The organism is Paenirhizobium daejeonense, assembly GCF_014280875.1.
In the GTDB taxonomy this organism is placed as follows: Bacteria; Pseudomonadota; Alphaproteobacteria; order Rhizobiales; family Rhizobiaceae; genus Allorhizobium; species Allorhizobium daejeonense.
Genome location: NZ_JACLAL010000002.1, coordinates 1 through 57,213 on the forward strand (window position 1 = coordinate 1; position 57,213 = coordinate 57,213).

The 57,213-nt window shown below is 60.6% G+C and carries 55 protein-coding genes (1 of these 55 only partly in view); 12 read left to right on the forward strand and 43 right to left on the reverse strand.

Features of this window, described 5'->3' with window-relative positions; translation table 11 throughout:
- The 5 genes from H4I99_RS03665 to fghA form a co-directional block, all read left to right on the forward strand.
- Positions 1–597: zinc-binding dehydrogenase (locus tag H4I99_RS03665; RefSeq protein ID WP_186663221.1), on the forward strand; the 597-nt coding region annotated here is incomplete at its 5' end.
- Positions 594–1,055: a GNAT family N-acetyltransferase gene (locus tag H4I99_RS03670; RefSeq protein WP_244624899.1), complete on the forward strand. Its 462-nt coding sequence runs from the start codon at positions 594–596 to the stop codon at positions 1,053–1,055. The genes H4I99_RS03665 and H4I99_RS03670, both read left to right, overlap by 4 nt.
- Entirely contained in the window at positions 1,052–1,492 is a 441-nt protein-coding gene (locus tag H4I99_RS03675) for a YaiI/YqxD family protein (protein WP_163899191.1), read from the forward strand. Before H4I99_RS03670 ends, H4I99_RS03675 begins: the two co-directional genes overlap by 4 nt.
- A 24-nt stretch (positions 1,493–1,516) precedes the next feature.
- Positions 1,517–2,179, forward strand: coding sequence for a DUF1345 domain-containing protein (locus tag H4I99_RS03680; protein ID WP_163899194.1), 663 nt, complete (start codon positions 1,517–1,519; stop codon positions 2,177–2,179).
- Positions 2,180–2,202: 23 nt separating this feature from the next.
- A complete protein-coding gene (gene fghA, locus H4I99_RS03685; RefSeq protein WP_163899197.1) occupies positions 2,203–3,036 on the forward strand; it encodes an S-formylglutathione hydrolase in 834 nt (277 codons plus the stop codon).
- A 54-nt stretch (positions 3,037–3,090) separates the two neighbouring features.
- Here fghA and H4I99_RS03690 read toward each other — a convergent pair whose 3' ends face one another.
- The 9 genes from H4I99_RS03690 to H4I99_RS03730 all read right to left on the reverse strand — a co-directional run bounded on the left by H4I99_RS03690 (position 3,091) and on the right by H4I99_RS03730 (position 14,808).
- Positions 3,091–4,701 (reverse strand): glycoside hydrolase family 43 protein, encoded by a 1,611-nt coding sequence (locus H4I99_RS03690; protein WP_163899200.1) that lies wholly within the window; start codon positions 4,699–4,701, stop codon positions 3,091–3,093.
- Between the two features lie 97 nt (positions 4,702–4,798).
- Positions 4,799–5,851: an L-glyceraldehyde 3-phosphate reductase gene (mgrA, locus tag H4I99_RS03695; RefSeq protein ID WP_163899203.1), complete on the reverse strand. Its 1,053-nt coding sequence runs from the start codon at positions 5,849–5,851 to the stop codon at positions 4,799–4,801.
- A gap of 64 nt (positions 5,852–5,915) precedes the next feature.
- Positions 5,916–7,049, reverse strand: a complete 1,134-nt coding sequence (locus tag H4I99_RS03700) for a Gfo/Idh/MocA family protein (protein WP_163899206.1) — start codon at positions 7,047–7,049, stop codon at positions 5,916–5,918.
- Positions 7,050–7,072: 23 nt separating this feature from the next.
- Positions 7,073–7,834 (reverse strand): sugar phosphate isomerase/epimerase family protein, encoded by a 762-nt coding sequence (locus tag H4I99_RS03705; protein ID WP_163899210.1) that lies wholly within the window; start codon positions 7,832–7,834, stop codon positions 7,073–7,075.
- A 67-nt stretch (positions 7,835–7,901) separates the two neighbouring features.
- Entirely contained in the window at positions 7,902–10,361 is a 2,460-nt protein-coding gene (locus tag H4I99_RS03710; RefSeq protein ID WP_163899213.1) for a beta-mannosidase, read from the reverse strand.
- Between the two features lie 62 nt (positions 10,362–10,423).
- On the reverse strand, positions 10,424–11,515 hold the full coding sequence (locus H4I99_RS03715; RefSeq protein WP_163899216.1) for an ABC transporter ATP-binding protein: 1,092 nt from the start codon (positions 11,513–11,515) through the stop codon (positions 10,424–10,426).
- A 6-nt stretch (positions 11,516–11,521) separates the two neighbouring features.
- Positions 11,522–12,427, reverse strand: coding sequence for a carbohydrate ABC transporter permease (locus H4I99_RS03720; protein WP_194362047.1), 906 nt, complete (start codon positions 12,425–12,427; stop codon positions 11,522–11,524).
- Between the two features lie 31 nt (positions 12,428–12,458).
- Positions 12,459–13,409: a carbohydrate ABC transporter permease gene (locus tag H4I99_RS03725; RefSeq protein ID WP_163899222.1), complete on the reverse strand. Its 951-nt coding sequence runs from the start codon at positions 13,407–13,409 to the stop codon at positions 12,459–12,461.
- A gap of 163 nt (positions 13,410–13,572) precedes the next feature.
- Positions 13,573–14,808, reverse strand: coding sequence for an ABC transporter substrate-binding protein (locus H4I99_RS03730; RefSeq protein ID WP_163899225.1), 1,236 nt, complete (start codon positions 14,806–14,808; stop codon positions 13,573–13,575).
- 446 nt (positions 14,809–15,254) lie between these two features.
- On the opposite strand from H4I99_RS03730, the gene H4I99_RS03735 reads away from it, so the two are divergent.
- Positions 15,255–16,298: a LacI family transcriptional regulator gene (locus H4I99_RS03735; RefSeq protein WP_163899228.1), complete on the forward strand. Its 1,044-nt coding sequence runs from the start codon at positions 15,255–15,257 to the stop codon at positions 16,296–16,298.
- A gap of 155 nt (positions 16,299–16,453) precedes the next feature.
- Here the strand turns inward: H4I99_RS03735 and gnd are convergent, their stop codons facing one another.
- The 9 genes from gnd to ccoN form a co-directional block, all read right to left on the reverse strand.
- Positions 16,454–17,881, reverse strand: coding sequence for an NADP-dependent phosphogluconate dehydrogenase (gene gnd / locus H4I99_RS03740; RefSeq protein ID WP_163899232.1), 1,428 nt, complete (start codon positions 17,879–17,881; stop codon positions 16,454–16,456).
- Between the two features lie 129 nt (positions 17,882–18,010).
- A complete protein-coding gene (ccoS, locus tag H4I99_RS03745) occupies positions 18,011–18,166 on the reverse strand; it encodes a cbb3-type cytochrome oxidase assembly protein CcoS (RefSeq protein WP_099057962.1) in 156 nt (51 codons plus the stop codon).
- Positions 18,163–20,463: a cation-translocating P-type ATPase gene (locus tag H4I99_RS03750; protein ID WP_163899235.1), complete on the reverse strand. Its 2,301-nt coding sequence runs from the start codon at positions 20,461–20,463 to the stop codon at positions 18,163–18,165. The genes ccoS and H4I99_RS03750 overlap by 4 nt, the downstream gene beginning before the upstream one ends.
- The gene (locus H4I99_RS03755) at positions 20,460–20,960 is read right to left on the reverse strand and encodes a FixH family protein (protein WP_163899238.1); all 501 of its coding nucleotides are present in this window, start codon (positions 20,958–20,960) and stop codon (positions 20,460–20,462) included. Before H4I99_RS03755 ends, H4I99_RS03750 begins: the two co-directional genes overlap by 4 nt.
- A complete protein-coding gene (gene ccoG / locus H4I99_RS03760) occupies positions 20,957–22,546 on the reverse strand; it encodes a cytochrome c oxidase accessory protein CcoG (protein WP_163899241.1) in 1,590 nt (529 codons plus the stop codon). Before ccoG ends, H4I99_RS03755 begins: the two co-directional genes overlap by 4 nt.
- A gap of 273 nt (positions 22,547–22,819) precedes the next feature.
- Positions 22,820–23,683, reverse strand: a complete 864-nt coding sequence (gene ccoP / locus H4I99_RS03765; RefSeq protein WP_163899244.1) for a cytochrome-c oxidase, cbb3-type subunit III — start codon at positions 23,681–23,683, stop codon at positions 22,820–22,822.
- Between the two features lie 3 nt (positions 23,684–23,686).
- Positions 23,687–23,839 carry a cbb3-type cytochrome c oxidase subunit 3 gene (locus H4I99_RS03770; protein ID WP_163899247.1) on the reverse strand — a complete coding sequence of 51 codons (153 nt, stop codon included), beginning with the start codon at positions 23,837–23,839 and terminating at the stop codon, positions 23,687–23,689.
- Positions 23,840–23,849: 10 nt separating this feature from the next.
- Complete coding sequence (ccoO, locus tag H4I99_RS03775; protein WP_163899250.1) at positions 23,850–24,581, reverse strand: cytochrome-c oxidase, cbb3-type subunit II; 732 nt, start codon at positions 24,579–24,581, stop codon at positions 23,850–23,852.
- Between the two features lie 14 nt (positions 24,582–24,595).
- On the reverse strand, positions 24,596–26,227 hold the full coding sequence (gene ccoN / locus H4I99_RS03780; protein WP_163899253.1) for a cytochrome-c oxidase, cbb3-type subunit I: 1,632 nt from the start codon (positions 26,225–26,227) through the stop codon (positions 24,596–24,598).
- A gap of 286 nt (positions 26,228–26,513) precedes the next feature.
- Between ccoN and H4I99_RS03785 the strand changes: the two genes are divergently transcribed.
- Positions 26,514–27,038 carry a hemerythrin domain-containing protein gene (locus H4I99_RS03785; RefSeq protein ID WP_163899256.1) on the forward strand — a complete coding sequence of 175 codons (525 nt, stop codon included), beginning with the start codon at positions 26,514–26,516 and terminating at the stop codon, positions 27,036–27,038.
- 58 nt (positions 27,039–27,096) lie between these two features.
- Here the strand turns inward: H4I99_RS03785 and H4I99_RS03790 are convergent, their stop codons facing one another.
- The 8 genes from H4I99_RS03790 to hemN form a co-directional block, all read right to left on the reverse strand.
- Complete coding sequence (locus H4I99_RS03790) at positions 27,097–27,768, reverse strand: PAS domain-containing protein (protein ID WP_244624901.1); 672 nt, start codon at positions 27,766–27,768, stop codon at positions 27,097–27,099.
- Positions 27,769–28,090: 322 nt separating this feature from the next.
- Complete coding sequence (locus H4I99_RS03795; RefSeq protein ID WP_163899263.1) at positions 28,091–29,020, reverse strand: lipid A biosynthesis lauroyl acyltransferase; 930 nt, start codon at positions 29,018–29,020, stop codon at positions 28,091–28,093.
- A 3-nt stretch (positions 29,021–29,023) separates the two neighbouring features.
- Positions 29,024–30,052, reverse strand: coding sequence for a zinc-binding dehydrogenase (locus H4I99_RS03800; RefSeq protein WP_163899267.1), 1,029 nt, complete (start codon positions 30,050–30,052; stop codon positions 29,024–29,026).
- A 64-nt stretch (positions 30,053–30,116) separates the two neighbouring features.
- Complete coding sequence (locus H4I99_RS03805; RefSeq protein ID WP_163899270.1) at positions 30,117–31,406, reverse strand: beta-ketoacyl-ACP synthase; 1,290 nt, start codon at positions 31,404–31,406, stop codon at positions 30,117–30,119.
- Between the two features lie 12 nt (positions 31,407–31,418).
- Positions 31,419–32,624 carry a beta-ketoacyl-ACP synthase gene (locus tag H4I99_RS03810; protein ID WP_163899274.1) on the reverse strand — a complete coding sequence of 402 codons (1,206 nt, stop codon included), beginning with the start codon at positions 32,622–32,624 and terminating at the stop codon, positions 31,419–31,421.
- Positions 32,625–32,716: 92 nt separating this feature from the next.
- Positions 32,717–33,190 carry an ApeI family dehydratase gene (locus H4I99_RS03815; RefSeq protein WP_163899276.1) on the reverse strand — a complete coding sequence of 158 codons (474 nt, stop codon included), beginning with the start codon at positions 33,188–33,190 and terminating at the stop codon, positions 32,717–32,719.
- 127 nt (positions 33,191–33,317) lie between these two features.
- Positions 33,318–33,596 carry an acyl carrier protein gene (locus tag H4I99_RS03820; protein WP_003502893.1) on the reverse strand — a complete coding sequence of 93 codons (279 nt, stop codon included), beginning with the start codon at positions 33,594–33,596 and terminating at the stop codon, positions 33,318–33,320.
- A gap of 109 nt (positions 33,597–33,705) precedes the next feature.
- Positions 33,706–35,055 (reverse strand): oxygen-independent coproporphyrinogen III oxidase, encoded by a 1,350-nt coding sequence (gene hemN / locus H4I99_RS03825; protein WP_163899279.1) that lies wholly within the window; start codon positions 35,053–35,055, stop codon positions 33,706–33,708.
- A gap of 199 nt (positions 35,056–35,254) precedes the next feature.
- On the opposite strand from hemN, the gene H4I99_RS03830 reads away from it, so the two are divergent.
- A complete protein-coding gene (locus H4I99_RS03830; protein ID WP_163899282.1) occupies positions 35,255–35,980 on the forward strand; it encodes a Crp/Fnr family transcriptional regulator in 726 nt (241 codons plus the stop codon).
- 57 nt (positions 35,981–36,037) lie between these two features.
- On the opposite strand, the gene H4I99_RS03835 is transcribed toward H4I99_RS03830, so the two are convergent.
- The 6 genes from H4I99_RS03835 to cobA form a co-directional block, all read right to left on the reverse strand.
- On the reverse strand, positions 36,038–36,466 hold the full coding sequence (locus H4I99_RS03835) for a L,D-transpeptidase (RefSeq protein ID WP_163899285.1): 429 nt from the start codon (positions 36,464–36,466) through the stop codon (positions 36,038–36,040).
- A gap of 172 nt (positions 36,467–36,638) precedes the next feature.
- Positions 36,639–37,409, reverse strand: a complete 771-nt coding sequence (locus H4I99_RS03840) for a hypothetical protein (RefSeq protein ID WP_163899288.1) — start codon at positions 37,407–37,409, stop codon at positions 36,639–36,641.
- 138 nt (positions 37,410–37,547) lie between these two features.
- Positions 37,548–38,525: an adenosylcobinamide-phosphate synthase CbiB gene (cbiB, locus tag H4I99_RS03845; protein WP_163905706.1), complete on the reverse strand. Its 978-nt coding sequence runs from the start codon at positions 38,523–38,525 to the stop codon at positions 37,548–37,550.
- Positions 38,525–39,526, reverse strand: coding sequence for a threonine-phosphate decarboxylase CobD (gene cobD, locus H4I99_RS03850; protein ID WP_163899291.1), 1,002 nt, complete (start codon positions 39,524–39,526; stop codon positions 38,525–38,527). Before cobD ends, cbiB begins: the two co-directional genes overlap by 1 nt.
- The gene (locus H4I99_RS03855) at positions 39,523–40,827 is read right to left on the reverse strand and encodes a cobyrinic acid a,c-diamide synthase CobB (protein ID WP_163899293.1); all 1,305 of its coding nucleotides are present in this window, start codon (positions 40,825–40,827) and stop codon (positions 39,523–39,525) included. Before H4I99_RS03855 ends, cobD begins: the two co-directional genes overlap by 4 nt.
- Positions 40,824–41,666, reverse strand: a complete 843-nt coding sequence (cobA, locus tag H4I99_RS03860; RefSeq protein WP_163899296.1) for a uroporphyrinogen-III C-methyltransferase — start codon at positions 41,664–41,666, stop codon at positions 40,824–40,826. Before cobA ends, H4I99_RS03855 begins: the two co-directional genes overlap by 4 nt.
- Positions 41,667–41,758: 92 nt before the next feature.
- On the opposite strand from cobA, the gene H4I99_RS03865 reads away from it, so the two are divergent.
- The 3 genes from H4I99_RS03865 (at position 41,759) to H4I99_RS03875 (ending at position 45,743) form a co-directional block, all read left to right on the forward strand.
- Positions 41,759–42,889: a cobalt-precorrin-5B (C(1))-methyltransferase gene (locus tag H4I99_RS03865; RefSeq protein ID WP_163905707.1), complete on the forward strand. Its 1,131-nt coding sequence runs from the start codon at positions 41,759–41,761 to the stop codon at positions 42,887–42,889.
- Between the two features lies 1 nt (position 42,890).
- Positions 42,891–43,562 (forward strand): cobalt-precorrin-6A reductase, encoded by a 672-nt coding sequence (locus H4I99_RS03870; protein ID WP_163899299.1) that lies wholly within the window; start codon positions 42,891–42,893, stop codon positions 43,560–43,562.
- A 252-nt stretch (positions 43,563–43,814) separates the two neighbouring features.
- Complete coding sequence (locus tag H4I99_RS03875) at positions 43,815–45,743, forward strand: FAD-binding monooxygenase (protein ID WP_163899302.1); 1,929 nt, start codon at positions 43,815–43,817, stop codon at positions 45,741–45,743.
- 35 nt (positions 45,744–45,778) lie between these two features.
- On the opposite strand, the gene H4I99_RS03880 is transcribed toward H4I99_RS03875, so the two are convergent.
- The 9 genes from H4I99_RS03880 to H4I99_RS03920 all read right to left on the reverse strand — a co-directional run bounded on the left by H4I99_RS03880 (position 45,779) and on the right by H4I99_RS03920 (position 54,652).
- Positions 45,779–46,741, reverse strand: coding sequence for a nucleoside hydrolase (locus H4I99_RS03880; protein ID WP_163899305.1), 963 nt, complete (start codon positions 46,739–46,741; stop codon positions 45,779–45,781).
- 187 nt (positions 46,742–46,928) lie between these two features.
- Positions 46,929–47,381: a GFA family protein gene (locus H4I99_RS03885; protein ID WP_163899308.1), complete on the reverse strand. Its 453-nt coding sequence runs from the start codon at positions 47,379–47,381 to the stop codon at positions 46,929–46,931.
- A 126-nt stretch (positions 47,382–47,507) separates the two neighbouring features.
- Complete coding sequence (locus H4I99_RS03890; RefSeq protein ID WP_163899311.1) at positions 47,508–47,978, reverse strand: hypothetical protein; 471 nt, start codon at positions 47,976–47,978, stop codon at positions 47,508–47,510.
- Positions 47,971–48,756, reverse strand: coding sequence for a precorrin-4 C(11)-methyltransferase (gene cobM, locus H4I99_RS03895; protein WP_163899313.1), 786 nt, complete (start codon positions 48,754–48,756; stop codon positions 47,971–47,973). Before cobM ends, H4I99_RS03890 begins: the two co-directional genes overlap by 8 nt.
- A gap of 59 nt (positions 48,757–48,815) precedes the next feature.
- Positions 48,816–50,642 (reverse strand): precorrin-3B C(17)-methyltransferase, encoded by a 1,827-nt coding sequence (cobJ, locus tag H4I99_RS03900; RefSeq protein WP_163899314.1) that lies wholly within the window; start codon positions 50,640–50,642, stop codon positions 48,816–48,818.
- A 4-nt stretch (positions 50,643–50,646) separates the two neighbouring features.
- Positions 50,647–51,375: a precorrin-2 C(20)-methyltransferase gene (gene cobI, locus H4I99_RS03905; RefSeq protein ID WP_163899316.1), complete on the reverse strand. Its 729-nt coding sequence runs from the start codon at positions 51,373–51,375 to the stop codon at positions 50,647–50,649.
- Positions 51,372–52,601, reverse strand: a complete 1,230-nt coding sequence (cbiE, locus tag H4I99_RS03910; protein ID WP_163899317.1) for a precorrin-6y C5,15-methyltransferase (decarboxylating) subunit CbiE — start codon at positions 52,599–52,601, stop codon at positions 51,372–51,374. The genes cobI and cbiE overlap by 4 nt, the downstream gene beginning before the upstream one ends.
- Before the next feature lie 7 nt (positions 52,602–52,608).
- Positions 52,609–53,253 (reverse strand): precorrin-8X methylmutase, encoded by a 645-nt coding sequence (locus H4I99_RS03915; protein WP_163905708.1) that lies wholly within the window; start codon positions 53,251–53,253, stop codon positions 52,609–52,611.
- 28 nt (positions 53,254–53,281) lie between these two features.
- Positions 53,282–54,652 carry a sirohydrochlorin chelatase gene (locus H4I99_RS03920; RefSeq protein WP_163899318.1) on the reverse strand — a complete coding sequence of 457 codons (1,371 nt, stop codon included), beginning with the start codon at positions 54,650–54,652 and terminating at the stop codon, positions 53,282–53,284.
- Positions 54,653–54,983: 331 nt separating this feature from the next.
- Between H4I99_RS03920 and H4I99_RS03925 the strand changes: the two genes are divergently transcribed.
- Complete coding sequence (locus H4I99_RS03925; RefSeq protein ID WP_186663244.1) at positions 54,984–55,769, forward strand: TSUP family transporter; 786 nt, start codon at positions 54,984–54,986, stop codon at positions 55,767–55,769.
- On the opposite strand, the gene H4I99_RS03930 is transcribed toward H4I99_RS03925, so the two are convergent.
- Both H4I99_RS03930 and H4I99_RS03935 read right to left on the reverse strand, forming a co-directional pair.
- Complete coding sequence (locus H4I99_RS03930; protein WP_163899322.1) at positions 55,752–57,014, reverse strand: low temperature requirement protein A; 1,263 nt, start codon at positions 57,012–57,014, stop codon at positions 55,752–55,754. The genes H4I99_RS03925 and H4I99_RS03930 overlap by 18 nt on opposite strands.
- Before the next feature lie 107 nt (positions 57,015–57,121).
- Positions 57,122–57,213, reverse strand: partial view of an EamA family transporter gene (locus tag H4I99_RS03935; RefSeq protein ID WP_163899323.1) — the final stretch only. Its footprint extends 334 nt past the window's final position; only the last 92 of its 426 coding nucleotides appear in the window; the start codon falls outside the window, past its right edge; the stop codon is at positions 57,122–57,124.

The window sequence follows — 57,213 nt, forward strand, 5'->3', positions numbered from 1 at the left end:
GTGATCAACACCGCCAAGGTCGAGATCGGCTCGACGGCGATCGTCTTCGGTCTCGGCGGCATCGGTCTGAACGTTCTGCAGGGCCTGCGTTTGGCCGGCGCGGACATGATCATCGGCGTCGACATCAACCCGGACCGCAAGGCATGGGGCGAGAAGTTCGGCATGACGCATTTCGTCAATCCGAAGGAAGTCGGCGACGACATCGTGCCCTATCTGGTCAACATGACCAAGCGCAACGGCGACCTGATCGGCGGCGCGGACTACACCTTCGACTGCACCGGCAACACGAAGGTGATGCGTCAGGCGCTGGAAGCCTCGCATCGCGGCTGGGGCAAGTCTGTGATCATCGGGGTCGCGGGCGCGGGCCAGGAAATCTCGACGCGTCCGTTCCAGCTGGTCACCGGCCGCAACTGGATGGGCACGGCCTTCGGAGGCGCGCGCGGTCGCACCGACGTGCCGAAGATCGTCGACTGGTACATGGAAGGCAAGATCCAGATCGATCCGATGATCACCCACACCATGCCGCTCGAAGACATCAACCATGGCTTCGAACTCATGCACAAGGGTGAATCCATCCGCGGCGTCGTCGTCTATTGACGGCCCTGCCCGCCTATATCGTCGATGTGCGGAGACTGGAGCAGTTCTCCGCCATCGAGCTCTACGACATGCTGAAGATGCGTGTCGATGTCTTCGTCGTCGAGCAGGAATGCGCCTATCCCGAGCTCGACGGCAACGACCTGGAATGCCTTCACCTGCGGCTGATGAACGGTCCCGAACTCCTCGCCTGCGCCAGACTTTGGCGCCCGCAGGCGGATGCAAATCCGCGGATCGGCCGTGTCGCGGTTTCACCAGGCCATCGTGGGAAACGTCTCGGCGAGGCATTGATGCGGGAGGCGATTGTCGAGTGCGAAAAGGCTTATCCGGACGAATCGATAGAGCTTTCCGCCCAGGCCCATCTGCAGCGTTTCTATGCCTCGTTCGGTTTCAAGCCGATCTCCGGCGAGTATGTGGAGGATAATATCCCGCATGTCGACATGCTGAGGAACGCGCGATGATCTATGTCGATGCCGACGCTTGCCCGGTAAAGCCGGAAATCCTGAAGGTCGCGGAGCGGCATGGAATGGAAGTAACTTTCGTCGCCAATTCCGGCCTTCGCCCCTCGCGCGATCCCATGGTGAAGAACGTCATCGTTTCCAGCGGGTTCGATGCCGCGGACAACTGGATCGCCGAGCGGGCTGTAGCCGGCGATATCGTCATCACGGCCGACGTGCCGCTCGCCGGTCGTTGCGTCGCGGCAGGCGCACAGGTGACGGGACCGACGGGACGCGTCTTTGACACCACGAATATCGGCATGGCCACCGCCATGCGCGACCTCGGAGCGCATTTACGCGAGACTGGTGAAAGCAAGGGCTACAATGCCGCCTTCTCGCCGCGCGACCGTTCCGCCTTCCTCGAAACGCTTGACCGGCTCTGCCGCAGGGTCAAGAAATGATCTGGTATCTTTAGGAAAGTGGCGATGAAGCAGGGACTGAAGCGATACGGTATCGACCGGCGGCATCGTCCGTTCGTCTTCGCGTTCTTGCTGGCGCTGGCGACCCTGCTGGTCACCATACCGCTCGTGCCGGGCTTCGCGGTGGAAATCGCGGCCATCGTCTTTTTCCTCGGCTATCTCCTGCAGATCGCCCACCGCATGCCCGCGCTGACCGCCGCCCATTTCAGGGCAAGCGTGGAGAACGACGACCTCCCGGCGCTGGCCATTATTGCAGTCACGCTGCTCGCCGTTGGCGTTGCGATCATCTCCCTCTTTCTTGCGCTCAATAGCGGTTCGGGCCCCAAAGGGTGGACTCTTGGACTTGCCTTCTGCTCGGTCATTCTCGGCTGGATGACCATTCACACCATGGCAGCGATGCACTATGCCCATCTTTTCTGGCGTCCAGAGAGTACCGAGGAAGGTGCCGACAACCGCGGCGGGCTGGAGTTTCCCGGCACCGAAGAGCCAAGCGGGTGGGATTTTTTGTATTTCTCCTTCGTTGTTGGAATGACGGCGCAGACTTCGGACACCGCGATCACCACCACACACATGCGACGCATCAACCTTCTGCATGCGATCGTTTCCTATTTTTTCAACACCGTGCTTGTCGCCGCCGCCGTGAACGCCGCGGTTTCACTGGCAGGCTGATCCGCTCCATCAGAGGTATCATCATGAAAATCATCTCCCAGAACACCGCTTTCGACGGCATGCAGGGCGTCTTCTCCCACGAGTCCGAAGCCTGCCAGTGCGAGATGACCTTTGCCGTCTTCGTGCCGCCGCAGGCGATCAAGGAAAAGCGGCCTGTTCTCTGGTATCTCTCCGGCCTCACCTGCACTCATGCCAACGTCATGGAAAAGGGCGAGTATCGCCGCATGGCCGCCGAACTCGGCCTCATCATAGTCTGCCCGGACACCAGCCCGCGCGGCAACGATGTGCCGGACGAGCTGACCAACTGGAAGATGGGCAAGGGCGCGGGCATGTATCTCGACGCGACAGAGAAGCCCTGGTCCGATAACTACAGGATGTACACCTACATCACGCAGGAACTGCCGGCGCTGGTTTCCGAACACTTCCGCGTCGACATGGACCGCCAGGGCATCTTCGGCCACTCAATGGGCGGCCATGGCGCCATGACCATCGCGCTGAAGAACCCTGAAACCTACAAGAGCTGCTCCGCCTTCGCGCCGATCGTCAGCCCCTCGACGGCCGACTGGACGCCTGACGCCTTCACCAAATATCTCGGCGAGGATCAGGCCGCATGGCGTCCATACGACGCGTGCGCACTGGTGGAAGACGGCGCACGCTTCCCCGAATTCCTGATCGATCAGGGCACGGCCGACAGCTTCCTCGAAACGGGCCTGAAGCCCTGGCTTTTCGAAGAGGCGATCAAGGGCACCGATATCGGTCTGACGCTGCGCATGCACGAGCGCTACGACCACTCCTACTTCTTCATCTCCACCTTCATGGACGATCACCTGAAGTGGCATGCCGAGCGCCTCGGCTAAGCCGGGCATTACAGGCCATACAAAATCGGGCGGATGTGAGCCGCCCCTTCCTTTTCAAAGCCGGCGATAAACGAACCAGTCGAAATCGGCGGGCTTTGCGCGGCCACTGGTGTCGAAGGCGAACATGCCGGTAAACGCGCCGGTGAAAGACCCGTGTTCTCCCCGGCCGCCCTCATCCGAAACGACACCGGCATCGAGTACAGGTCCGATCGACCGCCATTGGTCCTCACCTGCAGCGCGCCAGAAAAATCGCAGCGCGTTGTCGATGACCTCCATGGCGAGATCCATTGCGCCCGGCGGCACGGCAATGCCGTGACCCGCCGGAAACTCCAGCCGTGCCTCCGGGTAATCGCCGGGGCATGACAGGACCGTCAGGACACGACCGAGCTTTTCGTGCAGCGTCACCCCCAGCGCGTGGAACTTGTGCCGGTTGTAATAGTGGGTCAGCCCCGCTACCTGCTGATAGGTATCCGGATCGAATTCGATCCGCGTCTCGGCCCTGAACCGATGATCCTCCTGCCTTCGCGCGACCAGCGACTGGTCGAACCAGGAGCCGATGCTTTCGCGCGCGAAAAGCCGAAGATGCCCGGGGCGTCGCGTCAGGCTGAAGAGACGGTAGGGTTCGGGGGTTCTGAGCCACTGGAAGTCTTCCGGCAGCTCCACGCCATCGAAATCGCTCTGGATGACTTCAGGGCGTTCGTTCCGTGTCGTGGCGAAAGGTGCCTCGACGCTGACGGCAGGCACGGGGCCGCCATCGGCGAGATAGAGCCAGCCGTCATCACGCCAGACGCATTTCTGGATCGCCGTTTCCCGGCCGAGCGTGCATCTTTTCAAGGGAGAAAGCGGCCGGCCGCAGAGATGAGTGTGATAGGCCTCGCCTTCCGGCGTCTCGACATACTGGCCATGCCCGGCCCTCTGCAACGTTGCCTGCGGGTGGTCCTTCGAGGTGATGAGATGCGCCTGTGGATGCATCTCATAGGGGCCATCGATCGTGCGGGAACGCGCCATGGTCACGGCATGATCATAGCCCGTACCGCCCTCGGCCGTGGTGAGGTAGTACCAGCCGTTACGTTTGAAGAGATGCGGACCTTCCACCAGCCCGAGGGGACTTCCAGCAAAGATGTTCTTCACCGGCCCTGTAAGTTTCTTCGATACCGGGTCCCATTCCTGCAGAAGGATACCGTCGAAGGCCGGGTGTTTGGGAGAGCCGCCATAGCTTTCGGAGCGATGGTTCCATTGCATATTGAGGAACCACTTGCGTCCGTCGCCGTCATGGAAAAGCGACGGATCGAAACCGGAGGCGTTCACATAGACCGGATCCGACCATTCCCCTTCGATGGTGGGCGATGTCACGATATAGTTATGGGCATCCTTGAAGTTGCCGTCGAAGCGCTTCACGTCGGTGTAGACGAGCCAGAACAACCCGTCGGAAAATGACAGGCAGGGCGCCCAGACGCCGCAACTGTCGGGATTGCCGCGCATGTCGAGCTGGCTGGCCCGCTCCAGCGGCCGCCGCACCAGCCGCCAGTTCACCAGATCCCGCGAATGGTGGATCTGCACGCCCGGATACCACTCGAAGGTCGAGGTGGCGATATAGTAGTCCTCCCCGACCCGGCAGATCGACGGATCCGGGTTGAAACCCGGCAGGATGGGATTCTGGATCATGTGTTCTCCTCCCGAAAGAACTTGAGATGGCAGCCCCTCATCCGGCCGCGTCCTATGGACCTTCTCCCTGCAGGAGAATGAAGGGCACCTCCAACGGTTATTTCTTCCGTCGCGGCGGTCCTTTGCGCTCGGCGGATGCGGCCCAGATGTTGATGTCGGCCTCCTTGGCATAGGTATCGATTTCGGCCAGTTCAGCCTCGGAAAACTCCCTGTTTTCCAGAGCCTTGACGCAATCCTCCACCTGTTCCGGCCGTGAGGCCCCGATCAACGCCGAGGTGATCCGCCCGCCCCTGAGCACCCAGGCGAGCGCCATCTGCGCGAGCGTCTGGCCGCGCCGCCGGGCAATGACGTCGAGGGCGCGGATATTCTCGATATTCCGCACGTTGAGGAAGGTCGGATCGAGCGAACGGTCGAGTGCCGCGCGGCTGCCGGCCGGAATGCCGCCGAGATATTTCGAGGTCAGCATGCCCTGGGCCAACGGCGAGAAGACGATTGCGCCGACACCGAGTTCCTCCAGAGTGTCGATGAGGCCATCCTCCTCGATCCAGCGGTTGATCATCGAATAGCTCGGCTGGTGGATGAGGAGCGGCGTGCCGAGCGATTTCAGGATTTCGTAGGCCGCACGCGTCCGGTTCGAGTTGTAGGAGGATATGCCGATGTAAAGCGCTCTGCCCGAGCGCACGATGTGGTCGAGCGCCGCACATGTTTCCTCGAGCGGCGTGTCGGGATCGAAGCGGTGGGAATAGAAGATGTCGACGTAATCGAGGCCGAGTCGCTTAAGGCTCTGGTCGCAGGAAGAGACCAGATATTTCCGGCTGCCCCATTCGCCATAAGGACCCGGCCACATGCGATATCCGGCCTTGGTCGAGACGATCAGTTCGTCCCGGAGGCCGGCGAAATCGGTTTTCAGGATTTCACCGAAAGCCTGTTCCGACGCGCCGCCCGGCGGGCCGTAATTGTTGGCGAGGTCGAAATGGGTGATGCCGAGATCGAAGGCTTTCCGGCAGATCGCCTGCTTGGTGACATGCGGTGTCTCGACGCCGAAATTCTGCCAGAGCCCAAGCGAAATCGCCGGCAGTTTCAGGCCGCTCTTGCCGCAGTTGTTATAAGTCATCCGCTCGTAGCGGTCTTCGGCCGGGGTCCAAGTCATATATTCCTCCAGTATGAAAGACGGGGGCTCCTCACCCCCGTCTTACCGGCAATCGCCCGTTTCGTCACCGCAACAGCGCATGCGCTTCTTCGATGCCGAGTGCGGCGGGCTGGGTACAGGTGGTCGCAAGCGTCACGAACTCTCCGGTCTCGCCAGATTTCAGGATCGAGGTCATGACGTCGACGCCATGTAATGCTCGGTCGAGCGAGCAGCGGGCGTCCCGTCCCTCGATGATGGCGATTGCCATGTCCGCAAGTCCCGCCGTCCGGTAATTGGCGCGGGGACCCTGCGGGCTTTCCTGATTGTCGATGCCGAAGGGATGAACCCATGCCTCCAGCGGTGCAATGTTCTTGTCACGGCCGGAAGCCTCAACCTTCCCTCCGAAGAAATTGGGATCCGGTACATAGAGCGAGCCATCCGTGCCATAGAGCTCCATGTTGCCATGTCGGTGGGACCAGACGTCCCAGCTCGCCGACAGCGTGACGGTCGCGCCGTTTGCGAACTCCATCAACGCGTGGATATTGGTCGGCGTCCGCACGGGGATCACCTCGCCTGCCCGCGGCTGGCTGGTGATGGTGCGCGTCTCCGACGCCATGGAAGTAAGCGCCGCCACGCGTTTCACAGGGCCGATTAGGTTGACGAGATTGGCGATGTAGTAGGGCCCGAGGTCGAGGATCGGCCCGCCGCCCGGCAGGAAGAAGAAATCCGGATTCGGATGCCACATCTCCATACCCGGGCTCATGACATGGCACGTGCCCGACGTGACCCGGCCGATGCCGCCGTCCTCGATGAACTTGCGGGCAAGCTGGTGCGAGCCGCCGAGGAAGGTATCGGGCGCGCAACCGACGGAAAGCCCCTTTTCCTTGGCGATCCGGCGGAGTTCCTCACCGGCCGACAGGCTCAATACAAGCGGCTTTTCCGAATAGACGTGCTTGCCCGCCTCGAGGATGCGCTTGGACACGGCGTAATGCGCATCGGGGATGGTCAGGTTGACGATAATGTCGAGTTCGTCATTCGCCAGCAGTTCGTCCAGCGTTTGCGCCTTGACGCCATACTCCTCCGCTCGCAGTTCCGCGGCATTCATGTTGAGGTCGCTGCAGGCCAGCACCTTCAGCCCCCTGAACAGCGGTGAAAGCGAAAAATAGGTGGTCGAGATATTGCCGCATCCGATGATGCCAACGCCGAGTTCGCGTGCCATGGGTTTATCCTGGGAATCTGGGGTCAGTATGTTTTGAAGGCTTCGATGGAACGCTTGATCAGGCGGCCGATGTCCTTCGGATTGTCGTGTTCGAGAATGTAATGGGCGACGCCACAGGGCTTGAGCGCTGCGATCAGCTCCTTCCACGGCACGGTTCCGTGGCCGACATCCGCCCAGCCGTCCTCGTCGGTGCTGGCACCGGCCGGCGCGATGTCCTTGACATGGACGGCAGTGATGCGCTTGCCGTAGCTTTCAATCCAGGCGAAGGGATCGGCCTTGCCCCTGATGATCCAGGCGATATCAGCCTCCCATGAGAGTTCAGGCCCGCCCGCAAAAATCTGCTCCTGCGGCGTGGAGCCATCCGGGAGCGTTGCGAACTCGAAGTCGTGATTGTGCCAGCCGAACACCAGACCGGCATCACGGAACGGCTTGCCAGCCTCCTGCAGGCGCTTGCCGAAGGAAAACCAGCCGACCTCGTCCGTCGGACGGGCGTCGGGCATCAGGTAGGGGCAATAGATCGCCTCGATGCCGAGCGCCCTGGCGATCCTCAACGCCCTCGCGGAATCGGCCTCGAGCATGTCGAGACCAAAATGACCGGTCGGCATCGTGAGGCCGTTCTTATCGAGTTCCGCACGAAGCGAAGCGAGACCGGCATCGTCGAGCGAGGCATACATCGCGCCATAGCCTTCGACATGGGTGTAGCCTGCCTTGGCAAGTTGTGGAAAGATCGCGGAAAAGGGCTGGAAATTGCGGGCGCTGTAAAGCTGGAAACCAAGCTTGGTCATGGGGTTATTCCTCCTCTTGGCGAGCAGGGACGAAGTTGCGCCCTGCCCGCTTTCCCTGTGAGATTGTTCAGCCGGCGGACTGGCTGCCGTGAAGGTCGTAGACGGTGATCCTCGGAAGCGATCCGGCGGCAAGCGGTGCTGACGGCTTGAAGACGATGCGGCGGGTCTGACCGCCATGAAGATCGAAGGCATTGTCGGAAAAGCGCCCGGCGACATCGGCCTCGAGCATGACGAACAGGGCGAGGCCCCGGGCGCTGACGTCAATCTCGAACGAGCCGCCTGCGATCTCGCTGACCGAGACATCAAGTCCGGATGGCTGAAGATCCAGCGCCTTGTAGGTGCCCGTTACGTGATGTCCCTCGCCGGCCATGCCGTTGGAAGCCGTGAAGCTCCAGCCGAGAAGGCTGTCGATCGGCACATCGGTCGCGTCGATTTCAACCAGCGTTCCCGCCCGGTCCGGCGCGCAGGTGCCGCTCGTGCTCTGCAGCGGAATGCGTTCGCCAGCGAGTGTCAGCGCAAACAAGGTCAGGTCGATTTCGACCGGATCGGCAGTGTCGTTGACCATGGAGAGCGCGATACGCGTTCCATCGGCGGACGGGATGGCGGCGACATTGACCGGTTGGAAGAAGCGGCGCGCCATGTAGTGCATCGCCTTCCAGCCGCCGCCGTAGTCGAGGCTCGACCACGAGGCGACCGGCCAGGTGTCGTTGAGCTGCCAGTAGAGCGTGCCCATGCAATGCGGTTTCAGCGAGCGCCAGTAGTCGACCGCCGTGCGGATCGCGAGACCCTGCTGGATCTGCGAGAGGTAGACGAATTTGGCAAAGTCTATAGGGAAACGGAAATAACGGAACATGGTGCCGGCGATCCGCTCGTTGCCTCCGGCGTTCTTTTGGTGCAGTTCGATGACCGGCGAGGCGATGTTGAGGTCGGCCTCCTCTGCAAATTGGCGGATCACAGGCAGGGACGTGTAGGACTGAAAGCCGAATTCCGAGCAGAAGCGCGGCTTGACGCTGCGGTAATTGTCGAACGACTTGTTCTCGTGCCAAACCGACCAGTAATGCATATCGCCCGAGCCATCGGCGTGCCATGCGTCGCCATAATCGAGATAGCCGGAAGCAGGGCTCGACGGCCACCAGATCGCCTGCTGATACGCCTTCTTCACGCCCTGCTCGATCGTCCGGTTGAGCCGGTCATAAGCGACGAGATAACGATCGCGGTTCTCGACCGATTCCGGGAACCAGGTGAGCGCGCCGACCAGTTCGTTGTCACCACACCAGAGCGCGATGGAGGGATGCGACGAAAGCCGCCTGACCTGATAATCAACTTCGTCAGCCACATTCGAGAGGAAATCCTCACTGCAGGGGTAGAGATTGCAGGCGAACATGAAGTCCTGCCACACCATGAGGCCGAGACGGTCGCAGAGATCGTAGAACCAGTCGGCCTCGTAGAAACCGCCGCCCCAGATGCGGATCATGTTCATGTTGGCTTCGACAGCCGAGTTCAGAAGGTCCTTTGTTTTCACCCTATCGGTGCGGGAATACAGAGCGTCCGCCGGTATCCAGTTTGCCCCACGGCAGAAGATCTCGCGGCCGTTGACCCGGAACGCAAAGCGGCTGCCGGCCTCGTCCGGATCGGTCAGGAGTTCGATCGTCCGAAGACCGATCTGCCGGGTAAACGTCTCACCGGGAATGTCGACGGAAAGAGCGTAAAGCGCCTGTTCGCCGCTTCCCGCCGGCCACCAGAGCCTGGGGCTGTCGACATGAAAGACATGGGTGATCTTCGTCTCTCCGGCAGCAATGCCGCAATCGAGCCTCACCCTTTCACCATCGAATTCGAAATGGACCGGAACGACTGCGGGATCGGTCGAAAACAGTGTCAGGGTGACATGGATATCGACGCTGCCATTCTCGTGATGGACTTGTTCGGTTTCGAAATGTTCGATGCGCGCCGGATCCAGCTTATTCAAGGCGATCCTGCCGTAAAGGCCGAGCGGCGCGATGGCGATATTCCAGTCCCAGCCGAAATGGCATTGCGGCTTGCGCAGCATGTTGCCGTTCGGGATTGGTGAATTGGCCTTTTGATACGGAATGTAGAAGGGCTGCCGCGCCTGCCGCTCGGCGCCGGCCGCAATGCTCGAATGGAAGTGGATGCGTATGCGGTTTTCGCCCGGCTCTATAGCCTTGGACACATCAGGCCGATAGCGGCGGAAGCAGTTGTCGGCCGACAGCACCGGCACATCGTTGACGAACACCACGGCGACCGTGTCGAGATAGTCGATGTCGAGATACCAGCTGCCTTCCGCATGATCGACGAAAAAGCTCCGCTCAACCGACCACTCCCGCTCGGCAACCCACTGCACCGCCTCCTCGTTGCGCCCCCAATACGGATCGGGAATGATCTTCGCGGCCTGAAGCGCCGAATGAACGTCTCCCGGCAACACCATCGTCGCGGAATGTTCACCGTCCCCAGAGGAAAGCCGCCATTCGCCTGAAAGGTCGATTGTGGGAGTATCGATATGTGATGCCATGTCCTTGATCCGGAAATCTTATGCAAAACAGAGTGAGGTGAACTGCAGCAGGCCGCTGTCGCTCAGATCCGCTCCTCCGTGCCCGCGTCGAAAAGAGAAGCCACGGACATGTCGAAACCGAGGCGCACCTTGGTGCCCGGGCTGTAACGCCGGGTGCCTGCCGTCCTCACCGAAATGACGTGACCGGCATGCTTCAGCCAGAGCAGGTTGTCCGCTCCCATGGGCTCCTCGATATCGACGGTTGCCTCATGGATTTCTGCCGCCTCCGGCACGTCCTCGTCCAGCATGACGTGTTCTGGCCTGACCCCGAGCACAACCTTGCGGCCAGGTTCCAGAGACGTTTCGGTCTGATAGCCGTAGAGCGAAAAATCGGCGCCGCCGGTGGTGAAAACCACCTTGCCCTCGCGGTTGGCGAGTTCTCCCCGGAAGAAATTCATCGGCGGCGAACCGATGAAGCCGGCAACGAACAGGTTTTTCGGGCGGTTGTAGATCGTCATCGGATCGTCCAGTTGCTGGATCACCCCGCTCTTCATGATGGCGATGCGGTCGGCCAGAGTGAGCGCCTCGATCTGATCGTGGGTGACGTAGATCATCGTGTTCTTAAGCGACTGGTGCAGCCGCTTGATCTCCACGCGCAGCTCCGAGCGTAGCTTGGCGTCGAGGTTCGATAGTGGCTCATCGAACAGGAAGACATCGACATCACGCACCAGCGCGCGGCCGATAGCGACGCGTTGACGCTGGCCTCCGGAAAGGGCTGCCGGCTTGCGGTCGAGCAGCTGCTGGATCTGCAGGATCTCGGCCGCCCGCGCCACCTTCTCCCGGATCTTGTCCGCCGGCACCTTGGCAACCCTGAGACCAAAAGAGAGGTTCTTCTCCACGCTCATCTGCGGATAAAGCGCGTAGGACTGGAACACCATGCCGATGCCGCGATCCTTGGGCTCTTCCCAGGTGACGTTGCGATCCTTGATGAAGATCTGTCCGTCGGTCGGCTCCAGAAGCCCGGCGATGCAGTTGAGCAGGGTCGACTTGCCGCAGCCGGACGATCCCAGCAGCACGAGGAATTCGCCGTCCCGGATGTCGAGGTTGAGGTTTTCCAGAACCTTGACCGCGCCGAAGCTCAAAGACAGGTCCTTGATCGATACACTATACGACATATGCGCTTAACCCTTCACTGCGCCGGCGGCGATACCGCGGACAAAAAGCCGGCCGGACACGAAATAGACGATGAGCGGGACCGCGCCGGTCAGCAGCGTGGCAGCCATGTTGACGTTGTATTCCTTCACCCCCTGGACGGAGTTGACGATGTTGTTGAGCTGGACCGTCATCGGGTAATATTCCGGGCGGGTGAAAACGACGCCGAACAGGAAGTCGTTCCAGATGCCGGTCACCTGAAGGATCATCGCGACGACGAAGATCGGCAGCGACATCGGCAGCATGATGCGGAAATAGATCTGCCAGAATCCCGCCCCGTCGATGCGCGCCGCCTTGAACAACTCCTCGGGCAACGAAGTGAAATAGTTGCGGAAAAGCAGCGTCAGGATCGGCATTCCGAAGATGGTGTGCACGATCACGAGACCGCTCAGCGAGCCGTAAAGCCCGATTTCGCGCAGCACGATGACGATCGGATAGATCATCACCTGATAGGGAATGAACGCACCGACGATCAGGATGGTGAAGAAGAAATCCGCGCCCTTGAAACGCCAGTTGGCGAGCGCGTAACCGTTGACCGAGGCGATCAGGATCGAGATCAGCGTCGAGGGAACGGTGATGCGCACCGAGTTCCAGAAGCCGCGCGAGAGACCGTCGCAATTCAGGCCCGTGCAGGCCGTCGCCCAGGCCTTGACCCAGGGCTCGAAGGTGATCTCGACAGGTGCGGAGAAGATGTTGCCGAGCCGGATTTCCGGCATGCCCTTGAGAGACGTGACCACCATCACATACAACGGCAGCAGGTAGTAGGCCGCGGCAACAAACAGCGTACCGTAGATCATGATGTTTCGCGAGGAAAGCCGACGCTTAGGCTTTGCTCCGCGCGGCCCGGCCCGAAGGCGGCCAGCCGGCTCATCCATGCCGGTGGCAGACGAATTGAGGGAACCCGTGTTATCCACGCTTCTTACCTCCGAATTCCAGATAGGCCCATGGAATGATGATGATCGCGACCGTGACCAGCATCATGGTGGAGGCGGCGAAGCCCTGCCCCAGGTTCTGCGCCTGGAACATGTAGTCGTAGACATATTTCGCAGGCACTTCGGAGGCGATGCCCGGACCGCCGCTCGTCTGGGCAACGACGAGATCGTAGACCTTGACGATGCCGCTCGCGATGATGACGAGCGTGGTGATGAACACCGGCCGCATCATCGGTATGACGATGAAGAGATAGGTCCGCCACATCGGAATGCCGTCCACTCGCGAGGCCTTCCAGATATCTTCGTCGATGCCGCGTAGACCCGCGAGCAGCAGGCACATGACGAGACCCGTTCCCTGCCAGAGGCCGGCGATCAGGACGCCATAGATGACGATGTCGGAATTATACAGCGGGTCGAAGGTGAAGCTCGTCCAACCGAGACTTCTGACCACCGACTGGATGCCGAATTCCGGATTGAGCACCCATTGCCAGACAAGGCCCGTCACGATGAAGGACAAGGCGAAGGGATAAAGAAAGATCGTCCGGAAGGTGTTTTCGAAGCGGATCTTCTGGTCCATCAACGCCGCCAACACAAAGCCGATCACCAAGCTGAAGATCAGCGTGAAGAGGCCGTAGATTGCCAGGTTTTCGATCGAAACCAACCAGCGCGGCGCAGCCCATAAGCGCTCGTATTGGTCGAACCCCACGAACTTCGCCCGAGGCAGCAGCTTGGAGTTCGTGAATGAATAGACGACCGTCCAGACCGTTCCGCCGAGAAATATGACGAGAGCCGTCAGAACCATCGGAATGGAGGCAATCTTCGCATTGAGATTGCGCAAGAGCTGGTTGGGTCGCCCTGAGCGCTTCCGGCCCGCCGATTGGACGGGAAATGGGTCCGGCAAGGGGCCGGTCAACTGATCCGTCATGGGTCACTCCTCCTTGGTGATCCAGTAACTCCCGCATCACGGATCCAGGCGAAGCACGTGGCTTCCGGTTCTGTCATGCAGGCACGACTAGCGAGGCATTGCTTCCCGCCATGAAAGCCCGGCGCGGATCATAATCCGCGCCGGAAGCCTCGGGAGACTGCGATCAGTCCGCCGACGCGATAATGTCGACGAAACGCTTCTGCGCGTCCTCCGGCGTCATCGACGGATTGGCGAAGAATTCAGAGAAGAGGTCCTCCTTCTGCTTCTGGCTGTCGGCCGAAAGAAGCTGGTCCGTCCACGGGATCACGTCACCCTTTGCCAGAATATCGAGACCTTTCTTCATGCAGTCGTTGGCGGCGCCGAGATCCACGTCGCCGCGCACCGGCAGCGACCCCTTCTTGAGGTTGAAGGCAACCTGCGTCGTCGGTGCGACGAGCGTAGAAGCGAGCACCTCTTGCGCCTTGGATTTCGCTTCGTCTTTCAGCAGCGGGAAATAGAAGGCATCGCCGCCCGTGGCGATGACCGGATTGACGCCGAGACCCGGCAGGCAGGTATAGTCCTTGCCCGCAACCTTGCCGGCGAGCGCAAACTCGCCCTGCGCCCAGTCGCCCATGATCTGGCCGCCAGCCTTGCCGGTGATGACCATGTTGGTCGCCTGGTTCCAGTCCTGCACGTTCGTGCCCTTCGACAGACGCCGCGCATCATCGGCCGCCTTGAAGATCTTGGCAATTTCAGGCCCGGCAGCCAATTCTGCATCCTTGTCGCCGAAGACTTTCAGGAAGGTGTCCTTGCCCGCGAGCGCCAGGAACAGAACGTCGAATGCACCGTTGGACTGCCACGGCTGACCACCGACGGCGAGCGGCACCACCCCGGCCTTTTCAAGCGCAGGTGCGGCGGCGACGAATTCGTCCCAGTTCTTCGGAACCTCGACCCCCGCCTTGGTGAAGGCATCGTTGGAAAGCCAGAGCCATTGCCAGGAGTGAATGTTGACCGGCGCGCAATAGATCTTGCCATCGATCGTGCAGCTATCGAGAAGGCTTGCCGGACGGATGATTTCCTTCCAGTTTTCCTTGGTCGCGACATCCGTAAGGTCGCGCATGAGGCCTGACTGGACGAGTTCTTCGGCCTGACGGCCATGGTTGAACTGGGTGGCTCCCATCGGGTCGCCACCGGTGATGCGGCTCACCATGATTGGCCGGGCCGTCCCCCCGGAACCGGCAATTGCACCATCGACCCATTTATTGCCCGTGGCATCAAAGGCCTTGGCGAGTTCCGCGACAGCGGCCGCCTCCCCGCCCGACGTCCACCAATGGGTTACTTCGAGATCGGTGGCATGAGCGGCACCGAAGGGCAGCACGACGCTAGCGGCCAGAAATGCCGCGACGCTACGAAAGTTCATTGAGTCTCCTCCCTCACTGAAACGTTGCAGTGAAAATCTATGCGAAACGATTTAGACGCGCAACCGTCGCGAGGATTTTTTATTCTTCCATCGCCATTTTCTATCCCAGATTGTTCTAAATATTGAATGTGGTAACTGTAATCGCTTTCTAAATGCTGCGTCGCAGGAACAGAAGAAGCCTGAAATAACTCAAGAACATATTCGAAATCGGCGAAATCATTGCGACCGGGCGCACCTCTTGAATATCGGCAGTGCAGCAGACGTAGGGGAATCACCTATATAACCCATAGGTTGCACACGTATTGCGATGCAAGATCGAATTGGCTCGACAAAAGAACTGCAACGTTGCAGTTTTGAGCGAAAACCATTCACCCAATGCATGAGGATGCGTTTGCAGCTGCCGAGAAGCTATTTATACTGCGTGTTTGGGCAGTGATGGGGACAGCATGAAGAACCGAAATGAAGGAGCCACACCGGCTCCGGTGGCGGAAACCAGGGAACGGCCGACCCTCAAAACCATTGCCTTCATGACAGGACTGGGCATCACCACCGTTTCGCGCGCCCTCAAGGACGCGCCGGATATTGGCGCCGAGACGAAGGAGCGCGTTCGCATGGTCGCCCGCCAGCTCGGCTACCAGCCGAACCGCGCCGGCGTTCGCCTAAGAACGGGAAAGACCAACGTTATCGCGCTGGTGCTGAGCATCGACGAAGAGATCATGGGCTTTTCCAACCAGATGGTCTTCGGCATTTCGGAAGTGCTGTCCAACACGCCGTACCACATCGTCGTGACACCGCATTCCCATTCAAAGGACCCGATGCTTCCGATCCGCTATATTCTGGAGACCGGATCGGCTGACGGCGTCATTATTTCCCGCACGGAACCGGATGATCCGCGCGTTCGGCTGCTCGTCGAACAGAACATGCCCTTCGCCACCCATGGCCGCACCGATTGCGGTCTGGTGCACGCCTATCACGACTATGACAACGAAGCCTTTGCCCGCCAGGCCGTCGAACGTCTGGTACAGCGAGGGCGCCGTCGTATTGCGCTTCTGCAGCCGCCGAGCAAGCTCACCTACTACACGCATACCAGGGACGGCTTCCTGTCCGCGCTGCACCAAGCCGGTGCGGAAGAAGTACCGTTACGGGTCACGATCGATTCGCCTCTGGCGGATATACGTGATGCGGTCGAGGCACTGATGCGCTCCAAGGATGCCCCCGATGGTTTCATATGTTCCGCCGGAAGCGGCGCGATCGCCGTCAATGCGGGTATAGAGGCCGCCGGCAAACATGTCGGGCGCGACCTCGATCTGGTGTCGAAACAATCGATCCCGATCCTCAACTGGATCCGACCGGAAATCATCACCGCCTCCGAGGATGTGAGGGAAGCGGGCCGCGAGCTGGCAAGCGCCGTGATCGCCCGTATCGATGGGGCAGCGCCCGAGCAGCTCCAGAGTGTCAGCCTGCCCGTCTGGCCGGACGACGAAAAATGAAAAACCGGCTCAAGGCCGGTTCTTCTACTCAAGATGATGACGAATGCAGTTCCAGTAAAAGTCTGTCGCTGTTTTTTTCAGGAACTGAAGCAAGAGCAAAGTCATAGAGCATTCAAGGCAATTCATTTTCCGCCCGAATGCTCTAATGCGCACATTCAGGCCGCGCTTGCGCCGCTACCCCACGGGCCGTGATGAATGTCCTTGCCATCCGTGCGGTCGAAGCCATGGGCACCGAAGAAATCGCGCTGGGCCTGGATGAGGTTCGCAGTGCCGCGAGACTGCCGGTAGGCGTCGAAATATGTGAGCGCCGAGGCAAGAGCGGGAACCGGCAGGCCGGCGGATACGGCTGCTGCGACGATGCGGCGCAGCGACGGCAGACTTTCCTTGACCATGGCCGAAAATGCCGGCGTGACGATCAGGTTGGCGGCATCCGGCGTTGCCGTGAAGGCGCGGGTAATCTCGTCGAGGAACTGCGAGCGGATGATGCAGCCGGCGCGCCAGATCTTCGCGATCGTCGGCATGGGCAACGACCAGCCAAACTCCTTGCTGGCGGCGGACATGACGGCGAAGCCCTGTGCATAGGCAGCGATCTTGGCGGCGAAAAGAGCAAGCTCCAGATCGGTCTCCAGATTGCCGCCGGAAAGCGTGAACGGCAGCTTTTCCTTGCCGAACAGGGCTTCGGCCGCTTCCCGCTCAGACTTCATCGAGGACAGGCTGCGTGCCGCGACTGCGGCTTCAATCGCGGTAGCCGGAATGCCCATCTGCTGCGCCTCGATCACCGACCACTTGCCCGTACCCTTCTGGCCAGCCTTGTCGAGAATGAGATCGACCATGGAGCCGCCGGTCGCCGGATCGGCAGCCGCAAGAACCTTTTCGGTGATTTCGATCAGGTAGGAATTCAGGCGGCCCTTGTTCCAGCCGCCGAAGGTCGAACCGATCTCGGTTGCGCTCTTGCCGAGGCCGTCTCGCAGGATGCCATAGATTTCGGCGATCATCTGCATATCCGCATATTCGATGCCGTTATGGATGGTCTTGACGAAGTGGCCGGCGCCGTTCGGTCCAAGCCATGCGCAGCACGGATCGTCTTCATACTTTGCAGCAATCGAGGTGAGCACAGTTTCGACACGTGCATAGGATTCCGGCGTACCGCCGACCATGATCGAGGGGCCGTGACGCGCGCCTTCCTCACCGCCGGAGACACCCATGCCGATAAAGGTCAGGCCGGTGCCGGACAGCCGCTCGAAACGGGACATGGTATCGCGGAAATTAGCATTGCCGGCGTCGATCATGATGTCCCCGCCCGAGAGATGGGGCATTAGCGCATCGATCTGCTGGTCCACGGCATCGCCGGCCTTGATCATGATGATGATCGGCCGCGGCGGACGGATGGCCGCAACAAATTCTTCGATCGTATGGCAGGCGACGATCTGGCCGGCAAGATCTCCGGCTTCGCCGAGGAATTCGTCGGTACGTGCGGTCGTTCGGTTGAAGACGGCGATCCTGTTGCCCTTCTCGGCGATATTGAGCGCCAGATTGGAACCCATCACGCCAAGCCCGATCAGTCCGATTTCAGCCTGCTGCATTTCCTGCTCCGATTCAAAACGATTGAAATTCAAATCGGCCTGTTTTGGCACTCCTTCATTGCAGGAGCAAGAAAGATCCGCGGTAAAACATTCGTGCTTGGCTCCACCCGGCGTCGCTCAGAGCGCAACTCAGGTCTCGGGGCGATCGTCGGCATCGTCTAGGACGCGCCAGGCCGCACCTTCCAGATCCTCGTACTGGCCGCTCTTCAGCGACCAGAGGAACGCAAACAATCCCAACCCGCCGAGAAACAGCGCGATAGGGATCAGGTAGATGAGCATGTTCATGACGCAAGCCTTGCATTCGGAGCCGGAAAACCGGCAGCCGGCTGGGATGTTTCCCCTTCCGGGCGCAGGTTGAGCCGGTTCAGCCGAAGCGCATTGACGACAACGATGATCGAAGATGTAGACATCGCGACGGCCGCGATCAGCGGTGTCGCATAGCCGAGAATGGCAATCGGAACAGCAATCAGATTATAGCCGATGGCGAGCGCGAAATTCTCGCGAATGAGCCGTCCGGCCCGGCGTGAAGCCTCAATGGCGAATGCAATGGATTCAAGATTCCGCCGCATGAACACGAAGTCCGCTGCCTGCCGGCCGACATCTGCAGCCGTCGCCGGCGCGATGGAGACGTGTGCCGCCGCAAGCGCCGGTGCATCATTGATACCATCCCCGACCATCAGCAGCTTGTGTCCCTCAGCCTGAACGGAAGCGCAGAACTCTGCCTTTTCACGCGGAGCAAGTTCGGCCTTCCAGTTATCGATGCCAAGCCTCTTGGCAAGCGCGCCTACCACTGCGGCACGGTCGCCGGAGAGAATGCCGATGGAATAGCCTTGCTTCTTCAAAAGCGCGATGGCAGCCTCGGCGCCGGGGCGCAACGTGTCCTCGAAACGGAAGGCCTGCAACTCGCGTCCATCGAGCGATAGGACAACCTCCGAGAAGGCGTGATCGGCGGACTGGCCAGCCGCTTCGCCGACAGCGAACTTGCGGCTTCCAAGTCGGTAGGTTCCCTCGCTGGTAGACGCCTCGACGCCAGCACCAGGAATCTCGGTCACCATAGCGAAGACTTTTGCGGGAACCGTAGCGGCCTGCCACAGCGCCTCGGAAAGCGGATGGCGGGAATGCGCGGCAAGTCCCGCAGCAGTAGCAAAGGCGCTGGAATCCAAGTCAGCGATACCAATCAACCTTGGCTTGCCGAGCGTCAATGTACCGGTTTTATCGAAAGCGATAGTGTCGATTTCAGCCAGTCGTTCCATGGCAGAACCGTCCTTCACCATGATACCAGACTTGAAGAGGCGTCCCGCAGCAACGACCTGCACGACCGGCACGGCAAGGCCGAGCGCGCAAGGGCATGTGATGATCAGCACCGCGACGGCCACGAGCAGCGCATGCTTCCAGTCTCCGTCGTAAAAGCCCCAGGACATGAAGGTGACGAAGGCAGTCAGATGCACGGCGGGCGAATAGAACTGCGCGGCGCGGTCGGCTATGCGGCGATAACGCGCCCTGCCCCCCTCGGCGGCTTCCATCAGGTTGATGACTTCCGCAAGGAACGAGTTCTTGGCCGTTGCTCTCGCTTCGATCACCAGCGAACCGGTCAGGCTGAGCGTGCCCGCCTGCACGGCGTCTCCGCTCGTGACCTGTAGTGGTGCGCTCTCGCCGTTGACGATCGACACATCCATGTCGCTGGCACCCGAAAGAATGAGGCCATCCACCGGCACGCGTTCACCGGCGGCAACGGCCACGCTGTCACCCACGCGAATTTCCTCAAGCGGCCGGTATTCGCGTGAACCGTCTTCCGCAACCACCATGGCGCCGCGCGGGCTGAGCCGTGCAAGGCCGCTGATCGCGGAGCGCGCCCGGTCCCGCATCATGTGATCGAGCGTCCGGCCGATCAGCAGGAAGAACAGGAGCGAAGCCGTCGCGTCGAACCAGGCATGTTCACCGTGGTTGATCGTCTCCCAGAGCGAAATGAAGTAGGAAAGCGTGATGCCGATCGCAATCGGCACATCCATGTTGGTGCGGCCGTGCCGGATCGCATTCCAGGCGGACTGGTAGAAGAACCGGCCGGCATAGATCAGCGCCGGCGCGGCGATCATTGCCGAAATCCAGTGAAACATGTCGCGTGTGGCGGCATCCGCGCCCGACCACACGGAAACCGAAAGCAGCATGATATTGGTCGCCGCGAAGCCTGAAACCGCAACGGCGCGAACCAGCTTGTTGCGCAGTTCGTCGGAAGCCTCCTCAGCCGGAGTGAACAGATGGGATTCATAACCGGTCGAGGCGATGGCTCTTGCTATGCCGACAGGGTCCGTCGGCTGTCCCTCGACCTCATCCTTCCACACCACCGAGACGCGCTTGGTCGAAAGATTGACACGCGCGCGCTGAACCTCGGGAAGCGCACGGAGCACGCCTTCAATAGTGGTGATACAGGTGCCGCAATGCACGGCCGGCACGCTCAGGTCGACCTGATGAAGGCCTTCGCCGACATCGCGACTGGAGAGACGCAACTCCTCCGAACTCGGCAGGGCATGCCCTGCCCGCTCGATATCGAGTGCCCCCTCGGTACCGGCTGCGCAGCAGCTCATTTCTGTTCTCCAATGACCGCGATGCGGTTGGCCTCGTGCATGATCAGTTGGCCATCCTTCATCGCCTTCATCTCAACGATCCAGTGGCCATGGGCTACGTCGTGTTCTGCGACATAGACGCCGTTCCCGATCGGGACGAGCGTCGCGACGAAATCCTGATGCTCGCCGACCGGTCGCTTGAAATGGGCCGTCACCTCATCCGCGACGACCGGTTCATCACCGGGAAGCGTGAGCGTATAGGCGATCCTGCCGTTCTTGACCTCGAGTTTTCCCTTGATGCCGGTCGCCAGCATGCCGCGGATAGCGGCTGCCTTGCCATTGAACTCCTGGCTGGCGATGTAGGTGTTCTGCACCACCAGGCCACTCCATGTCGACGAGGCGAAATAGGCCATCGTCATGTTCACGGTGATGACGACCCCGAAGAACGTCACCAGAAGAGCGGCCATATGCCAGCCGGTGAAAACGAACCCGGCCTTTTCGTTGCTTGCAGCACTCATTTCTTCTTCACTCCGGGTCCGTTGAACACGGCCTTGTACGAGTTTTCCTCATGGCCATCGGCATCCTTCACGGTGAAGCGGAAGTGCTCCGATTCCCACGCAACCTGATCGCCGGGCAACGTGACGTAGACCTTAAGCGTCGTTGCCTCGTCCGGCTCGACAGAAACCGCGAACGAGCGCACCGCATCGGAAGACACTCCGTTGACCTTCATCGAGGCGTCCGGCAGTCCATCCAACGACACCACGATATTGCGCGGCTGCGGGATCATATTCAAGATTCGAAGGGTGTAGCCGTTACGGATCGAACCGTTCGATTCGAGTACATATTGCGGATTGCGGTCATGCAGAACATTGAGCTCCAGCCGATCGCGACTGAGGAGTGCAATCAGAAGACCAATCCCGACGGCCGACCAGACGCCCATATAAAGCAGTGTGCGCGCACGGAAGATGATCCGCCAGTTGAAATGACGGACCTTGTCGCTGAACGAACCGTCGGCCGCACGGACGTTCAGCGGGTTGATCGCGGTCGCACCGTTGCTTGTCGCGAGCGCCATGTTCCCCTGATATTCATCAAGCGTAGCATAGGCGATCAGCCCGCGCGGCTTCCCGATCTTGTCCATCACGCCATCGCAGGCATCAATGCAGAGCGCGCAGGTTATGCATTCGAGCTGCTGCCCGTCGCGAATGTCGATACCCATGGGACAGACCGCAACGCATGCATTGCAGTCGACGCAATCCCCGACGATCTCGCCCGCAGCCGCGGCCTTCTTGGCATGGCGCGAACGCGGTTCGCCACGCCAGTCGTTATAGGTGACGACCAGCGAATTTTCGTCCAGCATCGCCGCCTGAATACGCGGCCACGGGCACATGTAGATGCACACCTGTTCGCGCATCAGGCCGCCGAACACATAGGTGGTGGCGGTCAGAATGGCGACGGTAATATAGGCAACCGGCTGCGCCTGCCCGGTCACGAAGTCCATGAACAGCGCCGGCGCATCCGCAAAGTAGAAAATCCAGGCGCCACCGGTGGCCACGCCGATCACCAGCCAGATCGCGTGCTTGGACACCCGCTTCCAGATCTTGTCGAAGGTCCATGGCGCGTTCTCAAGTTTCATGCGGGCATTGCGGTCACCTTCGATGGCCCGCTCCACCACGAGGAACAAATCCACCCAGACCGTCTGGGGACAGGTATAGCCACACCACGCGCGGCCAACTGCCGAAGTCACCAGGAAGAGACCAAAACCGGCCATGACCAGAAGGCCGGCGACGAAGAAGAATTCCTGCGGCCAAATCTCGATGAAGAAGAAATAGAAACGGCGATGAGCAAGATCGATCAGGACGGCCTGGTCGGGAGCAAATTCACCACGATCCCACCGTAGCCACGGCGTGAGATAATAAATACCGAGAGTGACGAACATGACAAGCCACTTGAACTGGCGGAAACGTCCCTCGGCTCTTTTCGGGAAGATCTTCTTGCGCGCCTCGTAAAGCGGCCGGCGCGTCTTTGCCGACATCACCGCCTCGGCGTCCAGACGTTCGACTTCCGCGGGCTCGGCCGCGCTTCCCTTGTCAGCATGCAGATTCATCGGAGACCTCGTTGTTCGGTATTTCTTCTCCCATTTGGCATGATAACCCGCCTTGACTTATATCAAGCAGCGGCGAAGCGTCGCAATTCATACGAAGTACACTATGTGGAGATCTATTTTCGCAGGATGATAGCGCAGTTCGGGCCATTCCGCTCGCTTCCATTCACCGACCAGCAACAAAAAACCACGCCTCGGAAGGCGTGGTTCGAGAGAGCGAGATGGCGCGGGTTGGGCGGAAGGGCGTTCGCCATACCGCCGCAACCCCTTTGGGACTTATTCGCCGCCACCCAGCGAATGGACGTAGACCGTCAGCTCCTTGACGGTGGCGTCACCCAGGCGAGCATTCCAGGCCGGCATGACGCCGTGCTTCGGATGCGAGACCTGCGCGGCGATTTCCGCTTCGCCGTTGACCTTCAGCCAGATGGCGTCTGCAAGGTTTGGAGCACCGAAATCGCGACCGCCCTTGGCGTCTTCGCCGTGGCAGGAAGCGCAGTTATCTGCAAAGACCTGCTTGCCGGGCTCGACGAGGGCTGCATCCGAAGGAGTGCCGGTCAGGCTGACGACGTAGGCGGCAACCTGCTTGACCTGTTCCGGCTCGAGAATGTCGGCGAAGGCCGGCATTTCCGAAACGCGGGTATCCGGATCGCTGTCGTAGCGAATGCCGTGGGAGATCGTGGTGTAGAGCGATTCCAGATCACCACCCCACAGCCAGTCGTCGTCGTTGAGGTTCGGATAACCGACCCCGCCCGAAGCGCCCGAGCCGTGGCAGGGCGTGCAGTTCACCTTGAACGCTGCAGCACCGCCAGCCGTGGCGAACTGGGCCAGTTCCGGGTCGGCAACGATCTCGGCCAGCGGGAGCGCGGCAATCTTCTCGACGAAGACGGACTGCGCAGCCTTGGCCTCGTTGAGTTCGGCCGCAACCTGGGCACGGCTGGAGAAGCCCAGTACCCCTTTGGTGTTCTCCTTCAGCAGCGGCCAGGCCGGATAGGCGATCGTGTAACCAATGGCCCACAGGATCGTCAGATAGAAGGTATAAACCCACCAGCGCGGCATCGGGTTGTTCAGTTCACGAATGCCGTCCCACTCGTGGCCAGTGGTTTCGACGCCACTGATTTCGTCAATGTGCTTTTGTGCCATCTCTTAGTCCTCCTTGAGAGGGATGCTTGCTGCATCATCGGCCGATTTCTTTCCGCCGGGCCGCAAGGTGAACACGACGACGCCCACGAAGAACAACGTCATGCCGAGCAAGCCCCAGCTGTCTGCGAAGTGGCGCATGGCCGTATAGGTTTCCATGTGCTCCTCCTCAGCGGTAACCGGTCGCGTCGTCGTAGGTCGAGAAGTCTACGAGCGTACCAAGCATCTGGAGATAGGCGATCAGGGCATCCATTTCGGTAAGCTGAGCCGGATTGCCATCGAAATCGCCGACCTTGGCCTTCGGATAGCGTTCGAGCAGCGCCGTTGTGTCCGCATTCGGATCCGCCTGGGCGGCAAGATCCGCCGTGGCGTTCTCGATCATTTCGTCCGTGTAGGGAACGCCAACGGTGCGGTTGGCCTTCAGATCCATGGCGACGTCGGTGATCTTGAGCGGAGTCGTCTTCAAGAAGGAGTAGCTCGGCATGATCGATTCCGGCACGACATCGCGCGGCTCGGTCAGGTGCTGAACGTGCCACTCATTCGAGTAGCGGTCGCCGACGCGGGCGAGATCGGGCCCCGTCCGCTTCGAGCCCCACTGGAACGGATGGTCGTACATCGACTCCGCCGCCAGCGAGTAGTGGCCATAGCGCTCCACCTCGTCGCGGAACGGACGGATCATCTGGCTGTGACAGACATAGCAGCCTTCACGGATGTAGATGTTCCGGCCCGCGAGTTCGAGCGGCGAGTAAGGCCGCATTCCCTCGACCTTCTCGATGGTGTTCTCGAGATAGAACAGCGGGGCGATTTCCACGATACCGCCGATGGTCACCACCAGCAGGGATCCGAGGAACAGAAGGCTTGTGTTCTTCTCGAGGATTGCGTGTTTATCAAGAATAGACATGAAAGCCTTCCTTCTTATTCAGCCGGCTGGACAGCAGCGGCAGGAACGGTAGAGCCCGGGATCGGAGCTTCCTGGCGTTCATAGCCGAGGATCGTCATCAGCACGTTGTAGGCCATGACGATGCCACCCAGGAGGTAGAGACCACCACCGACGGCACGCAGCACGTAGTACGGGAACAATGCAGCGACCGATTCTGCGAACGAGTAGACCAGGAAGCCCTGGCTGTCGTATTCGCGCCACATCAGACCCTGCTGGATACCGGCGACCCACAGAACGGCGGCGTAGATGACGATGCCGAGAGTTGCGAGCCAGAAGTGCCAGTTGACCAGGCGCAGCGAGTAAAGACGGTTTCGGTTCCATAGCTTCGGGGTCAGGTAGTAGACGGCACCGAAAGTGATCATGCCGACCCAGCCGAGAGCGCCCGAATGAACGTGACCGATGGTCCAGTCGGTATAGTGGCTGAGCGAGTTGACCGCCTTGATCGACATCATCGGGCCTTCGAAGGTCGACATGCCGTAGAAGGCGATGGCGATAACCATCATGCGGACGATCGGGTCGGTACGGATCTTGTCCCATGCGCCCGAGAGCGTCATCAGACCGTTGATCATGCCACCCCAGGAGGGCATCCACAACATGATCGAGAAGACCATGCCGAGTGTCTGGGCCCAGTCGGGCAGCGCTGTGTAATGCAGGTGGTGCGGACCGGCCCAGATGTACATGAAGATCAGAGCCCAGAAGTGGATGATCGACAGGCGATAGGAATAGACCGGACGACCGGCCTGCTTCGGCACGAAATAGTACATCATGCCGAGGAAGCCCGCAGTCAGGAAGAAGCCGACGGCGTTATGGCCATACCACCACTGGGTCAGTGCATCCTGTACACCCGAGAAGAGCGAGTAGCTCTTGTAGCCGAGGAAGGACACCGGCATCGACAGATTGTTGACGATGTGCAGCATCGCGATGGTGACGATGAACGACAGGTAGAACCAGTTCGCGACATAGATGTGCGATTCCTTGCGGGTGAAGATCGTTCCGATGAAGGCGATCAGGTAGGCAACCCAGACCACGGTCAGCCAGAGGTCGACATACCATTCCGGTTCAGCGTATTCGCGGCCTTCGGTGATACCGAGCAGGTATCCGGTCGCAGCCATCACGATGAACAGGTTGTAGCCCCAGAACACGAACCAGCCGAGCGAGCCGCCGAAGAGGCGCTGGCGCGACGTGCGCTGCACCACATAAAAGGACGTGGCGATCAGCGCATTGCCACCGAAGGCGAAAATGACTGCAGACGTATGCAAGGGACGCATGCGGCCAAAATTAAACCACGGTTCGATATTTAGATCCGGGAATGCCAGCTGAAGGGCCACGACGACGCCAACCAGAAAGCCGACCACACCCCAAAACACCGTTGCGATGACGCCGTATTTGACCACTTCGTCAAAATATTCGGATTTGATCTGAGCTGCAGTCTTTGCGTTCACGGGCGCGAACTGCATTCGCCGCAGCATTACGATTGTGCCCGCTGTGAGCACGAAGAACGCAACCCACATATGGGTCGCGAACAGGCTGTCGTAAGCGAAAGCCGCCCCCAGCAGCGCGGCGAAGGCGAGTACCGCCATCACCATTGTTTCTAACGTGTAATTCATTGTTGGAATCCCCCAACGGCTTGCTGATCATTCACAGGGATCGTCTCTTCGTTCGCGAGCAGATTCCCCCTGCGTCGTTTGCAGAATTCGCATTCAAGCCGAGAAGACACCTTGATCCAAATCAATGCAAGGGGAAGCTCTTTTAGGAAATGTTGCATCGTCGCCCGATTGCTTCGCGTTTTATAGGGGAAGAGCGCGGAATGCCTTGTTTTGGCGGCAACGGGGGACCGCTGGAAACAAGAGACAACACTGTACGCGACCTATCGACGCGCCGGAGAAAGCGGATATGCACGGCAAGACAACAAACAATGATCCGGACAACGGAGCAGGTCCCTTCCCGCCACTCAAAATACTCAGGGATGAGCGACGCTCAGTCGCCTGGCTTTGCTCGGCCCATGAGGAGCAGCTTGCGCTTTGCGCCGAGCTTGAAGAGATTGCTGATTCTCTTCCGGCCAGCATCAACCGGCAGAAATGTATCTATGCCGCCAAGGCGCTGGGGCCGTTGATCAAGGGTGTTCACCACTACGAGGAAACGGTACTTTTTCCGTGGATCGAGAACGCAATGTCCGCTGCACCGCGAATGCACGATACGCTTGACCGGCTGAAATTCGAGCATTTCGAGGACGAATGCTTCGCCGAGGAACTGACGGACGCCTTGCTCAAGCTCGGTTCCGGCATGCCGGTTAACATGGAGGCCGTCGGTTACATGTTACGTGGTTTCTTTGAGGGCATGCGCCGCCACATCGCCTTCGAGCGGGAATACCTGCTACCGCAGCTTCCGAGTGATGCCGCAACAACGGGGCCAAACTGAACGGGATGGGATGGGGAAGATCCTTCGACGGTCTTGCCCGAACGCAGAAAACCCGGAGTCAGGCGGCTATTTCGTCCGCCGCCTTCACCCCATCCATCAGCGTCATGACCGCACCGATCACATCGCCGCGCGACGTCCGTAGCGGCGTAAGTCTGCAGCGCATGAGGCTGCAACGGCTCTCCACGCGATGGAAATAGCTGGAATCCACACGCTCGCCGGCAAAGCAGCGATCAAGGTTCCGTTCGATCGCGACACTGGCCTCGATGTCACCCAGAAAATCGAAGATCCGGCGTCCGACCAGATCGAGCGGCGTGCTTCCGACAAAATTCGCATGCGCGGGGTTGGCGTAGAGATAGCGGTAGTCGAGCGTAACAACTGCGACGCGATCGGGAAGATTATTCAGTATTGACTCGTTGAGGAGATCGTCCTCACCCAGACCCGACACCCTGGGAGCGTCTGCCGGAATATCACTGCAAAGCTTCGCTTCAGAACCGAAATACCGATCCAGCAGGATCGAAAGGGTTGCCGCGTGCCGGAGCACGCAGGACCGATCATCGGCGTCCTCACGGATCAGGTTGCCGACAAAACGAAGTTGAAGCTGTACTTCCTGCATGTCCGCCGCCCGATAGTTAACAACGGCCGAAATCAACGGGTCGAGCTCCCGGTCGAGCAACCGCACAAGGCGATCATCGCCAACACGGATCGCCTGTTGAAGCTGCACGCTCTTCATCGAAACCGCCTCGAACAGGGGCTGCAGACGCTCTTGATGGGACTCGTTTGAGGTCAATTGGCACTACCCCTAGACAACACCGCCGCACGCAGCGAAGACGCACACAAAATACAACCAAAGGTCTCATCTTGCTTCCAGCGGGTTAACATGAATGTATCTCACGTTCAACTAGCTAAAACTCAGGTATTGCCGAGGCTCCGTTCTGACCCATTCTTCGCGAGGCATATATCAACGGGTCACTTGTAACGATACAGTAGGGCCTTTGCGACACATGCGACTGCATCGCAAAAGCAATACGCAGACTGCAACCTACTGATATAGACTAAAGATTCTTCTTGATGTTCCAGCGGTCGTGATACCAGAGCCATTGCTCCGGATATTGCCGCACCCAGGATTCAACCTTGTCGTTGAGATACTGGGCCGTGCCCTGCACGTCGATGCGGCCGTCCTTGTCGCGCGGCAGCTCAACCTTCGGCTCGATTTCCAGCCGGTAGCGGTTGTTGGGAAGGCGGATGCAGCGGGCCGGATAGACCTCACAACCGAACTGCCGCACAAGTTTGGCGAGCAGCGGATTGGTGCGGACATCCTGACCGAAGAAGGTCGTCGGCTGACCCTTCTTGAATTTCTGGTCGACGAGAACGCCGACGCCTGCGCCGGCTTCGAGCTGACGGGCCAGCTGGAAGGAAGAACCGGCATGCGAAGGCACGAGATTGCCCATGCGGGCGCGACGGAAGTCGAAGACCATGTCGGCGATATAGGGATTGTTCGGCGGACGGAACAGCACGGTCACATAGAGACCGAAAGCAGCACCTGCCACCGGCAGCATCTCGAAATTGCCAGTATGAGCGGTGAACACGATAAACGGACGCGGATTCTCCAAAAGATCGATGAAGATCGGAACGCCCGAAACTTCGACCCTGCCCTCACCCTGACGCTCCGGATCAAAATCGAAAAGCTCGTCCAGAAAGACGTATTCCGCAAGCTGACGACCCATATGCCCCCAGGCGTCGGCGGCTATCCTGTCGATCTCGGCCTCACTCTTCTCCGGAAAGGCATTGCGGAGATTGGTCAGCATCAGCTTGTGGCGCGACGTCTTGGGTCCGATAAAGCGGACCACCCGGTCAGCGGCGTTGATTGCCGCATCGGCCGGCAGGAATTTCAGCACTCGCAACAGGATGAGAACCAGCTTCGCCACCAGCCATTGCGGGAAACGACGAAACGCCAGAACGATCTTTGTGATGAGCGGCCGCAAGGGTCAGTCCATCTTGAGGATGATCTTGCCGAACACCTGCCGCCCCTCCATGCGGGCGAGCGCGCGGTCGATGTCTTCAAGGCCGACTTCCGTATCGATCACCGGGTGCACGATGCCGCGCGCCATCTTCTGCATGGCATTCGCCATGTTCTCCATGCGGCAACCGAAGGAGCCGAGCAGCTTCAACTGCTGCTGGAACAGCATCATCAGGTTCATGTCGGTCGACACGCCAGAGGTCGAACCGCAGGTGACGAGACGTCCGCCGCGCTTGAGGCAAAGCATGGAGCCTGCCCAGGTATCCTTCCCGACATGTTCGAAGACGACGTCGACGCCCTTCTTCTTGGTCAGCTTGCGCACGACGCCTTCGAAACGGTCGGTGCGGTAGTTGATGACGTGATCGGCGCCAAGCGCCTTTGCCCCTTCGATCTTGTCGTCCGAACCGACGGTGGTGATGACTGCGCAGCCGATCTTCTTGGCCAGCTGGATCGCAGCCGTCCCGATGCCGGAACCGCCTGCGTGAACCAGAATGGTCTCACCGGATTCGAGCTTGGCGTTGTCGAACAGCATGTGCTCGACGGTGCCGAAGGTGACGGGAGCGACGGCGGCCGCGACAGCATCGATGCCCGGAGGCGCCGGTACGAGCTGTCGAGCCGGAATGTTCATCTTTTCCTGCGCGAAGCCGTCAAGATGGAAACCATGGACGCCGCCGACATGTTCGCAGAGATTGTCACGGCCTTCGCGGCAGGGCTTGCAGAGACCGCAGACGCGTGCGCCATAGACGGAAACGAGCTGACCCGGCAACACATTGGAGACGCCCGGACCGATCGCCTCGACCACACCTGATGCTTCGGCGCCGATGGTCAGCGGCATCTTGCGCTTGGCAAAGGCCATGCCGCGCCATCCCCAGACGTCGATGTGGTTGAGCGCGACAGCCTTGACGCGCAACGTCACCTCGCCCGGACCCGGTGCTTCCGGTTCCGGCAGATCCACGATTTCAAGCTTGCGGTCTTCGACGAGCTGGAGTGCGCGCATAAGGTCTATCCTCGCGCCCTGAGGGCGTTCTTATCTGGTAACTGAATTGCGTGTGATCCGTGGCTTAAGCCGGTTCACGCGTCATGACAAGGCTGGCGTTCTGCCCGCCGAAGCCGAAGGAGTTCGACAGCACGACCGAGACATCGGCCGACCGCTTCACGTTCGGGACCACGTCGAGAACGATCGCCGGATCGGGATTGACGTAGTTGATCGTCGGCGGAACCGTTCCCGTCAGCATCGTCTGGATCGAGAACACGGCTTCGACCGCACCTGCAGCCGTCAGCGTGTGGCCGATCATCGACTTGTTGGACGAAACCGGAATCCGGTCCTTCAACCGTTCGCCGAAGACGGAAAGCATCGCGCCGTATTCCATCTTGTCGTTCTCGGGCGTCGATGTGCCGTGGGCGTTGATATAGCCCACCGCTTCTTCCGAAAGGCCGGCATCTTCAAGCGCCGCCCGGATCGTGGCAATTGCAGGTCCGCCGTCCGGCGAGGAGCGCGTGCGGTGGAAATGGTCGGCCTTCTCGCCGCAGCCCTTCATGATACCGAGCACCTTGGCGCCGCGGGCGACCGCGGATTCCAGGGATTCCAGCACCAGCGTCGCAGCGCCTTCGGCGATGACGAAACCGTCGCGATCCTTGCTGAACGGCTTGGAAGCCTTTTCCGGTGGATCGTTCTGGGTGGAGAGAGCAGAAAGCAGGGCAAAGCGGATCAGCGCTTCAGCCCCGACCGAACCGTCGGTCGCAACCGTCAACGCCCGTTCCGTGCGCCCCTGGCGAATTGCCTCAACGCCGAGCTGGATCGCGGTAGCGCCGGAAGCGCAGGCGGTCGACAGTGTTACCGGAAGTCCGCGCGTGCCGAAACGATCGGCGAGCCGCTCGGAAATCGAACCGAACTGAACGGCTTCCATAAACACCGGATCGGCCTTTGCGCGCATGGCGGCCAGAAGGCGATGATATGCATGGCCCTCGTTATCTTCCGGCGGTGTGCGTTCAGCGAGATTGAAGCGGTCATCCCATTCCGGCTCGACCGGCGGAGCAGCAAGAAACAGCGGGCCGTCGAAATCACCGGAAATGCCCGCCTGTGCCAGCGCTTCGATGGTGGTTTCGCGCGCCATGGCATAGGAGCGCTCGACCGCGTTCACTGCCGGCAGTTCGATGAAATCCACGGTACCGCTGATGCGCGTGTTCAGGCCCTCGGTCGGGAAACGCGAGATCTTGTGAATGCCGGATACGCCGCCGGTCAGCTTTTCCCAGTTGTCGGAAAGGCCCTGTCCGAGCGAGGTGATGACGCCCATGCCGGTCACGGCGATGATGGGACGGCCAAGATGGTCCTTGAAACGAGATTCCGTCATGATCCTATCTCCTCACGCTTCGGCCGAAAGATGCGCCATGCCTTCGCCGCGCACATATCCCACCGTCGTCACCACGGCATCCGTCGCCGGCTTTGTCATGACACCTTCGTTCTTTTCGTCGAAGGATGGCACCACCGACTTCGCATCGAGCGCAAGTGCGGCAAGAGCGAGGCCGAGCGGGAACTGAGCCTCGAGCGCATGACCCGTGACGCCGCCGAAGCCGCGCAACGATGCGCCCGGAAACGCACCCTCAAGAACCGTCTTCTCCCGGGCGGAGAGGTCACACATGCCGCTTGCACCGGAAAGCACGAGCGTACCCTCGCCGGCTCCGGCGGCGACCGACGATGCCATGCGGCTCAGGCGCTTTTCGAGCCCGCCATCTTCACGCCGGCCGCGGTCACCTTCGATGGCGTCGATCGAGGCATAGATATGTGCGCCGCGCGCTTCCGCATGCTCCCGTGACTCGAGCATCAGGAATGCGCCGACAGTGCCGAGCACCATACCGCCACCATGATCCGGCTGGCGCTGCCACAGCGGATGCCAGTCGCCGGTCGCATGGGCCTGGATGCCTTCGACCAGCAGGAAGATGTCGTCGCGGTCGGCAATGAATGCGCCACCGACGAGCGTGTGTGTCGACTGACCGGCCTGGATGCGAGCAAACGCAGTCTCGACGGCGGAAATACCGGCGGCCTCTTCACCCATGAAGGTGCGCGAGGAACCTGTGACCTTGTGCACGATCGAGATGTTGCCCGCCATCAGATTGGAAAGCTGCGCGAGGAAAAGCGTCGGGCGCAGTTCGGTGGTGAGCTTCTCGTTGACCAGCTGGGCGCGGTCGTTGCGCTTCAGCCCCTCGTTGACGATCAGCGTATCGACGTTGATATCGCGCTCGCCGCCGCCGGCAGCAACGATCATGTCCATGGTCGAGCAAGCCTCGGCGTCGTCCTTCAGGCCGGCATCATCGAGAGCGAGACCCGCGGCATAGACGCCGAGCCGCTGCCAGTTTTCCATCTGGCGCTGGTCACCACGCTTGGCGATCTGCTGCGACCAGTCGATCTCGGGCATGGGATGAACCGGATACGGCTTGAACTTTTCCGTCTCGACGACGGGAGCCGGAGCGCCGGCGGCAGACAGAAGCGCGACATGCGGCTCCTTGCCGGTTCCGTGGCACGTCACGATTCCGATGCCGGTGATCACCACATCATTCGGTTTTTTGACCATCTTCAATCCTCTCGCCGGAACGGTTCCGGCGCAGCGGGCCACAGCGTCGACCGGCCCGCATCCGTCAAGAACGACCAGCCGCCCGGAGAATACTATCGGGCGGCGGCAATAGCCTCCATGAGGCCGATTTCGGTGGCACGCTTGCGCACGATATCGGCAAGCGGCACCTCGCTGAATGGCATGGTCCGGAGCTTGAGCTGCGCGTCGCAGACCTTCTTGCCCTCGGACGAAATCTTCGCCTTGGTTACGGCGAAGCCGGAGCCGTCGTGTTCCAACTGTGCCTCGATGTCAAGCACCGCGCCGGGTTCGACGAAGGTGCGCATCTTGGCGCCGTCGACCGACATCAGGAACGGCATGGCGGTAAAGTCCTTCACCGCCAGCAGCATCATGCCGGAAGCCTGCGCCATGGTTTCGATCAGGAGAACGCCGGGAACGAGCGGCATGCCGGGAAAATGCCCCTCGAAGACGGGGCTTGCCTGCGGCACGACGGACCTTGCCTTAAGCATGCCAAGGCCGAGGTCAACGGCCTCGACCTTGTCGATCATCTGGAAATATTCAAGCAGCATCGGAAACCTTCGCCTTAGAGCGTTGTGCGTCCATCAGTACGCACAAACGACGCTCTAACATCTTGATTCCGCGCATCGAGTTCTCCGAAAATCGAATCCGATTTTCGGACCGATGCGCCAAGGCGGATCAGCCCTTGGCTGCCCTCAACTCGTCGATCTTTGCGCAGAGGTTCTTCAGCACGAAGTATTCTTCGGTCGAAACCTTGCCTTCGTTGACTTCCTGCGTCCACTGCTCGAGCGGGATCTTGATGCCGAATTCCTTGTCGATCGCGAAAACGATGTCGAGGAAGTCCAGGCTGTCGATGCCGAGGTCGTCGATCGTATGGCTTTCCGGCGTAATCGTCTCGCGGTCGATTTCGCTCGTTTCAGCGATGATGTCGGCAACTTTGTCGAATGTAGCGGTCACGCCAATACCTCATATGTCGAAAATCTGAGTTCCACATAGGGAAAACCATTCTAAAAGCCAATGGCAAGTTTCACCAATCGCGAAATTTGCAGTCGAGGTGTTGCTCAACTCAAACAGCGACGGAATGGCGACCCTTGCCGTTTGCCAGATAGCTGTCGAAAACGGCCGCGACGCTGCGTGCAAAAGGCTTGCCCGCTTCAGTGAGCCGGAAGTCATCATTGACGATCTCGCAGATGCCGTCGCCGTTGCGTGCACAGAACTCCCGCGCCTCGGCGATCACCACTTCGCCCACCTGCGGATAGAGGCTGCGGACACCATTAAACGAGAAGCCGAAACGACACATGATCTGCTCGATAACATGCGCACGCAGCCGGTCGTCCTCGCTGAGTTCGATCCCGCGCACCACGGTCAGCCCGTCCGCATCGGCAAGCCGTTCATATTCACCGGTGGCCGGCATGTTCTGCACATAGCCCTGCGGCAACTGACCGATCGAGGAGGCGCCAAGCCCGATCAGAGCTTCGGCGGCATCGTCTGTATAGCCCTGGAAATTGCGCCGGAGCTTTCCATGACGAGCGGCGATCGCGAGCCGGTCGTCAGGCCGGGCGAAATGGTCGATGCCGATCGGCTCGTAGCCGGCTTCGACCAGCATGGTCGCCGCTCTGGTCATCTGCCGGAAACGTTCCTCTATGCCTGGCAGCGCATCCTCGGGGATCATCGTCTGGTGCTTCTTCATCCATGGCACATGCGCATAGCCGAAGAGTGCAATCCGGTCAGGCGAGAGCGAAATGATGTCGCGCACTGTCGTCTCAAGGGTCTCGAGAGTCTGGTAGGGCAAACCATAAAGAATGTCGCAGTTGACCGAATGAACACCCCTCGCCCTGACGGCATCGACGACGGATTTCGTCTGCTCGAAGGTCTGGATGCGGTTGATGGTCTTCTGGACCTTGGGGTTGAAGTCCTGCACACCGAGGCTCGCACGGGTCATGCCGATGGCGGCCAGCGCGTCATAGCGCGCCTCATCAAGATCGTTTGGGTCCATCTCGACGCTGATCTCGACATCGTCACCGAAGGCAAACGCGTCGCGCAACGCCTTCATCAGGTCCACCATATCTTCCGGTGCGACCATCGTCGGGGAGCCGCCGCCGAAATGCACCGCTGAAACCTTGGCATCCCTGCTGACGAGGCTGCCGACCCGCGCGATCTCGCGCTTCAGCGACTTCAGATAGGCCGCGATCGGTTCGTATTTCAGCGTATGCTTGGTATGACAGGCACAGAACCAGCACAGACGATCGCAATACGGAATATGCAAATACAGTGAAATATCCTGCCCTGCGCCGAGTTCACCAAGCCACTGTGCATATTTGCCGCAGTCTATACCTTCGTAGAAGTGTGGCGCCGTGGGATAGCTGGTGTAGCGCGGGACAGCGCCGGAATACTTGGCAAGAAGCGAGTTTTGCATGGATCTATCCGCAGTCTCGAAAATATCAGGAATACTCCCCTGATACGCTGGGTCGCAGCCCCTGCCTTTGACTTCGATCAATTTGCTGGTAGATTAACGCTAGGAGTTCAACTAGAAATCGCTGGCCTTTGGGCATGCTGCTGCGTCAGGAACCAGCGTGGTAGCCGTGGTTTAAGATGCCGGACAGGAACTGCTGGAAATGGACGTACTGAAAAGAACGACAGCCGAATGCGAGGCCCCGACGGTCTGTCGAGCCTGCGAAGCACGTCATGGCGGCGTCTGTGCCGCCTTGAGCTTCACCCAGCTTGCTGAACTCAACAAGCATTCGAGCCGCCGGAAGATTTCGGCCGGCGAGGAAGTTATCGGCCAGGGCGAGCGCGTTTCGAGCTACAGCAACATTCTGAACGGTGTGGTGAAGCTCTCCAAGATGATGGCTGACGGCCGTCAGCAGATCGTCGGCTTGCAGTTCGCGCCCGATTTCCTGGGCCGCCCCTTCCTTGGCGAGAGCACCATCACGGCGGAAGCCGCGACCGATACCGAGATCTGTACCTTCCCGCGCCCCCTCATCGACCGCATGGTCGGCGAAGCACCGGATCTGGAGCGCAAGCTGCATATCCAGTCGCTGAAGGAACTGGACGAGGCGCGCGACTGGATGCTGACGCTCGGCCGCAAGACCGCCCAGGAAAAGGTTGCAAGCTTCCTCCACCTGATCGCGACACATATCGATCCGGACAAGGGTAGCGCCACCACCTTCGACTTGCCGCTGTCCCGCGCCGATATCGCCGACTTCCTCGGCCTTACCATCGAGACCGTCAGCCGCCAGATGACCAAGCTGCGCAAGGACGGGATCATCGTGATCGAGAACAATCGCCATGTAGTCGTTCCCGATCTCAATCGCCTGCGCTATGCGGCCGGTAACGACTGATAGTCACCGGCCAAGGCTTCAACATCTGAAAACCGAACGACTGCTACTTGTCCGGCTTTAGCGAGTGATGATGATTCGCGTATTGTCGAGGCCGTTCGCCGTCGCCATGGAGAAGAAGCGCGCCGCATTGTCCGGATGCAGGCGAATGCAGCCATGGGACGCTGGCGAACCGAGCCGCTTCAGGTCGAAGGTGGCGTGGACCGCGTAACCACCCTTGAAGAAGATCGCGAACGGCATCGGCGCATTGTCATACTTGCGCGAGCGATGATCCTTCGACGCCCACTTGGCGCTATAGCTGCCGACCGGCGTGACATAGCCCTTGCGCGCGGTGGAGACCTTCCAGCGATATTTGACGAAGCCGTTCTGCGAAACGGTCATGGTCTGTGTGGAAATGTTGATTTTCGCCGTGAGCATGCTCGCTTCCGCCAGAACCGGAGCGAATTGCAGGGCAAGAAAGGCCGAAGCCGCAATAAGCAGTTTACGCATGATGTCCCCTGTCGATTTCCTGTTTCTCAGGATTTTTGCAAGGGGCAGTTATAGTAGAAAGCTCGATATATCCGGTTAAGCTGAAGAGCTAAAATAATATGAACACTCGAACTCATTTGGACTCAATTCAGGCGGACATCAAACGACAATGAGCTTGTTCCATATGTCCTCTTCACTTCGCTACAGTTTCGATCTGAACGATCTTGAGTTTTGAAAATGCAGCGACCTTCGCGAACGTAGTCCTACTCCATTCGGACATTTCGGCCGGCAGGAGTGTGTTGAGGTAAAACGCCTTCGAGATAATAGCATGTAGATTATCATGCAAAATGGTTGCAAAATCCACTCGCCAGTAAGCGCGTTCATGCGGTATCCGTTGCTGATCTCTGTCGCCGGAAAACACAAGCTCGCAGAATTCAAGTTGTTGCTCCGCCTGGGAGCACTCAGCCCAGCCTACCACGACACCTTTCCGCCAATAAACCAATGCACGCACCTTGGATGTCGGAGCCCCCGCTATTAGACATTGTCCGGCAGGTTCAGCCAGTTCCTGCTCGATCAGCTTTTCCTGATCTGTCTGCTCAGGCGCCTTTGATGCTCGCTCCAGTTGAGACCACAGGACTGTAGGATCACATCGTTCCCCTGAGCCCAGGCGTAATTCAGTCGCGATTGAATTCGTCAGATCACGAGGCAGGATCTTTTCTACCGCATCTGGAACAAGTTCCTCCTCGGGAGAATACTGCGAAAACAATGTAATCCCGACAAAAACCGGAAATCCGCAATGGTTGGCGTCTCCGGCCATGCATTCGGGGAGTATACGGCTTGCCGGTATCTTGACGTATTCAGCTATGGGAGAGGACGAATGAGAAAGATCAGGCGTCGATAGAAAAATGACGAAAGAACAAGGTATGCTGATGAGAGATTGCCGGATATAATAGGGCAAAAGCATCGGCCACCATCTTTCAATGAATAATTAGCAAGACTGTTTCTGAAATAGGACGAGGCAACGGGAAACAAATATACTGCAATCGGTTGTGAAGCCAGTCCGTTTTATTCGTCCGGAAGATGCTGCAGAAATGGGTGAACTCTAGACAAGAGCAGCGAAGAGAAACACCACAAGACCGAGAAGGACATGGCAGGCGGAGTAGAAAACCCTCACGCCATCCTCGATATCGGCCGCCGTCGCCACCGCACGGCCAGCGCCGTTGATCATCGGTTCGCTGACCCGCTGGCCGCCATAGATGCGCGGTCCGGTCAGCTGAATATCGAGCGCCCCGGCCATGGCGGCCTCCGGCCAGCCAGAATTCGGCGAGCGGTGCAGCCCGGCATCCCTGAGCGCAACCGACAGCGAGCGCCTTGCGGCCACGACCCCATGAGAAAAAAGCGCCGCGAACGCGATGACAAAGGCGGAGAGCCGCGCCGCCGGCCAGTTGGCAAGATCGTCGAGCCGGGCGGAAGCCCAGCCAAAGTCGCGATATTTCTCGTTCTTGTGGCCGATCATCGAATCGGCTGTGTTCAGCATCTTGTAAGCAAGGATGCCCGGCAGACCGAGGATGGCATACCAGAGGGCGGGCGCGACGACGCCATCGGCGAAATTCTCCGCAAGGCTCTCGATTGCCGCACGGCAGATCGCCGGCGCATCGAGCGTCGCGGGATCGCGTCCAACGATCAGCGAAACTGCCCGCCGCCCGCCCTCGAGACCATCGGCCCTCAAACCCGCAGCGACAGCACCGACATGATCGGCAAGGCTCTTCTGCGCCAGAAGCACGGCGACAACAAGCACCTCAAGGATGAAGCCCAGCGAACCAAACGCTGCAAAGATCCCTTCCAGCATCCCACCGACCAAGAGCGACAGGCAGAGCAGAGCCGCGATGGCAATGACACCGTTTCTCCGCTGGATCGCGTCAGATGCGCCGGCATGATTGAAATTCCGATCGCAAAAGGCAATCGCCTTGCCAAACACCACGACGGGATGCGGCAGGCGCGCCCAGAGCTCCGGGGGATCCCCAATGACGCGGTCGATGAGAAGGGCAAGCGCAAGCACGGCAAGCATCGATGCTTCCATCACCGAGCCCACCCCTTCAACGCCTGCGCCAGACGCCGGTCGGATTGCTCATCGGGCGCAAGTCCGATCCGCAGCCATTTCGGCGCATAGTCGAAGGCACGGGTCAGGATATGTGAGCGGCAGAGATGTTCGTGGAGCGCCGCCGCCTCGTCATCCTCCACCAGCGCGAAGAGATCGGTGCCTCCGCTGACGCGCAGGCCGGCATCGGCAAGCACAGCACCGAGCGCCGCCCGCCGCGCGGCGATCACCTGACGGATGCTGTCCTTCTCGCCGGAAAGCATCGAGGCAGCCATAGAAAGCGCCGGACCGGAAACGGCCCATGGCCCAAGCCAGCTTTCCATCCTCTCAAGGATTTCGGGTTCGGCAACCACGAAACCGAGACGAGTGCCGGCCATGCCGAAGAACTTGCCGAACGAACGGAAGACGATGAGGTTCGGGTGCCTCTTCACCTCCCCGGCGACACTGACCTCCGGCGCGCAGTCGCCGAACGCCTCGTCGACCACCAGCAGCCCACCGGACTGCGACAGGCGATCTGCCCGCTCCAACAGTTTCTCCGGCGGAAAGATCCTGCCCGTCGGATTGTTCGGATTGACCGCCACGACAAGGCCGTGCCGACCGCCCACGTCATCAAGACTGGCGATCCGCTCGACGGAGCGCCCCTCCGCCTCGAACACACGGCCATATTCGCCATAGGTGGGCGACAGGATGGCGACCGGCCTGTCGCTGGCAACGAGGCGTGGCAGCATCTGGATCGCCGATTGCGTGCCCGGCACTGGCAAGGGCAGGATTTCGCCCGTCCCATAGAAGGCTTGGGCTGCCCGGCGTGCATCGAGTTCAAGATGGCGATCCGGCAGACGATGCCAGGCGCGTAACGACACCTCCGGCAATTCAGGCGGGCAAGGGTTGAGACCGGTCGAGAGGTCGAGCCAGTCTTCCGCACGGCCGCCAAAGCGCGCCGCGGCAGCCGTGATGCCACCGCCATGAATGACCGTTCCGCTCATGCCTCGGCACTCGCAAGATCGATCAGATGCATGTAGGAGCCGGCCACATTTCCGCGTTGCAGTCCCACCTGTCCCAGATCCAAGCCCAATGCATCTTCGACAGCAAACAGGCGGTCGGCATCGCCCTCGGAAACGATCGATGCATAGTGGAACTCATGCGCGGACATCGGCGCCATGAAGAAATCCGTCAGCGGCACCAGCGAGCGGTAACCCAGATGGCGCTTACGCTGGGCATAGCTGGTGACGACAGGAAGAAGACCGAGCATCCCGTGGGTCACGCCGTCGCCATCGACCAGCGCTTCGCCGAGTGTCATGTAGCCGCCGCACTCTCCGTAGATCTTCACGCCCCGGGCCGCCGCATCGAGCATGCCGGCCCGGAAGGCGGACGCAGAGGCAAGCGTCCCCGCATGCAGTTCCGGATAGCCGCCCGGCAGGTAGATCGCATCCGCTTCGGCTGAAGGAGCCTGGTCGGCAAGGGGCGAGAAGAACGAGATTTCCGCACCACGCCGACGCCAGCCGAGCAGCATGTGCTCGTAGCAGAAGGCGAAGGCGACATCGCGCGCCACCGCGATCTTCTGCCCAAGCGGCGGAAGGCGATCAATATTGGCCTCCGACGCACGGTCAGGGATATGTCGGGCCGTGCGCATGATGGCATCGATATCGCAGCCCGCCTCGACTGTCGCGGCCGCCCTGTCGATGAAGGCTTCCAGTTCACCGTGTTCACCGGCCTGGACGAGACCGAGATGCCGCTCGGGCAGATGCAGCGACGCATCGCTGCGGATGACGCCCATGACCGGCATGCGGATGCCGCCAAGCGCCTCGCGCAGCATCGTCTCATGCCGGTCACTGCCGACACGATTGAGGATGACACCGACGACGCGGGTATCGATGCGGAAATTGGCAAAGCCGCTGACCAGCGCCGCAATAGAATGGGACGCTTTGGCGCAATCGACCACGAGGATGATGGAAAGCCCGAGGATCGACGCCAGATCCGCTGCCGAGCCGCGACCGTCCGCCGCTCCGTCGAACAGCCCCATCATCGCCTCGATCACCAGGTCCTTGCCGCCGAAACGATGAATGGCGGCATTGGCGAGCAGCAATTCGCTGCGCATACCCCAGGGATCGAAATTGAGACAGGTCTCTCCGCTCGCAGCTGCATGAAACGCCGGATCGATGTAGTCGGGGCCGGCCTTGCCGGGAGCGATCGCATAACCGTTCCGCTTCAGCGCCCGGAGCAGTCCGAGCGTCACGGTCGTCTTACCTGAGCCCGAAGAAGGCGCTGCGATCAGGAGCCCGCTCATGCGCTGTCCTTCCTTTGCCGGTCGGCAAACGGATCGGGCAGCAACGCGCGCCCGGACAATGCGCCGAGCCAGTCGAGCGAAGGCCTCAGACGCACCACCTCGCCGACCACGACGATAGCCGGAGGCTCGAGACCGGATGCGGCGACATCCTCCACCGCCCTGCCGAGCGTCGTCTCCAACACTTTCTGCGATGGAGTCGCTGCATCACAGACAAAGGCAACCGATTCGTCGGGCGAGCGTCCTGCGGCAATCAGGTTGGCGCTTATGGCGGCAATATGCTTCATCGCCATGTACATGACGATGACGGGCGAACCGCGGCCGATCGCTTCCCAGTCGATCCGGTCGGGAACGACGCCGGAGGAATCATGCCCTGTCAGGAAGGTGACGGCGTGATTGATTTCGCGATGGGTGACCGGAATGCCGGCATAGGCAAGACCGCCGATGCCGGCGGTGATGCCGGGAACGATGCGGAACGGCACGCCATGCTCGATCAACGTCAGCGCCTCCTCACCGCCACGACCGAAGACGAAGGGATCGCCGCCCTTGAGTCGCAGGACCTTGCGGCCCTCCTTGGCAAGCTCGACCAGCCGCAGCGAAATGTCGCGCTGCCTGGCGGAAGGCTTGCCGCCGCGCTTTCCCGCATATTCGAGTTCAACGCCGGCACGCGCGAGTTTCAGGCAATCCTCGTTGACCAGTGCGTCATGGACGATCACGTCCGCCTCGGCCAGAGCCTTTGCCGCAAGCAACGTCAGGAGACCGGGATCGCCCGGCCCCGCGCCCGCCAGCCAGACATGGCCGGGCATCATCGAAGGCAGATCGGAAAAGGGATCGAAACTCATGGCCTTGCTCTATGCTTCGCATGACGAAATTGCAATCGGAGAAGCCGTTCGCGACGCTTTCGGTCGGGCCCGCTAACGCCTATAACAACGTGATGACCGAAGCCGCGAAACCCGCATCGAACACACCTACAGAAGGCCGCACAGAACGGCCCGAAGGGCCTCTGCGTACGGGCTGGACCACGGGAGCCTGCGCGACGGCTGCGACCAAGGCGGCCCTGACTGCGCTGATTACAGGCGAATTCCCCGACCCCGTCACCATCCGGCTGCCGCGCGGCGAGGAACCGGCCTTCGCGCTGGCCTTCGAGACCCTTGGCGAGGGCTACGCAATGGCCGGCATCGTCAAGGATGCCGGAGACGATCCGGATGTCACTCATGGCGCAACGGTAATCGCCTCGGTGCGCCCCTTGCCGCCCGGAAGCGGTATCCGCTTTGCTGCCGGCGACGGGGTTGGCACGGTGACCCGCCCCGGCCTGCCGATCCCGGTCGGCGAAGCGGCGATCAATCCGGTGCCGCGCTCCATGATGTCGGCTGAGGTCATGGCGCTCTGCTCTGAACACGGGCTCACGGGCGATGTCGAGATCTCCATCTCTATTCCCGGCGGCGACGAGATCGCCCGCCAGACATGGAACCCGCGCCTCGGCATCGTTGGCGGCCTATCCATTCTCGGCACCACCGGCGTGGTCCATCCTTTTTCCTGCGCTGCCTGGATCCATTCGATCCATCGCGGCATAGACGTCGCCCGCGCCGAAGGCATCACCCATGTTCTCGGCGCCACCGGCTCGACATCGGAAAAGGCCGCCCAGCAACTTCACGGACTACCGGATGGCGCGCTGCTCGACATGGGGGATTTCGCCGGCGGCCTGCTGAAATACCTGCGCGCCCACCCCATTCCGCGACTGACGATCGCCGGTGGCTTTGCCAAGATGGCCAAGCTCGCCCAAGGCGCGCTCGATCTTCATTCCTCACGCAGCCAGATCGACAATAACTTCTTTCTTTCATTGCCTTGCATGGAAAAGCTAGAGCAATATGTCAGAAATCGGATTCAATCTGCCAATACGGCAATGGAAGTCCTTGAGATAGCGAACGAAAATGGCATCGATCTGGCTGCGCCCATTGCGGAGGGCGCACGCCGCACAGCCATCGAGACGCTACGCGGCGCACCGGTCGAAGTCGATGTGGTGGTGACCGACCGGCGGGGCAAGATCATTGGTCGGGCGTCCTGAAATGCGGGAAAAGATCCTGATCCTTGGAGGCACGGCGGAGGCTGCCGATCTCGCGGCCAGACTGGTCGCGGAGGGGAAAGTGGATGTCCTGACCTCGCTTGCAGGCCGCACCACCAACCCCGCCCAGATTGCTGGCACCGTCCGTATCGGCGGCTTCGGAGGTGTCGAAGGGCTGGCGAGATTTCTGAACGAAAACCGTATCGACCGGGTGATCGATGCCACCCACCCCTTCGCGACCCGGATTTCGGAAAACGCCCGCCTCGCCTGCGAGAGCGCCGGCGTCCCTCTGGAACGTCTCGACCGGCCATCATGGACGCGCGACGACAAGGACCGGTGGACCGAGGTGACCACTCTGGAAGAAGCGGCGGCGGCATTGCCGGGCGGCGCCTACGTCTTCCTCGCGCTCGGTCGTCAATACCTCTCCGCCTTCGAGAAGCGCGACGATTGCCACTTCGTCATCCGCATGGTCGACCCGCCACAGAAGACGCTCGCCTTCCTGAATTTCGAACTGATCCTCGGCAAGCCCTCCGCAGATCCCCGCTCGGAGGCCGAATTGCTGAAACGGCATGGAATCACTCACCTCGTCTGCCGCAACTCCGGCGGCAATGCCGGTTACGGCAAGATCCTTGCAGCCCGTGAACTGTCGCTTCCGGTGGTGATGATAAGGCGCTGACGGCACACGGAAATCCTCGCCGCCTCGCCAAATGGCAGCCCTGGCTCGCCTGCAAGCTTCACATCGCCCTGATCGCTGCATCTGTTAAGTGAGCATACATATCATTGACATCGCAATTTAATAAGCATACTTACTTAATCATCGGCGGCGGAGGACAGCCGTCACACGAAATCGAGAACGAGGTTTTTCCAGCGGCGGCAATGTCTGCCTGGATACCGTTCACGTCGGCATTGAGCGGAGGAGCAGATCGCAATGCAGTTTCATCTCAACGGATTCCGAACCGGCGATCCGGACGTATCGATCCCGTCAAAATCTCCTGCGGAGACAACTTCCCCCGTGGCCTTGCCTGCCGAGGTCGACGTGCTCATCATTGGCTGCGGTCCGGCTGCACTGACGCTCGCTGCCCAGCTCTCGGCCTTTCCGGATATCAGTACAGCGATCGTCGACCAGCGAGACGGACCGCTTTTGCTCGGTCAGGCCGATGGCATCGCCTGTCGCACCATGGAGATGTTCAATGCCTTCGGTTTTGCAGAGCGCGTGCTGCGTGAATCCTACTGGGTCAATGAAACCGCCTTCTGGAGACCGGATGCGGCCGCGCGTGACAACGTCGTCCGACATGGCCGCGTACAGGACGTGGAAGACGGTCTCTCCGAGTTCCCCCATGTCATCCTCAATCAGGCACGCGTGCACGATTTCTATCTCGACATCATGCGCAATTCGCCGAACCGGCTCGAACCCCACTACTCCCGTCGTCTGGTCGACCTGACCATCGATCCGGACGCTGACGATTATCCGGTGACCGCGACCCTAGAACGGCTGGATAGCGGCCATGAGGGAGAAACCGAGCAAGTCAGGGCGCGTTATGTGGCTGGCTGCGACGGCGCGCGGTCCACGGTGCGCAAATCCATCGGGCGGGAACTGAAAGGCGATTCCGCCAATCAGGCATGGGGCGTGATGGACGTTCTTGCCGTCACCGACTTCCCGGACATCCGGCTGAAGGCGCTGATCCAGTCCGCCGACGAAGGCAGCATCCTGATCATCCCGCGCGAGGGCGGCTACCTCGTGCGCATCTATGTGGAACTGGACAAGCTTGCAGCAGACGAGCGCGTTGCGAGCCGTAACATCACGCTGGACCAGCTCATTGCGGCGGCGCAGCGGATCATGCGGCCCCATAGTCTTGAGGTGAAGGAAGTCGCCTGGTGGTCCGTCTACGAGATCGGCCAGCGGCTGACCGACAAGTTCGACGACGTGCCGGTGCAGGACGTCGGGACCCGCCTGCCCCGCGTCTTCATCGCCGGCGACGCCTGCCACACCCACAGCCCCAAGGCTGGTCAGGGCATGAACGTCTCCATGCAGGACACCTTCAATCTCGGCTGGAAGCTCGCCTATGTCCTTCAGGGACGCTCAGGCCCGGAACTGCTGCACAGCTACTCCGTCGAGCGGCAGGCCATTGCGCAGAACCTCATCGACTTCGACCGCGAGTGGGCGAAGATGCTGAGCGCTCCGCTGAAATCGGACACCAACCCCGATGGCGTCGAGCCGGCGGAAGTCCAGAAATACTTCGTGCAGCATGGACGCTATACGGCCGGAACCGTGACCCGTTATGCACCGTCGGTGCTGACCGGTCCGGCAACTCACCAGACTCTGGCAACGGGCTATCCGGTCGGAATGCGTTTCCATTCGGCGCCGGTCGTCCGGCTGGCCGATGCGAAGCCCATGCATCTCGGCCACGCCATGAAAGCCGATGGCCGCTTCAGGCTCTTCGCCTTCGCCCCGGATGAGGACCCGTCAGCCCCGTCGTCCGCCATGCGTGCGTTCTGCGATTTCCTGTCGACCTCGCCCGCGTCCCCTCTGCTGAAATACACGCCCGAAGGCGACGACGTGGATTCGCTGATCGATCTCCGCGCCATCTTCCAGCAGAGCCATCGCGACCTGTCGCCGGAAACCTTGCCCACCCTTCTGCTGCCAGTGAAGGGCAAGCTTAGCCTCAAGGACTACGAAAAGGCATTCTGCCCCGACCTGAAGAACGGACCCGATATATTCGACCTGCGCGGAATCGACCGGAAACGCGGCGCCCTCGTCATTGTTCGCCCCGACCAGTATGTCGCCCACGTCCTGCCATTGGATGCTCATGTCGAACTCACCGCCTTCTTCGACGGGTTCCTGCAGCCGAGGAGATAGGCCGATACAAAAAAGGGGCCTCCTGGCCCCTTTTTTCAATCTTCCTTCACGCTGACGATCGTGTCATGAATGACCTTCAGCACAGCGTCGGGATCAATGTCGACGCAGACCTTCTGGCTCGGCAGATTGTCCCAGTCGCTCGGGCCGAAGCCTCGGGTATCCGGCTTCTGGACCGTCGCACCATCGGCAATACCACCGCAAACGACGCGCACAGAACCCGAGCGGGTCGTGAAGAGTTCCGGCGCCACGACATAGACGCAGGCGCAGCTGTCATGCACCACCATGCCGTCGGCCACCCTTCCCTCGTAAAACTTGATGTAGAACTGCGAGAGATCGAACAGTAGCCGGACACGGCTGGAGCCCGCCGCGTCGCGGATGTCCGCCAGTTGCTGGCGGGTCATCACCGTCTTCGTCGTCACGTCGAGACCGACGATGACCACCGGCCAGCTGGCGGTAAACACGATATCAGCGGCTTCCGGATCGCCATGGATATTGGCCTCGGCGGCCGGCGTCACATTGCCGTTGATATCGAAGGCGCCGCCCATGATGACGACTTCCTTGACCAGAGAAACGATCTCAGGATCTTCCTTCAAGGCATTGGCAAGGTTGGTCATTCTTCCAACCGCCACCAGCGTCACCTCACCCGGATTGGCCCGGATGGTGTCCACGATGAAGCGGTGGGCCGGCCGCGGATCGAGCGGAAGGTCTATACTCTCGGGCACGCCGATATTGCCGAGACCATCATCACCATGGATGTACTTCGGCGGCTCGTGGCTGATGCGGTGCGGGATGAAGGTCTCGCCGGCGCCTCGCGCCACGGGAGCATCGATCTTCCACTCGCGCTTGAGGAACAACGCGTTGCGCGTCGTCGTCTCGATGGTCGCGTTACCGAAGACCGTGGTCACACCAAGAAGATCGATCTCCTGATGATGATGAAGGAAGAGCAGCGCCATGGCGTCATCGACGCCCGGATCCGTATCGAAAATGACCTTGTGCATGAAATCCGCCGAATTGCGTTTTGGAAGGAATGCGAAGCCGTTGTCTTAGAGCAATTCCAGCAAAAGCGTGAAGCGGTTTTGCGTCAGGAATTGCGCCGAAACAAAGAGATAGAGCATAATCCGACCGGAGTGAAACGAGGATCGACAAGATTATGCTCGAAGATTTGCCTATGTTGCGCCAACCGGCTCAGTTGCCCGATTGGGCGAATTCGGCCATCAGGCTGGGAAAGTCCTCCATCGGCGGAAATTGCGGGTAGCTGTGCCGCGCCGGCGTTTCAGCCCAGGGCAGCTTCTCGCTGGTGTAGCTTTCGATGAAAGGACGGAAACCGCCGAAATCATCGAGAAGTGCTGAACGTATGTTGACGAAGGGTCCCATGCCATCGAAACGCGTGAACATCCAGCTCATGCAATGGGGGCAGAAGAAGTGACGCAAATCCCCGTGCAGGCCGCCGATCACCGGCTCGAGACCGGAAACCTCGAACGCTTCCAGCGGATAGAGCGAACTCAGTGAAAATGCACTCGCCGTCATTCTCTGGCATCCCGTGCAATGGCAGGCCATCGTCATCATCGGCCTGCCCTTCACTTTCAGCCTCACCTGACCGCAGCGGCATGTTCCGTTCGTGCTTTCCTGCTCACTCATACGCTCTGTCCTCTTCTTGCCTCGGTCAATCTCGTCTGCCGGAGACCCGTGCCTCACGCTTTTTCGCGAACCGGTACCAATCGCAGCTACACGAATACCTCTGTGGACGAATGAGATCTAACGCTGTCAAGGCACGATGATCCGGCGACGCATGTAGACGAAACCAACGGTCAGGACGATCGCCAAACCTGTCGCCGCGAGAACCGCGCGGTCGATGTCCGTCCTGTAGGCGAGAAACCCGAGGACATATATCCACAGACCGAACAGGACATAGGCTTCCGTTATCCGACGCCACCTTGGACGAATGCCGTCGATGAACCCAAGTATCCATCTGCACATAGGAAGTGCCGGCGAGCCCCACAGGAGAATGTTGAACGTCCATTGCCACGGCGTACCGTAGTCTATGACATCATAGCCGAGAATCGACTTCATCCAGCGGGGTTCGAGCGTCGATAGACGCAGCGTGAGATAGCCGAAACACATGATACACATCGTGGCGGCTCCCGCCAGCAGTGAGGCGACGAAGAGCAGATAATGCTTCAGGATCGTGCCAACCCGGCCCTCCTCGTCTGGTCCGGGCCGGTCTCGTTCAGGCACGAGCGCCCCCCTTTTTCTTCTTGCCGACATTCCTCAACACATGGCTGAAATCGGAATTGTAAAGGTCGCTGTCGCGGAATTCGACGTGACCGAACACCCTGCCGACCATGATCAGGGCCGTGCGGGTAATCTTCGCCTTGCGCACCTCCTCCGCCATGTCCTTCAGCGTCGTGCGGATGAAAAGCTCGTCCGGCCAGGTCGAGCGATAGGCCACGACAACGGGGCAATCCTCGCCGTAATAGGGCACAAGCGTATCGCGGACATGGCCGAGATTGCGGATGGAGAGGTGAATGGCAAGTGTCGCCCGCGATTTGCCGAGGATCTCCAGCGTCTCGAATTCCGGCATGGAGGATGCCTTCATTTCGGTCCGCGTGATAATGATCGTCTGGGCGATCTCGGGCAGGGTCAGCTCCGTCTTCAGCCGTGCGGCGGTCGCGGCAAAGGCGGGGACGCCCGGCACGACATCATAGGGAATGCCGAGCGTATCGAGCCGCCGCATCTGTTCGGCGATGGCTCCGTAGATCGACGGATCGCCGGAATGCACCCGCGCCACATCCTCACCACGTGCGTGGGCAGCCTCGATCTCGGCGATGATTTCGTCGAGATGCATCGGCGCGGTATCCTTGACGATTGCGCCCTCCGGGGCAGCCTTGACGGTTTCCTCCGGCACCAGCGAACCGGCATAGAGGCAAACCGGGCATCGCTCGATGAGCCTGAGGCCACGGACGGTGATGAGATCAGGTGCGCCGGGACCGGCGCCGATGAAATAGACGGTCATGCTGTCTTCCTGTCAGTCTTCGAGGTCTGTCCCGTGGCAAATGAATGAAGATGCGGACCTCACTCAGCCGCGCCCTTCATCCCTGTATCCGATTTTCCGGAATAGCCGCGCGGCGTGTAGACCCAGGTCTTGCCGTCGCCCATGGTCACCGTGCGGCTCTCCGACGATCCCACCACCACCACGGTCAGCATGTCGACGTCGTCGACATTAAGTTCGCCGAGCGGAACGGTGCGGACATGTTCGCCGGGCCGGCCGAGATTGGTGGCAAGGATCACCGGCGTGTCGGACGGGCGGTATTCCAGAAGCTTGTCTCGTGCCCAGGCGAGCTGCGTGCGGCGCTTCATCGATACCGGATTGTAGAAGGCGATGACGAAATCGCCCTCGCCTGCCGCCTTCACGCGCCGCTGGATATGCTCCCAGGGCGTCAGCAGGTCGGAAAGCGAGATGGTGCAGAAATCGTGACCGAGCGGAGCGCCGATACGCGCCGCCGCCGCCTGCAGCGCGGAAATCCCGGGCGAAACCTGCACGTCGATCCGGCTTGCGGCGTCCGTAATCCCGCCCTTGTCGAAAAGCTCGAACACCAGCGTCGCCATGGCATAGATGCCCGCGTCGCCGGAGCAGACCAGCGACACCGTCTTGCCCTCGCCGGCAAGCTCCATGGCATGCACGACGCGCGCCTCTTCCTTGCCGAGATCGAAATCATGCCGTGTCTTGCCGCAGGCAAGCGGTCCCAGCAGGTCAAGATACAGCGAATAGCCGACGAGATCGGTGGAGCCCGCGACCATGGCCGAAACCTCCGGCGAGCGCCACTGGTCGGCACCGGGGCCGATACCCACCACATAGAGCGTGCCACGCGCCCGGCCAGCTGTCTCGGCTTCCACGATACTGGTGGAGCGGGCAATAGCGGCGGTCGCTCCCTTGGACTTGATCTTGGCCAGAACGAGTTCGCTATCTGCACCGGCCGCTGCGAGCGCCGCACCTTCGGCGACACCATGGCACCCGACCTCGGCGAAAACGATATCCGATGGGTTCTTCAGCCGCGGTGCCTCTTCCTCCAGCCTTGCAGCGCTGAAGAACCGTGCTGGCACGCCGAAATGGGCGGCAACCGCATGGATCGCACGTTCGTCGGCCTTGAGATCGATCGAGGCCACTGCCGCGAGGCTCTGCCGGGCAAGGCCGCTCTCCCTGAGTGCCTGTTCGGCGAGCGCGATTGCCTCCTCCGTCGAGGCATTCCGTTCGCAGCCCATGCCAAGCACCAGCGTTTCAGGATGATAGACCAGTTCTAGCGCGCCTGCCGTCTTCGGCTCGTCGGTAACCGTCAGCGTCACCTTGCCGTCTTCAGCGAAGGGAATGCGCGAGGAGGAAAGCCACGACGCACTGCCCTGCAACCGTGCGGAAGCGCCCGCGACAAGCTCCGCCATCACCGCCTTGGCGTTTTCAGGATTGGCAAGCACATAGCCCGCCGGCGGCTCATCGAGGGCAAGGCCGAATTTCAGGTCGCCCGCCGTGGTGATCGCCGCGCGGCAGTTGAGGCCATCGGCAATCTGCCGAGCCAGATCGTTTCCGCCATGGTGACCGCCGAGCAGCGGCACAACGGAAGCGCCGTCCTGCGAGACGGCGACGACTGGCGGCTCCGCATGCTTGTCGGCCAGCAGCGGCGCAAGTATCCGCACCAGCGCCCCGCAGGCCATGACGGCGACAATCGGCCGTCCGGTGGCAAACAGTGTCGCGATATGGGTCTTCGTGTCGTCGAACAGGACGTCGGCATTGCTGGTCCGCGCTTCGGCCCCATGCAGTTCGCCGCCGATGGCAAGCGCAATCTTGCGTCCGATATCATGGCCGGCCTGCGACAGGACGACGACGGCGGGTTTCTGGACAATGGTCATGGGATCATTCCGTTGCAGCGGCGGTCCGGGCCTTCCAGCCCTCCCCGCCCTTGTAGATAAGGATTATCGAGAAATAGGGCGCGCTGTCTTCCACCACATCGGCGAGCGGCAACACGCGCTGTTCGGCAAGACTGACGCGCTCGACATAGCCGGCACACGACGTCAGCCCCATCGCCTTGATCAGCGCACGGATGCGGGCGAAATGCCGCCCGACCTTGATGATGGCGACAGCACCCGCCGCCTCGATGCGCGCTCGCATGATATCGTCGTCGAGCGGTCCGGGCACGATGCTGAGCACGTCGTTTCGCGCCGCAAGCGGTCGGCCAAGCGCCGCAGCCGCCGCCATCATCGAGGAAACCCCCGGCACGATCTCGGTTTCGTAACGGCCGGACAGCCGTTCGAACAGATACATGAAGGAACCGTAGAAGAAGGGATCGCCCTCGCACAGCACCGCCACGTCGGAACCGGCGTCGAGATGGCGCGCCAGCGTCTCCGCCGCTCCGTCATAGACCTCCTGCGCCGGGAAACGCTCGACCCGCATCGGCACGATGACGGGCACTTCCAGCTGATGCGCGCCGATATAGGGCGCGGCGATCTGCCGGGCGAAGCTCGGACCGGTATCCGGCGCGGGATAGGCAATGACCGGCACGCCCGAGAGAATGCGGTGCGCTTTCAGCGTGATGAGTTCCGGGTCGCCGGGACCAAGACCAAGGCCATAGAGTGTGCCGGTCATGCCGTTTCTCCCTTCGTCACCGACCAGATCGTCACCGGCATCAGCGACTTCCAGCCGCAATACCGCCCGACAGGCGCCGCGCGCGAAACCTGCAGCCGGACGAGTTCGCCGCCATGGACGCCGCGCAGCTCGGCAAGCCTTGCCTCGCCCTCGATGGTTACTGCGTTGGCGACGAGCCGCCCGCCCGGCGGCAATGCATCCCAGCAGGACTCGAACAGGCCTTCATGGGTAATCCCGCCGCCGATGAAAACGGCATCTGGCGCGTCGAGGCCGGCAAGCCCTTCAGGCGCCCTCGCCTCGACGATATCGAGATCCGGCAGGCCGAGAACCTCGGCATTCTCGCGGATCATCGCCACCCTTTCAGGCTTTTCCTCGATGGCGATGGCACGCGCGCCGAGCCCGATCCGCATCCATTCGAGCGCGATCGACCCGCAGCCCGCCCCGACATCCCAGAGCAGCCCATGCGGAAAGGGCTGCAGGATGGACAGCGTCACCGCCCTTATCTCCCGTTTGGTCAGCTGACCGTCATGGCGGAAGGCATCGTCCGGCAGGCCCGCTATTGGAGAGACCAGAGGAGAATTCGAAACGCAGTCGATTGCCAGCGTGTTGAACTCCGCGATTTCAGGCTGCGTAGCCAGAAGCTCCGCGGCCGTCATGGCAAAGATCCGCTCATGATCGCCGCCCATATGCTCCAGCACGGTCAGGACGGAATTGCCGAAGCCGCGCTCTACCATCAGCGCCGCAGCTCCGAGCACGGTTTCCGCGCCGGCCGTCAAAGCCAGGATACGATGGCGCGGCATCAGGTGCCGGTTGAGATGGGAAAGCGGCCGGCCATGCAATGAGATTGTCGCCACCGACTGCAGCGGCCAGCCGAGCCGCGAGGCGGCCAGCGAAAAGGCCGAAGGCGATGGCAGGACATACATCTCACTCGCCCGCACATAACGCCGAAGGGTTGCCCCGATGCCGAAGTGCATGGGATCGCCTGTCGCGAGAATGGTGACCGGCGAACCGCGCAGCTTCAGAATCTCGCGCAAGGTCTCGCGGAACCCGCCGCTCCAGTTGAGGATTCGCTTGAGCGCCGGGAGCGCGCTACCGTCGATCACGGCATCCAGCCGCTCGCCGAGCACCAGCGTTTCCGTCTGCCAGACGATCGATTGCGCCTCCGGCGTCAGGCTTTCGAGGCCGTTGTCTCCGACGCCGATGATGGTCAGCCACGGTTCAGTCATGGGCGTTTCAGTCATTGGCGCCGAGCCCTCCCGCAAGCGCATTGACCGCGGCGGACGCCATGGCCGAACCGCCCCGTCGCCCGCGAACGGCGATGAACGGCACGCCGCGGCTGTCCTCGACCAGCGCTTCCTTGCTCTCCGCCGCACCGACGAACCCGACAGGAAGGCCGAGAATCAGCGCCGGCTTCGGCGCTCCCTGATCAAGGAGTTCCAGCAACCGGAAAAGCGCCGTCGGCGCATTGCCGATGGCAACCACTGCCCCGAAAAGCCTGTCACCCCAAAGATCGACCTGCGCAGCCGAACGCGTGTTACCGATTTCGGCCGCCTTCGGCCTGACGCGCGCATCGTTCAGGAGGCAGATCACCTCGTTGTCGGCCGGAAGCAATCGCCGGATAATGCCGTGGCGAACCATCTCGACGTCGCAGAGAACCGGCGCGCCGGCGGCCAGCGCCTCAGCCCCCGCCTCGAATGCCCCATCCGAAAACGCGATATCGCCGGCAAGGTCCGTCATTCCACAGGCATGGATCAGCCGGATCGCCAGCTTCTCCATCCCACCGGAAAAGCGCGATAAATCCGCTTCCCGGCGAATCGTCTCGAAGGACTGCCGATAGATCTCTGCCGGATCGCGGATGTAGTCGAACGAAGCGCTCAGCGGATACCCCTCTCTGGATTGGAAGCCATCACTTCTTCTTCATCGAATTGGGCCCGAGCGGATGATCCGCATGCGGGTACGGAGCATGATGATGATGATGATGCCCGTGATCGTGCGAATGACCATGCCCGTGGTCATGTCCGTGATCGTGAGCATGTTGGTGATCATGATCGTGCCCGTGGCCATGATGCTCGTGGTCATGATGCCCATGGTGGTGATCGTGGTCATGATCGTGATGGCCGCAGCCGCAGTTCGGGCCGTGTTCGTGAACCGCCGGCTTGCCGCTGGAGGGAGCGTTCATCACGGCCTCCAGTCCAGCATCTGGCGCGGCATTGAGCAGATGGCCGTATTTGCCGCCGAGCGTGGTCGACGCGCCATAGTCGAAGGCAGGCGCCAGATCGTTCGGCTCCGCATGGCTGTGCACCGGCGTCCAGGGCAACCCGTGCTCCTTGCAGAATTCCGGATCGCGACAGGATGCATCGCAATCGCCGCCACACGGACAGTCCTCGAGACCGCCACCGATGCCCTCGACATGATGGTGATGGCTTTCCTGCGGCTGGCCGATATCTGCCTCGAAACCGAGGACCTGCTCCCGATACTTGCACATTTGGCAGTTCATCAGGGCGGCACCTTCGAGGATTTCCCCGACGCGATCCTGAAAGGCGTCCAGCACCAGCGGATGATCGTTGAGATAGCTCGCCTTGACGAACTGGATCTCCGGATGCCGTTCGGCAACGACATCGGTATAACTGTAGATGCGCTTCACCAGCACACCGGTAAACAGGAAATACGGGAAGACAATGATGCGTTTGTAGCCGAGCCGCGCGGCGTGTTCGAGACCCGGCTCGACCAGCGGGAAGGTCACGCCGGAATAGCAGGTTTCGCCCCAGCCGAAGCCCATGCCTTCCCAGAGCATGCGCATGACCTTGGTGGCGTTGGAGTTGGCGTCGGGATCAGACGAACCGCGCCCCACCACCATCAGCAGCGTTTCATGCTTGTCGACGAAACCAAGCGTCGCGTTCGCCTCGTCGACCGCCTCCTGGATGCGGTCCCCGGCTGCGCGGATCATTTTCAGGTCGATGCCGAGTTCCCGCCCGTAGGTGATGACCATGCCGGGGTTCTGCGCCTGATAGGTGTTGAGCACCGAGGGAATGTCGTTCTTGGCGTGTCCGGCGGCAAACAGCATTCCCGGAACGGCCAGAACCCGCGTCACGCCTTCGGCCCGCAGCTTGTCGAGACCGGCAGAAATCACCGGGTTGCAGAATTCCAGATAGCCGTATTCGACCGGCATATCGGGATTGCGCTTGCGCAAGGCTTCCGCGATTACCGCAAATTCGCGCGCTGCGTTCTGGTTGCGGCTACCGTGCCCGCACACCATGATTCCGAGTTTTTCCGCCATGAGACAAGGCCTCCCTGCTTCGTTGCCGTTCATGTACGAAGCGCCGGAACCGCGAGCGCGGTTCGCTGGCCTTGGGGACAGCTCCGGAATTGGCCCCCTGATTGGGTCAGCCGCACCGGACTATTTCCAGCCTGTCGAACAGGCGCCGTCGCACATGAGACAGAGCTTTATCGAAGGCGACATGACCGGTCAAACCCGTTTGCGCCGGATTATGTGGAGGATGCGCCGAAGGTCACAGATGCGACCGGCATTCGCCCCGCAGCGTGTTGCCCCGACTGGCGGTTTGGTGCATGACAGGACATCCCGCCGCAGCCGCAACCACAGGATCATCGTGATCGATCTCGCAGTCCAGAGCCTGGTGCTTCTCTTTCTCGCAGCTTTCATCGCCGGCTTCATCGATTCGATAGCCGGCGGTGGCGGTCTGATCACTATTCCCGCCATGCTGATCGCAGGCATTTCGCCACTCGAAACGCTTGGAACCAACAAGTTGCAATCGATGTTCGGGGCCGGTTCAGCGACCATTGCCTATGCTCGACGCGGCCATGTCGACCTGAATAGCCAGTTGCCGATGGCGGCGATGGCCGTGTTTGGCGGCGCGCTCGGCGCCGCCATCGCGACCGTCGTCCCCGGGGAAGTCCTCCGGGCGATCATGCCCTTCCTTCTGGTTGCCATAGCGCTTTATTTCGCGCTGAAACCCAACCTCCATGACGAGGACCGCAACCAACGCATGACGCCCTTCGTATTCGGGCTGACCTTCGTGCCGTTGATCGGCTTTTATGACGGCGTCTTCGGTCCCGGAACCGGTTCATTCTTCATGCTGGCATTCGTCTCGCTTGCGGGCTTCGGAGTTCTCAAGGCAACCGCTCACACCAAGCTCTTGAACCTCGGCTCGAATGTCGGCGCCTTCCTCGTCTTCCTGGCAGGCGGGGTCGTGCTCTGGAAGGTCGGCCTGCTGATGGGCCTCGGCCAGTTCCTCGGCGCGCAAGCGGGATCGCGCCTCGCCATGCGGATCGGAGCGCGACTGATCAAGCCGCTGCTGATTGTGACCTGCATCGGCCTTGCATCGAAGCTGTTGATGGACCCGACAAACCCGGTTCGACTATGGATGGGGTTCTGAGGCATCTGACAAGGGCTTGGCTCCAAGAGGGATGCGGTCTGCAACGCCTGCCTTCAGCGACAGAAACTCCCAGACGGCCACCAACAGAAGAAGTCCAGTCGCCGAAAATTGCAGCAGGAACAGTGGCAGGCTCGAAGAAACTCCCAAACCGAAAATGACAGCCGCCCCGGCGCAATGGGAGAGCGGCAGTCCCCGGCCCGCGATAAACTTGAGACCGCCCGTACCGATCAGGAAAAGCGCAGGCCCGCCCGCAATCGTGAGGGTTTCTCGCAGCCCCGCCGGATCGAATGCGTGTGAAAGGCTGAAATCCTCACCGACGGCGGTCATGACGATGCCCATCACGATTGGCAGATGGCCATAGACGAACATTACCTCCGCAACCAGTTGCGGCTTACGGGTGTTTTCCGCCTTTCTCGCCATCTTCTCCTGACCGTCGTGAAAATAGAGCCACCACATCAGGACCGTGCTTGCGAACGCGCTGCAGAACACGAAGAAGGTCAGCGGTGTCTGCATATGCTCGACTGCGGTCTTGCCCGTCGTCAAGATCGTCTCGCCCAGGCAGATGATGACGAACAATGCCGTGCGTTCGGCAAAATGCTCGCCGGAAACCCTCAGTGTTTCGCCATTAGCCCCTCGCATGAGGCCCGGCAGATAATAGTTGAAGGCCGGAGCCGCATATTCGATCAGGATCGCCACGCTCCACAGCCCTATCCTTGGCGAAGAGTCCACCATCGCGCCAGCCAGCCAGAACCCGGCGGAAAAGGTAAGCCAGATGGTCATCCTGAGAAACGTGAGGAAGACGGATCGATCGGCGTTGCGGTGGGCAAAAAGCGAAAACAGGCAGCGGCCCACCTGCATGACGGAATAGACCGAAGCAAACAACAGTCCCTTGTCGTGGAAGGCCTCCGGCAGCGCAATCGATAGCAGGATCCCGCAAAACATCAGCGCGAACAGCAGCAGCCGCACGGCGGCTCTCCGGGTGTCGAGAAGATTGGTAAGCAGCGTCGTCTGGATCCACACCCACCACAGCGCCAGAAGCAGGATTGCAGCTTCCACGATGGACATGATGCCGAAGTCTTCGGCGAATGTGTGCGACATCTGGATCAGCGCGAACACGAATACTAGGTCAAAGAAAAGTTCGGGAAAGCCTGCCTTTTCCCGGTCGGTACGCAAAAGGTCGCCCTCGTCGCTCGCCCTTCCGTCACCGGAAGGTCTGTGCTCGGTCGCGACCCTGTCCAATGTCATATATGTTTACCCCAATTCACTTTTCTTTTGGTTGAAAAACGATTGAGGTGGGGAATGGTTCCCCTTCTGGACGCGCGTGCCAAATAACCGAAGCCGCTAGGAAGAAACTAAAAAATCGCCACCATGATGGCACCCGCCCCGATCATCGCGACACCGGTCCAGGCACCAAGGCTCAGTTTCTCACCGAGGAAGATCGCGG

Coding starts and splice junctions, on each gene's coding strand:
- H4I99_RS03675 (WP_163899191.1), top strand. CDS start 1,052: ATGATCTATGTCGATGCCGACGCTTGCCCGGTAAAGCCGGAAATCCTG.
- H4I99_RS03680 (WP_163899194.1), top strand. CDS start 1,517: ATGAAGCAGGGACTGAAGCGATACGGTATCGACCGGCGGCATCGTCCG.
- fghA (WP_163899197.1), top strand. CDS start 2,203: ATGAAAATCATCTCCCAGAACACCGCTTTCGACGGCATGCAGGGCGTC.
- H4I99_RS03690 (WP_163899200.1), bottom strand. CDS start 4,701: ATGATCCAGAATCCCATCCTGCCGGGTTTCAACCCGGATCCGTCGATC.
- mgrA (WP_163899203.1), bottom strand. CDS start 5,851: ATGACTTGGACCCCGGCCGAAGACCGCTACGAGCGGATGACTTATAAC.
- H4I99_RS03700 (WP_163899206.1), bottom strand. CDS start 7,049: ATGGCACGCGAACTCGGCGTTGGCATCATCGGATGCGGCAATATCTCG.
- H4I99_RS03705 (WP_163899210.1), bottom strand. CDS start 7,834: ATGACCAAGCTTGGTTTCCAGCTTTACAGCGCCCGCAATTTCCAGCCC.
- H4I99_RS03710 (WP_163899213.1), bottom strand. CDS start 10,361: ATGGCATCACATATCGATACTCCCACAATCGACCTTTCAGGCGAATGG.
- H4I99_RS03715 (WP_163899216.1), bottom strand. CDS start 11,515: ATGTCGTATAGTGTATCGATCAAGGACCTGTCTTTGAGCTTCGGCGCG.
- H4I99_RS03720 (WP_194362047.1), bottom strand. CDS start 12,427: ATGGATGAGCCGGCTGGCCGCCTTCGGGCCGGGCCGCGCGGAGCAAAG.
- H4I99_RS03725 (WP_163899222.1), bottom strand. CDS start 13,409: ATGACGGATCAGTTGACCGGCCCCTTGCCGGACCCATTTCCCGTCCAA.
- H4I99_RS03730 (WP_163899225.1), bottom strand. CDS start 14,808: ATGAACTTTCGTAGCGTCGCGGCATTTCTGGCCGCTAGCGTCGTGCTG.
- H4I99_RS03735 (WP_163899228.1), top strand. CDS start 15,255: ATGAAGAACCGAAATGAAGGAGCCACACCGGCTCCGGTGGCGGAAACC.
- gnd (WP_163899232.1), bottom strand. CDS start 17,881: ATGCAGCAGGCTGAAATCGGACTGATCGGGCTTGGCGTGATGGGTTCC.
- ccoS (WP_099057962.1), bottom strand. CDS start 18,166: ATGAACATGCTCATCTACCTGATCCCTATCGCGCTGTTTCTCGGCGGG.
- H4I99_RS03750 (WP_163899235.1), bottom strand. CDS start 20,463: ATGAGCTGCTGCGCAGCCGGTACCGAGGGGGCACTCGATATCGAGCGG.
- H4I99_RS03755 (WP_163899238.1), bottom strand. CDS start 20,960: ATGAGTGCTGCAAGCAACGAAAAGGCCGGGTTCGTTTTCACCGGCTGG.
- ccoG (WP_163899241.1), bottom strand. CDS start 22,546: ATGAATCTGCATGCTGACAAGGGAAGCGCGGCCGAGCCCGCGGAAGTC.
- ccoP (WP_163899244.1), bottom strand. CDS start 23,683: ATGGCACAAAAGCACATTGACGAAATCAGTGGCGTCGAAACCACTGGC.
- H4I99_RS03770 (WP_163899247.1), bottom strand. CDS start 23,839: ATGGAAACCTATACGGCCATGCGCCACTTCGCAGACAGCTGGGGCTTG.
- ccoO (WP_163899250.1), bottom strand. CDS start 24,581: ATGTCTATTCTTGATAAACACGCAATCCTCGAGAAGAACACAAGCCTT.
- ccoN (WP_163899253.1), bottom strand. CDS start 26,227: ATGAATTACACGTTAGAAACAATGGTGATGGCGGTACTCGCCTTCGCC.
- H4I99_RS03785 (WP_163899256.1), top strand. CDS start 26,514: ATGCACGGCAAGACAACAAACAATGATCCGGACAACGGAGCAGGTCCC.
- H4I99_RS03790 (WP_244624901.1), bottom strand. CDS start 27,768: ATGAAGAGCGTGCAGCTTCAACAGGCGATCCGTGTTGGCGATGATCGC.
- H4I99_RS03800 (WP_163899267.1), bottom strand. CDS start 30,052: ATGCGCGCACTCCAGCTCGTCGAAGACCGCAAGCTTGAAATCGTGGAT.
- H4I99_RS03805 (WP_163899270.1), bottom strand. CDS start 31,406: ATGACGGAATCTCGTTTCAAGGACCATCTTGGCCGTCCCATCATCGCC.
- H4I99_RS03810 (WP_163899274.1), bottom strand. CDS start 32,624: ATGGTCAAAAAACCGAATGATGTGGTGATCACCGGCATCGGAATCGTG.
- H4I99_RS03815 (WP_163899276.1), bottom strand. CDS start 33,190: ATGCTGCTTGAATATTTCCAGATGATCGACAAGGTCGAGGCCGTTGAC.
- hemN (WP_163899279.1), bottom strand. CDS start 35,055: ATGCAAAACTCGCTTCTTGCCAAGTATTCCGGCGCTGTCCCGCGCTAC.
- H4I99_RS03830 (WP_163899282.1), top strand. CDS start 35,255: ATGGACGTACTGAAAAGAACGACAGCCGAATGCGAGGCCCCGACGGTC.
- H4I99_RS03835 (WP_163899285.1), bottom strand. CDS start 36,466: ATGCGTAAACTGCTTATTGCGGCTTCGGCCTTTCTTGCCCTGCAATTC.
- H4I99_RS03840 (WP_163899288.1), bottom strand. CDS start 37,409: ATGCTTTTGCCCTATTATATCCGGCAATCTCTCATCAGCATACCTTGT.
- cbiB (WP_163905706.1), bottom strand. CDS start 38,525: ATGGAAGCATCGATGCTTGCCGTGCTTGCGCTTGCCCTTCTCATCGAC.
- cobD (WP_163899291.1), bottom strand. CDS start 39,526: ATGAGCGGAACGGTCATTCATGGCGGTGGCATCACGGCTGCCGCGGCG.
- H4I99_RS03855 (WP_163899293.1), bottom strand. CDS start 40,827: ATGAGCGGGCTCCTGATCGCAGCGCCTTCTTCGGGCTCAGGTAAGACG.
- cobA (WP_163899296.1), bottom strand. CDS start 41,666: ATGAGTTTCGATCCCTTTTCCGATCTGCCTTCGATGATGCCCGGCCAT.
- H4I99_RS03865 (WP_163905707.1), top strand. CDS start 41,759: ATGACCGAAGCCGCGAAACCCGCATCGAACACACCTACAGAAGGCCGC.
- H4I99_RS03870 (WP_163899299.1), top strand. CDS start 42,891: ATGCGGGAAAAGATCCTGATCCTTGGAGGCACGGCGGAGGCTGCCGAT.
- H4I99_RS03875 (WP_163899302.1), top strand. CDS start 43,815: ATGCAGTTTCATCTCAACGGATTCCGAACCGGCGATCCGGACGTATCG.
- H4I99_RS03880 (WP_163899305.1), bottom strand. CDS start 46,741: ATGCACAAGGTCATTTTCGATACGGATCCGGGCGTCGATGACGCCATG.
- H4I99_RS03885 (WP_163899308.1), bottom strand. CDS start 47,381: ATGAGTGAGCAGGAAAGCACGAACGGAACATGCCGCTGCGGTCAGGTG.
- cobM (WP_163899313.1), bottom strand. CDS start 48,756: ATGACCGTCTATTTCATCGGCGCCGGTCCCGGCGCACCTGATCTCATC.
- cobJ (WP_163899314.1), bottom strand. CDS start 50,642: ATGACCATTGTCCAGAAACCCGCCGTCGTCGTCCTGTCGCAGGCCGGC.
- cobI (WP_163899316.1), bottom strand. CDS start 51,375: ATGACCGGCACACTCTATGGCCTTGGTCTTGGTCCCGGCGACCCGGAA.
- cbiE (WP_163899317.1), bottom strand. CDS start 52,601: ATGACTGAACCGTGGCTGACCATCATCGGCGTCGGAGACAACGGCCTC.
- H4I99_RS03920 (WP_163899318.1), bottom strand. CDS start 54,652: ATGGCGGAAAAACTCGGAATCATGGTGTGCGGGCACGGTAGCCGCAAC.
- H4I99_RS03930 (WP_163899322.1), bottom strand. CDS start 57,014: ATGACATTGGACAGGGTCGCGACCGAGCACAGACCTTCCGGTGACGGA.